The sequence below is a fragment of the Corynebacterium mendelii genome (genome assembly GCF_017307055.1).
GTDB lineage: Bacteria > Actinomycetota > Actinomycetes > Mycobacteriales > Mycobacteriaceae > Corynebacterium > Corynebacterium mendelii.
The window spans coordinates 332,693-390,363 of sequence record NZ_JAFLEQ010000003.1 but is presented as its reverse complement, the minus strand read 5'-3'; the positions used below and the strand labels follow the sequence as shown (position 1 = coordinate 390,363).

Genomic DNA, 57,671 nt, shown 5'->3' with positions numbered 1-57,671 from the left:
ACGGTGGCCGACAGTGTGAAACCGTCACCGTCCCGCCTGCCCAGCGGATTGTCGTCGGTTTGCGCCCACGCCCAACTGCCGGCCGCCACCATGGCGGCGATACCGGTGAGCGAGACAATGATTCGGGCGGTCTGTTTCACGCGCGGGCAATCCTTATCAATCCATGAGCCCTGCCGGGCAGGGCCATCCGGGGGCGGATGGTCGGTGACGGTCCGGCAGGGAAAAACACGCCACGGCGGCGGTGGCGCAAACGCTTGTGCCACTCACCCACCGCAGCCCATCCCACCGCCAGGTGGACAGAATGCGCGGACCGTTGAAAAAAGGGGCGTACCCATCCTAGGCCGCGTGAGATCACGGCGGGGCGATGAGCACCGACCCCGTGTCGCAGCCGGTGCCCTGCCAGCGCCGCCGAAAAAATCAGTCCCGCCGGGCCCGGGGATTGTCCCACGGATCAGGCTCATCGTCCGGGGTGTCGGAAAACTCCTCCAGGGCACAGGCCAGCTCCCGGGGAAGCCGCACATCCATGATCGTGCCCTCATCGGTGTACTGCTCGTTGAGGACGGTTGCCTGCGAGTGCAGGCGGGCGACCACATCACCGCGGGAAAACGGGATGGTGAAACGCTGGTGCACATCCAGGGTGTTCAAAAACACCTCCACCCGGGCTTCCAGCTCCCCGATGCCTTCGCCGGTTGCCGCGGAGACAAACACCGCATCGTCGAGCACATGCCTCAGCTGCGCCAGCACCAGCGGGTCAGCCGCATCGATCTTGTTGACCACGATGATTTCCGCGGGGGCCGGCGCCCCGGTCTCCCGGACAATGTCGGCGATCACGGCATTGACCGCCTCGATCTGCTTCAACGGAAACGCATCCGATCCATCAACCACATGCAGCACCAGATCAGCTTCCACGACCTCTTCCAGCGTGGACCGGAACGACTCCACCAGCTGGGTGGGAAGATGCCGGACAAAGCCCACGGTGTCGGTGAACACCACATCCCGGCCGTCGGCCAGCTGGGCTCGCCGGGTGGTCGGATCCAGGGTGGCGAACAGGGCGTCTTCAACCAGCACCCCGGCCCCGGTCATCGCGTTGATCAGCGAGGATTTTCCGGCGTTGGTGTAACCGGCGATCGCGATTTTGGGAATCAGCGACGATTTCCGGCGGGCCCGTTTGACTTCCCGGGCGGTGGTCATGCCTTTGAGCTGATGGCGCAGCCGGGCCATCTCCTGGCGCAGCCTGCGGCGGTCGGCTTCGATTTTGGTTTCACCCGGCCCGCGCAGCCCCACCCCGCCGTTGGATCCGGCCCGGCCGCCGGCCTGGCGGGACAGGGCATTGCCCCAACCGCGCACCCGGGTGATCAGATACTCCATCTGCGCCAGCGCCACCTGGGCTTTGCCCTCCCGGGATTTGGCGTGCTGGGCGAAAATATCCAGAATCAGCATCGTCCGGTCGATGACCTTGACGTCGAGGGCTTTTTCCAGGGCGATCATCTGGCCGGGTGAGAGTTCACCGTCGCAGATGACCGTGTCGGAGTTGGTGGCCTGCACCACCGATTTCAGTTCGGCGACTTTTCCCGAACCGATGTAGGTTCCGGCATCGGGTTTGTCGCGTTTTTGGTACGTCATTTCGGTGACCTGGGAACCGGCGGTTTCGGCCAGAGCCTTCAGCTCCGCCAGCGAGGCCTCGATTTCGGCGGTCGTGCCACCGGTCCACACCCCGACCAGCACCACCCGTTCCAGCCGCAGCTTGCGGTATTCGACGTCGTAGCCGTCGTCCTGTTCGGTGGTGTGGGTGTTGGACCGGCGGGTCAGGCTGCGCAGTGAGGAGCGCTGCTCCAAATCCAGCTCACCGGTGGTCGGCTCCGCCGGGGTGGGCGCCCCGGGGTGCGGCCGGGCGTGCTCGAGTTCCGCCTCATCGGTGTCGGCGGTGTTTTTCGGCGGAAGATGATCCCGGAATGCTTGCGCGAGAATATCGTCATTGTTGATCTGGCTCATTGCCCCCCATTGTGTCACGGGCCACCGGCCAACGGCTGCATTGTCCGCTGACGGCTGACAAACAATCCCGTACCTGCCCGGGTTTTACCGGCAGCACCCATGGCACATAGACTGACGTGCATGACACGCGATCTCGCAACTATCGGCCTTGATTTCGACCGCTGGGAAGATGCCGTTGAGGCGGCCATCTCCTCCGGACAGCTGGAGGTGACCGGGGAACTGCGCGGTGGGCAGCTGATCCAGTTCGAGGACCCCTCGGGGGCACGGATTGTGATTTTGGCCGCCCAGCCCTACGCCACCTGGGCGGGTTTCAATTCCACCACTTCCGCCACCGGGCATGTCTCCATGGTCAACGATGTGTTGGCCTACTGCGAAATGGTCGACGATGACGGCAACCAAATAGCCGCCGTCACCGCCAACCTGGCCCAGGGTCCGCTGATCGCCGAGGAACCGGTGATCCCCTGGCAGGACATTGCACTGACCGCCATGGGCATCGGGGTGACCGTCTACCCGGATGAGCAAAGCTACCGGGCGGCCGTCGGCGGCGAGATCGGGGTGATCGCCTCCCACGGGGCGGCCGTGATCGCCAATCATGACGGCTCCGCCGCCCCGGATGCCGGGGCAACCGTCACCGCCCGGATCACCGCCGCCGACTACCGCACCACCGCGCTGACCGGCCAGCGGTTCATCCACTGCGAGATCGAGTCGGCCTTCCCGGTCGATGTGGTGTTGCCCGATGCCGACACATTGCCCGAACCCGGCGCCGTGATCGCCGGCACAGTGTTGATGACCGCCTCGATCACCGCCCCGCAGGGCTGCGGCGGCGGGGGCGGCGGCTGCGGCTGCGGTGGAGGCGGCGGCTGCGGCGGAGGCGGCCACACCCCGGCCACGCCACCCGCCGACACCCCGCCTGCCGGCGGTGGTTGCGGCTGCGGCGGGGGCGGCTGCGGCAGCCACTAGACCGGCCCCGGCAGGCGGCGGGCGTGCTGACGGGAAAATTGGCACCCGCCGCAGGCCCCGGACCCGCCCCGGCGTCAGCTGCAGCGGGCGGACGCCGCGCGGGTGTTTTTCCACCCCCGCACCCGGCCTAGAATTGGTGTGCGGCGGCAGTCCCGCCGGTGTGACAGACCACCCGGGTGCACCGGACCGGCCACCGGTAGCCGAGTTTTTCCGATCACCAGCAGCAACAACCCAGCAGTTTCACAGCCAGATATGAACGATCCACTTTTCGACGACGAGCAGCCCGCGGGTGCCCCCCGCTGGCCGCTGGCGGTTGCCGCGCTGTGCTGTATCGCCCTGATCGGCTGGCTGAAAGTCACCGGGGTGATGCTCGCCGGGGTGATCCTGATGCTGATCTATTTCCTCCTGCACCAAAAGGGCAATCCGTCGGAGGCTGAGGCGCTGCGCACCTCCATCAAACTGTCGGCCGAAGACATCCGTGACGTGCTGGACGAATACCGGGATTTCCTCACCGGCAGCGAACCCGACCAGCAAGCCGACCGGATGCTGCACCGCCCGGCCCTGGCCGACAAGGACTGCGGCAACAGCGACATTGAGGCGTTTTTCTTCGCCTCCCAGACAGCCCACCGCTTCCTCGCCAGGCTTGATGCCCGGTTGGCCGCCGATTTGTCGGTGGCGCAACTGGATTCACTGCTGTCGGTGACCGACCGGCGGGCCCTGGAGATCAAAGAAGCCTGGATCACAGCCCGGCGCACCGCCCTGAGGTTGGGCACCGACTACGACCGCCGCGGTATCGCCGACGGCGGGTCCTGACCGGATGTCCGCGGCGTCTGTGACGCATTGACCGCAACAGCGGTGCTGTTTTTTCACACACCCCCACAACCGCCCCGGGTAACCGGCTTCGGCCGGTACGGGGCGGTCTTTTTTGCGCCGGGCGGTGTTTTTTTGAAAAGACCCAGGCCACACACCCTTATCAGTTGCCGCGCCAGTCGGTGACCATCTGTGTGTCAACCGTGCCCTCGGCGACAATCACCGACGGCCCGGTCAAGGTGGCTGCCCCGTCGTCGGTGATGGTGACCTCCAGGCTGCCGCCCGGTTCGGTGATGATCACATGCCCGCAGGTGCGGCCCGTATCCGCCAAAAGAGCAACCGCGGTGGCCACCGTCCCGGTGCCGCAGGCCCGGGTTTCCCCGGCCCCGCGCTCATGCACCCGCATGAACGCATGATCGTTGTCGTCGAGTGCGGTGGCGATCTCGATATTGACCCCGTCGGGGAAAAAATCCCGGTCGAATTCGAACCCGGCGTCAACAGCCAGGTCCTTCAGCCCGTCGAGGTTCAGTCCGGGCACGACACAGGCCAGATGCGGGTTCCCGCAGTCAACGGCCAGACCGGTCATGGTTGTCCGCCCCAGCATGCAGTCACTGACCCCCAGCAGCGTCGGGGTGCCCATCGAGACAGTGACTGTGGCTTGTCGTTTCGTGACATCACCGACGCTGACCGGACGGTTGCCGGCCCGGGTGCCGACATCGAATGTCCGGCCGGTGACATGTCCCCGGCTGGCCAGCCAGTGGGCGAACACCCGCACCCCGTTGCCGCACATCTCCGCGGTGGTGCCGTCGGCGTTGCGGTAGTCCATGAACCAGGATTCCGGCGACACCGACTCCGGGACGGCGCTGATGACCCCCGCCTCCACCAGCGCCCGGGTCCGGGCCACCCGCAGCACCCCGTCGGCGCCGATACCTGCCCGGCGGTCACACAGTCCGCGGATCAGCGACGGATCAACAGCTATCCGCGCATCCGGATCGTGCAGAATGACGAAATCGTTCTCGGTGCCGTGTCCCTTGGCGAAAGCAATGGTTGTCATGGATGCGATTCTAGTTCGGCCACCGCCTGCCCCAGGGTGTCGCCCGTCGCGTCAATCCACCGGATGCGGGGATCCCGCTTGAACCAGGAGCGTTGGCGGCGTACGTAGCGCCGGGTACCGGTGATGGTGCGCTCAACCATCTGTTCGGCGGTCAATTCCCCTTGAAAATGAGCCAGCACCTGGGCGTATCCGATGGCCCTGCCGGCGGTGGATCCGGCGGCGAGACCATGGTCATCGACCAGGTGGCGCACCTCGTCGACCAGACCGGCATCAAACATGGCCCTGGTGCGCTTGTCGATGCGGGGATTGAGCCACTCGGAGCGGGTGGACAAACCGATGATCCGGGTGCCCCAGTGCGCGGTGCGGCCGATAACCGGCTGACTCGCCGCATAGGGTTGGCCAGTCAGTTCGATTACCTCCAGGGCGCGCACGGTCCGCCGGCTGTCGAAATCCTCGATGGTGGCGGCGGCTTCCGGGTCAATCTCGGCCAGCCGCCGGTGCAGCCCCACGACACCGATCTCGTCGAGCAGCCGGAAGTATTTGCGCCGCACCTCCGGATCGGTCGGCGGGAAACGCCACTGGTCGATCAGGGACTGGATGTAGAGCATCGACCCGCCCACCAGCACCGGGACCGCGCCGCGGGCCATGATCGCGGCAATGTCTTTTCCCGCCTCTTTCTGGAAACGGGCCACACTGGCCGGTTCGGTGACATCCCACACATCAAGCTGGTGGTGCGGGATGCCGCGGCGCTGGGCCACCGGCAGCTTCGCCGTGCCGATGTCCATCCCCCGGTACAGCTGCATCGAATCGACGTTGACGACTTCCCCGCCGTATCTCTCACACAAGTTCAGCCCCAGCTCCGATTTCCCGGAGGCGGTGGGTCCCACCACGGCTATCGGTCTGATCGCCCGGTCACCGGGCCGGCCGACCGGCGTGGCGGAAGGCCCACTCGGGAGGTTTACATCTGCTGCGGTGTCCACGACGTCACAGCCTATCGTGGGCGCCAACAATGGGAAAACCACTGCCGACCACCGGGCAGGGCGGCGCAAACAGCCGGCGACAGGCCGGTTTTTTCCGTCCCGTCGGTGTTGACTGCCACACCCGCGCCACCTGCCAGGTAAACTGGTTGAAGACATGCGTTTACCCCAGGGCAGGTGGCGGGACCACATGGTTTCCCCGGAGGGTTTCGCCCGGTTGTTCCCGGCAGCCCCACCATCCCACCCAGGCGGCATGTCGCATTGTTCGACAAGCACCGCGGCCACGGTTTTGTTGTGGCCGCAGGATGTAACCGGCTGCCGTGTCGCGCGGCAACACAACCAATTGGAGACCCTCATGACGAACCGGCCCATCCCCACTCCGGGCCCCCGTCCCGGACCCCGCCCGGGACACACACCCGCCAGGCCCGTGGCACCCGCCGCCCCCGTCCACCGTTCCGACCCGTCGAAATGGGGCCGGGTGGAAGACAACGGCGAGGTCTTCGGCACCGGACCCGACGGGCAGGAAATGCATGTCGGCTCCTGGCAGGCCGGAACACCCGCCGAGGGGCTGGCCCACTACGGGGTCCGTTTCGACGATCTGGCCACCGAAGTGGAGTTGATGGTCACCCGGCTGTCGACCCACCCGGAGGAAGCCGGGTCGATCAAAAAAGCCGCCACGCAGCTCAAACAGTCCCTGCCGACCCAGACCGTCATCGGTGATCTGCCTTCCCTGGACAAGAAACTCGACACCATCATCACCGACTGTGACGCCGCCGGCGAACAGGTGAAAAAGCAGCGGGAACAGCGCCGGGCGGCAGCTATCGCCCGGAAAGAGGAACTCGCCGCCGAGGCCGAGCAGCTGGCGGAAAACTCCACCGAGTGGAAAGCCGCCGGCGACAGGATCAAAGAGATTCTCGCCGAGTGGAAGACCATTAAGGGCATCGACCGCAAAACCGACGACAAACTGTGGAAGCGCTACGCCGCCGCCCGCGACAATTTCGACCGCCGCCGCGGCTCCCACTTCGCTGAACTCGACCGCACCCGGCAGGCCGCCAAACGCGCCAAAGAGGCAATCATCGCCAAAGCCGAGGCGATCAAGGATTCCACCGATTGGAAAGAAACCGCCCGCGATTTCCGTGACCTGATGAAGGAATGGAAAGCCGCCGGCCGCGCCCCGCGTGATGTCGACGATAAACTCTGGGAGCAGTTCCGCAGTGCCCAAGACCACTTCTTCAACGCCCGCAATGCGGTCAGTGAGGAGCGCGACAAGGAATTCATCGACAACGCGGCCAAAAAAGACGCTCTCATCGAGCAGTATTCGCCGCTGATCGACCCGGACAAGGATCTGGACACCGCCCGCATCAAACTGCGTGAACTGCAGGACAAGTGGGAGGAAGTCGGATTCGTTCCACGGTCGCGCATCAAGGAGTTCGACAACAAGATCGGCGAACTCGAGCAGCGGGTGGCCAAAGCCGCCGATGAGCTGTGGCGCCGCACCGACCCGGAAGCCCAGGCCCGCGTAGCCCAATTCACCGCCAAAGTCGCCGAATTCACCCGCCAGGCCGAGGAAGCCGAAGCCAAGGGCAACGCACAAAAAGCGAAGAAAGCCCGGGAGCAGGCCGCCCAGTGGCAGGAATGGGCCGACACCGCCCAAAATGCCATCGACGGGCGGTAGAACAACACCGGGCCCCGCACGAGACATCACACACCAGCAGCTTTCCTCGACCCCACCGGGTATCCGGAGCAATCCGGTTCCACTCGGTGGGGTCGGTGTGGTGGTGGCACTTTCAGAAATGTACGAAACGATGTGTCTGGAGAAATAAAGCACCCGGTTGACGCACAGTTACCAGCCGTGATCACCCGGGTCAGCTGCCCCACGCCGTGGTGTGCCGACCGGGTGGAATGGCACAGAGACCAACCCACAGACAGCAGTGGCGGCCACCGGGCGCGAAATGACGGGCGACCCGCCCCCGCGAGAGCCCCCAGAATGGCTTCGCACGAACGGGTCGCGTTACTCCGGGCCGCGGAAGGAGGGCGGAGCCGGAGCATCCGGCAAAAGGGGGTGGATCCGTGGAAGGCGGTTGTCCCCCTTGTCAGGCCCGGCTACAGCTGTTCGCGTAAGCCGGACATTGGGAATTATAACCCTTCGCCCCTTCGGAGTTGAGTCCTGCGGGCAAATATGTGCCAGCTGATGCACACATCACCCCCGAAAAGGCAGTGCCGCGGGGTCATGCCGTCCCACCAGCAGTTCCTGGAGGGTCTTTACGGTGTGTTCCCCGGCTGCCCACCACCGGTGGTGTCCCCTTGTGTGCCGTCCTGGCCGAGCATCCGCTGGCGGCGCCGTTTCGCCCGGTCACGGCGGTCGTCGGTGAAAGGATCGGTGTTGCCGGCCCGCTTGGCCTCCAGCACTTCCAGCTGGGCGAGGGCCAGTTCACTTTTCGGGGTGACGGTGCGCCGTTGCGCATCCAGCTGCCACTGTTCCTCGGTGCGCTGGATGGTCAGAACTATCAGCACCAGCACCAGCACAAATGTCGCAGCGGAGGCGAGAAACAGCCCGATACCCGGGCCCGTGCCCAGATCCCCGGGGCCGCGGACCTGACGCTTCCACACCGCCAGCATGGAGAACATGGCGGCGGTGATGGTGACAACAACTCCCATCTGCGCCAACGCCCGGTTGGCGGTGACAGCCACCGCCAGTCCCAGCAGTTGGGCGATCAGCGCCAGCCAGACGTAGGACATTTCGATGGTCGAGGTCGATGCCGCCATGGCTTTGTCGGAACGGAACAGCACATCCAGTCCGCTTACTGACCCGGAATGCGGCAGCACCAGCGCCACGACAAACGTGACGAACAACGCAATGAGGATCCAGCGTGCTCCGCCCAGCGGCACGGTGGCTGATGCACGCCGTTCGCGCTGCGCCAATTCGGCGGCGAGTTCCTGACTGCTGTGGTCCATGGTTCTCCTCGGTAAGTCACATCGTATCCCGCCCCTGACGGGCGGGCCTAGCCCAATCGTAGCCGCCGAACCGAATGCGGTCGGTATCCGACAACTCCCGCACCACCGCAGGCCACCCGCACGTCGGCGGGCACAATCAGCGGCAGGGTGTCAGCCGCGGCTGCAGCCGCCGACAGAGACCGGTTCGTTTGCCGGACGCCCGATACGCGGCAGCCCCAGCCCCACCCCGGTGGGCCCGGTCTGCGGGCGTTGCCCGGCTTCATGGTGGTCGCCGGCTTTTGTCCGGCGGTGGGAATGCACCCCGGAATCGGCCAGCAGATGGTGCGGCCCGGCATCGGTGAGCGTGACGGTGACGAAATCACCGGGCCGCACCGACCGGTCGATGTGGCCGTCGGGGGCGGCAGTGGTCGAAAAGTGCACCAGACGGCCATCGGCGCTGCGCCCGGGCATACGGCCACGGGCTTTGTCCTTTTTGGAGTCCCCGGCCTGGACGAGCAGTTCCACGGTAGTGCCGACCAGTGCCCGGTTTTCCTGCAGGCAGATTTTCTCCTGCAGCTCCATCAGCCGCCCGTAGCGTTCGGTGACCACCTCCGGGGGAACCTGGTCCGGATAGGTGGCGGCCGGGGTTCCCGGACGCGGGGAATACTGGAAGGTGTACGCCGAGGAGAACCGGGCTTTTTCCATCACATCGAGAGTGGCCTGGAAATCCTCTTCGGTTTCACCGGGAAAGCCGACAATGATGTCGGTGGTAATGGCGGCACCGGGGATTTTCTCCCGCACCTCGTCGAGAATCCGGAGAAATTTTTTGGTCCGGTAGCTGCGCTTCATCTCTTTGAGAACCTTGTCCGAACCGGACTGCAGCGGCATGTGCAGCTGCGGGCAGACGTTCGGGGTGTCGGCCATCGCGTCAATGACGTCGCTGGTGAATTCCGCCGGGTGCGGGCTGGTGAAACGCACCCGCTCCAGTCCGTCGATGTCACCGCAGGCCCGCAGAAGTTTCGAAAAAGCCGACCGGTCGCGTTCCAGGCCCGGGTCGGCGAAGTGGACCCCGTAGGCGTTGACGTTTTGCCCGAGCAGGGTCACCTCGACCACACCCTGGTCAACCAGTGCCTGGACTTCCGCCAGAATGTCGCCGGGACGCCGGTCGGCCTCTTTGCCGCGCAGCGAGGGCACAATGCAGAAAGTGCAGGTGTTGTTGCAGCCGACCGAGACACTGACCCACCCGGCGTAGGCGGATTCCCTTTTCGCCGGCAGCACCGAGGGGAACTGTTCCAGCGAATCAACGATTTCCAGCTGTGCGGTCTGGTTGTGTTCGGCACGTTTGAGCAGCGCCGGGAGTGACCCGATGTTGTGGGTGCCGAAAACGACATCCACCCAGGGTGCTTTGTCGATGACCACCGAGCGGTCTTTCTGCGCCAGGCAGCCGCCGACGGCGATCTGCATTCCGGGATGGGAATCCTTGACCGATTTCAAATGTCCCAGGGTTCCGTACAAACGCATATCCGCGTTTTCCCGCACCGCGCAGGTGTTGAGAACCACCAGATCGGGTTCGACGCCTTCCCCGGCCTGCCGGTAGCCCGCCTGTTCCAGCAGCCCGGCCAACCGTTCTGAGTCGTGGACGTTCATCTGGCAGCCGAATGTGCGCACCTGGTAGGTGCGGGCGGCGGCAGTCGATCCGGGGCTGGTGGAATGTTGCTGGGAAGTCACGGGGTGCAAGTCTATAAGCCCCAGGCACAGGGGAAAAATCGCCTCACGGGTGACCGGATGCTTCCTGACCGGCTATCCTGTGCCGCCCAATTCGGCGATGCGGTCATCGAGCGCTTTTTTCGCCAGGGACATCGACATGGACTGGGGGAAACCGCGCCTGGCCAACACCCCGAGGATGCGGCGCAGGTATTTGTCGTACATCGCGCGGTCGGCGGGCACGGCGGTGATGCGGGAAGCTTTTTTCACCGCCAGGGCTGTTGCGGTGCGCTCTTCGGCACTGTCATCGAGCTGGTCGAGTGCTTCCCGCCGGATCCCGGCGGGCACTTTTTTCTCCCGCAGTTCTTTGTCGAGCATCTGCCGTGATTTACCGCGGCGGGCGTGGCGCTGCCGCACCCATTCGGTGGCGAAAGCCAGATCATCGACCAATCCGGCCCGCTGCAGATCATCGAGCACCATCTCGGTGAGTTCGGGATCGAAATCGAGTTGTTCCAGCCGGTCGGCCAATTCCCCCCGGGAGCGGGAACGCTGATTCAACAGCAGCAGCGCGCGGTGGCGCACCTCAGCCTTGTTTTTTTCCAGCAACGGATCCACCAGACCGCCGCGGGGATTGTGCGCGGCATGCTCCACGGCCTTTTTCAACGCCTCAATAACCCGCGGATCCGGTCCGGCACCGCTGTCCGGACTCTGCGTTCCGTCCATGTCTTTGTCGCCTCCTGACATCTCTTCCCCGCCTGTGACAACGCTTGGTGCCGGCTCGTCCTTCCCATACGGCAGCACCCCAGGGGCTGTGTCCTCCCCCGGGGTGCGGCAGCGCCACCAGGCGCTTTTCCACGTGTCTGTTTACTCGTCCTGCTCGTCATCCAAATCGACGTTGGGCACCACATCGATGGGTTCATCCGACAGCTCATCATCGTCGACGGCATCGCCCATACCGACTTTGGCGAAAATTTTCTGCTCGATCTCGTCGGCCAGCTCCGGGGTCTCTTTCAGGTAGAGGCGTACTTTTTCCTTGCCCTGTCCGAGCTGGTCACCGTTGTAGGTGAACCAGGAACCGGATTTTTTGATGATGCCGTTTTCCACCCCCAGGTCGATGATCGACGATTCCCGGGAAATGCCTTCGCCGTAGATGATGTCGAACTCGGCGATCTTGAACGGCGGGGACACTTTGTTTTTGACCACTTTCAAACGGGTCCGGTTGCCGATGGCGTCCTGCCCGTCCTTCAAGGTCTGGATCCGGCGCACATCACACCGCACCGAAGAGTAGAACTTCAGCGCTTTACCGCCGGTGGTGGTCTCCGGGGAGCCGAACATCACACCGATCTTCTCACGCAGCTGGTTGATGAAAATGGCGGTGGTGCCCGAATTTGACAGGGCGCCGGTCATTTTCCGCAGTGCCTGGCTCATCAGACGTGCCTGCAGACCGACGTGGGAATCACCCATCTCACCTTCGATTTCGGCCTTCGGGGTCAACGCCGCAACAGAGTCGATGACAATAATGTCGATCGCACCGGAACGCACCAGCATGTCGGCGATTTCCAGGGCCTGTTCACCGGTGTCGGGCTGGGCCACAATCAGGTTGTCGGTGTCGACGCCCAGTTTGCGGGCGTATTCCGGATCCAGGGCATGCTCGGCGTCAATGAATGCGGCGATACCGTCGGCTTTCTGGGCCTGGGCGACAGCATGCAGGGCCACGGTTGTTTTACCGGAGGATTCCGGACCGTAGACCTCGACGATCCTGCCCCGCGGGAAGCCCCCGATGCCCAGGGCGATGTCGATGGCGGTGTTGCCGGAGCTGATAGAGGAAATCGGGGGGCGGGAATCATCGCCCAGCATCATGACAGCACCTTTACCGAAGTCCTTCTCAATCAACGCCATGGCGTCTTTGAGGGCTTTCTGGCGGTTCTCCCTGGTGGAGGGAATCGGCTGCTTTTTCTTCTTCGGGGGCATGGGCTGGTGTCCTTTGCTGTCTTTTAAAAAACTGTGTCGTGGCGGTGGAAGCGGGATTGTCACCGCATTATCCGGAGTGCGGTGAAACCCTCCACATAATTTGGACCGGACTTCCGGCCGATCGGCTCCATGAAAGGGATATTTCTCCCGGACAACCCCTTTTAAGGGGTGGGGCCCGGGTCCGGTGGGCCATCTGCCCACCTGCCGGATTCGACCCGCACGTGCCAAGGATAACGACCGGTCTGTGACCGGCTGCAACTATACACGCACATCTGTTCGACACGTTCGATCTTCCGCCCAGCGTGTCGCGGGCCGACGCCTTCCCCAACCCATCAGGCACCCGCAGCCACCCGGTTGGATGCAGAGTCACGCATTCACACCGGATGGTGTTCACGGGGCCGCAAGAAACCCGCGGGGGCTGCCGGCACTCCCGCGGCCACCGGCTGCGGGCGGTGTGACCGGCCCGCTTTTGGTGGAAAACGGCTAGTCATCGGGTCCGAGCCTGCGCAGTTCCGGAATCTCGAAGTCGTCGCAGATGGCCCACCAGATATCACGCAGGGGCTCCCCCTGCTCGATCAGTTCGTTGGGGGTTTTGCCGTATTCGCGCAGCACATGGGAGTTGAGCATGAACGGCCCCCTCATGTCGCCGAATTCAGCCTCGATGTTGCGGCGGAAGTCCGTGTACTGCATGGCAGGCGATCCTACCCGCCCCGGGGGTGGCACCGCATCATTGAACACTGTTTAACCATTGGCGGTGGACGTGTACCATGCAGCACGTGAAAGACAACAACAAAAACATCGTCTCCGACATCGCTTTTGCGGCAGTGTTCGCTGCCCTGATCGTCGTGCTGGCTTTCGTATCCATCCCGACCGCATCCGGTGTGCCGATCGTGCTGCAAAACGCCGCCATCATTCTCACCGCCCTCATTCTCGGCCCGAAGAGGGGCTTCTATGCCGTTGCCCTGTTCTTTGTTCTGGCCGCCGTCAACCTTCCGGTTCTCGCCGGCGGCCGCACCCTGTGGGCGGCTGCGGCAGGCCCCACGGTCGGCTACCTGATCGGCTACCTGCTCAGCCCCCTGGCTGCAGGATGGGTATCCGCCGGTGCCACCAGGTCGAAGGTCCGCATGACGGTATTTCTGGCACTGGGTTCCCTGGCCGGGTTCGCCGTCCAGTACGCCTTCGGTATTGGCGGGCTGATCCTGCGGGCCGGCATGGATCTGAAAGCAGCACTGCTTGCCCAGGTTCCCTTCCTGCCCGGCATGGGCATCAAACTGGTGATCATCTGCGTCATTGCCGTCGGTGTCCACATGGCTTTGCCGCATCTGCGAAACTTCAGGCAACTGACCGTCAACGCCTGATCCCACCGATTCGCCGCGTGTCGCCCGGCGCCGTTCCCGGCTGCTGTCTGCCCCAGGACTGCAGCCGGTTTCGTCTGCCGCATCCCCCGCGGCACCGGCTGATTTTTTCCCGTCCGTTTTTACCGACCGCCAGCAACTGGAGCCACCGTGCCCGTTATTCATTTTGATCACGTGAGCCTGACTTACGGTAGCCGCGAGGTCCTGACGCACATCGATGCCACCCTCGCCGAGGACCGTATCGGCATTATCGGCGCCAATGGCGGCGGCAAATCGTCGATGATCCGGCTGATCAACGGTCTGACTTCGCCCACCACCGGCACGGTCACCGTGGACGGTGTCGATGTGAAAGACAAACCGAAAGACATCCGCAAACGGGTGGGGTTCGTCTTCGCTGACGCCGACAACCAGATTGTCATGCCCACGGTCAAAGAGGACATCGCCTTTTCCCTGCGGCGTTTCAATCTGGGCAAAGCAGAGCGCGACTGCCGGGTCGCCGCCGCCATGGACAGGTTCGGTCTGGCCGGCCACGCCGACCACTCCCCCCACCTGTTGTCCGGCGGCCAAAAACAGATGCTGGCGTTGGCGGCCGTGACGGTCATTGAACCGGATGTGCTCATCGCCGACGAGCCGACAACACTGCTCGACCTGCGTAACCGACTCAATATCCGGCAGGTGTTCGACACTCTCGACCAGCAGCTGATCGTGGTGACCCACGATCTTGATTTTCTGCGGGGCTTCGACAGGGTGCTGTGCCTTGACCGGGGGATGATCGCCTGTGATGGCAGCCCCGATGAGGTCATCGACTTCTATGTCCGTCTCATGGGCGGGATGTGACAGCGGACATGGTCAGGGAGATACCGCTGGGCGTCTATGTCGACAAGGATTCGGTCATCCACCGGCTTCCCGCCGGCTGGAAATGTGTGGCCGTGTTCGTGTTCATCATCGCCTCGAACGTCATCTGCCACACGTTCTGGCACGGCCTGATCTGTGTGGCGCTGGCCGCATCCGGTTATGTGCTGGCGAAAATCCCGCCGCTCACGGCGTGGCGGCAGGTGTGGCCGGTCCTGCCGTTTATCGCCTTGATCAGCGTGATGATGGTGTTTGCCAAAGGCATTGACGCGACCGCCACCACCGCCCTGGTGCTGCTGTCGAATATTATCGCCGCCACCGTGATGACGCTGACCGTGCGGGTATCGGAGATGATGGATCTTCTCGACACATCTCTTGCGCCCCTGGAACGGTTCGGTTTTCCCGCCGCCCACATCTCCCTGGCAGTGAGTTTGACCATCAGGTTGATTCCGCTGCAGCTGGCAACCGTCAACGATGTGCTTGATGCCCGTAAAGCACGGGGTCTGGGGGCCTCGCCTGCAGCCTTCGGCACCCCGGTGATCATCCGGTCGATCCGGCGGGCCGAACATATCGCTGATGCTCTCACCGCCCGGGGCGCCGTTGACTGATCACGCCACCGGCAGCCGGGACGGCACAGAAATGATCACCCCGGCCTGCTCTCGGTGAACAGGCCGGGGTGATCTTTGTTGTCAGTTTTCAGACCGGACGCGGCCGGGCAGTAACCGCCGCGGCGCTGTCGGGTGCGGGAGATGCCGACGTGGGTGTCCTGTCCCCCGCCGACGGCTATTCGCCGCGCAGTTCCTTCAACTTTGCCTCCACTGCGGCATCAGCCGGATTGGCGGCATCAGACTGTTTGGGGGCTTCGATCTGGTGGTCGGAGTCGGCTGCACCGGAGGAGATGGCCTTGCCGCCGGACATTTCGGCACGGATGGCTTCCAGCCGGGAGTGTCCGGCCATTTGCACGCTGGCCTGGCGGACTTCCTCCATGCGGCCCTGGACGGAATTTTCAGCCAGTTCCGCCTGGCCGAGTGCCTTGGCGTAGCGGGCCTCGATCTTGTCGCGGACCTGATCAAGGTTGGGGGCCGAGGAACTCGAACCGATGGCGTTCATCGACTGCAGCGACTCGGAGACCTTCTCCTGCATCTTGGCCTGCTCCAACTGGCTGAGCAGCTTGGTGCGCTCGTTGACCTGCTCCTGCAGCTTCATCGAGTTGCGTTCCACGGCGCGCTTGGCTTCTTCGGCCTGACGCAGAGCCTGGTCGTGCAGCTTTTTGGTGTCTTCGACGTTCTGCTCGGCCTGCACCAGCTGGGCGGCGAAAGCCTCGGCGGCGTTTTCGTAATCGACGGCCTTGGCGGCATCGCCTTTGTCACGGGCCTGCTGCGCGAGATTCAGCGCCTGCTTGGTGTTGGCGTTGAGCTTTTCGACATCAGCCAGCTGCCGGTTGAGCTGCATTTCCAACTGACGCTGGTTGCCGATAACAGCAGCGGCCTGCTGCGACAGCTCCTGGTGCTGGCGCTGTGCTTCTTCAATGGCCTGCTGAATCTGGATCTTCGGATCAGCGTTCTCCTCGATCTTGCTGTCAAACAGAGCCAACAGGTATTTCCAGGCTTTCGAAAACGGGTTAGCCATAACTTTTTTGTAGCTTTCTTTGTGGGAGGTTCAGTGCGGCGCCACGCCCAGCGGACAAACATCATCCCCCGTCACGATCGGGGGAAACGTCCACCGGGAATGTCACCGGCAAAAGGTGCGCAGAAAAAACAGCTCCGGGGCTCCCGGCGGCAGCCCGCGGCAGGAGGCAGTGTGCATAGTACCCACCACCCTACTACCAGCGCGGGAGACAGGTGATGGGCGGTCGATCAACCAGCTGCAACCGGGTTGTTTTTGCCCGGTCGCGTCACTCAGACGCCCTGCACGGCAGCCAGGTCGCTGTCGGCGGAGGACACGGCCATGGAACCGGCGGCTTCAATGAGCACATCCGCCACGGAGGTCCCCAGGGCGTGGCAGACCGCGGCCAGAAGCTCGGAAGAGACTTCTTTCCGGCCGCGTTCCAGTTCCGACAGGTATCCCGGTGACACACAGGACAGCTCAGCCAGTTCACGCAGGGTGATCTTCTGCTCGGCACGGAAGGACCGCAAAGCGGCTCCGAGTGCTTCGCGCAAAAGCGGCTCCGCCGGCCGTTCAGCGGGCCGAACGTGTCGGACGTCGAGAATTCGTGGGGCAGTCTTGGTAACCATCACTTCGTTCAACGGACAACCTCGACGGTTTGTTCCCGGCAGTCATCGGCGCCGACTGCCAGATTGTGCAGACCACCACCTGTACGGGGGGATACCGCCGTGCCGCCCCGAGGGCGGACAAACACCCTCCCACCTGGCCCTGGCCGCTGCAACGGTGGCTTTCGGGTCAGCCGTGGAGTGTCTGCGCGACCTGCTCCGCCAGCAGGGACAGGGCGTAGCAGGTGACAACCCGGCGGATATGGTTTCTGTCTCCGTCAACCAGAGGCACCGGTTTATCGGCGCCGAGCACCATTCCCCACCGGTGACGGCCTTCCGGCCGGGCGCGGGCGGCGAAACGCCTGCCGGTGGGAAAAGCCATCCCGATCCACACCTCACCGACCGGGTGGATGCCCACCGGCTCCGGTCCGGCGACACCGGTCAGCGACACCGCCCAGTCCGCACCGGTTGTCTGTCTGGCCCCGATAGCCATCGCTTTCGCGCAGCAGCTGCTCACCGGACCGGGATCGTCAAGAATCGCCTCGTTGACCCCGGCGAGAATATGTTTGGTGTCTGTCTGGTAGGTCACCAGCCCGCCCCGCAGCACCTGACTGGCACCCGGCACCTGTGCGATCGAGGCGGCCACCAGGCCGGCGGTCAATGACTCACAGGTGGCCACCGTCTGGCCGGCGGCGGCGAGGTTTTTCACCAGCTTCTCGGCGGCACAGGCGATCTCCCGGTCGGTGACAGGAGGGAAAACACCGTCTTTTACCGGCGGTACACCGTTAACTGCAGCATCGGTCATGGCAAAGATTTTCCTTCCACGTATTTTCCACTGGTGACGGTGGCGCCGGACCACCGGCCGGACGGGTCAGCGCCTGTTGCTCCGGCGGGAGTCGATGATGTACTGCACGCCGGTGACCACGGTGACGACCACAGCCGCAGCCATGACCACCGCTTGCACGGGAGCAAACCATCCGGGGAAAGGCACCAGATACAGTGCCACGGCCACCGACTGCAGGACGGTTTTCAACTTCCCGCCCTTGGATGCGGGAACGACATGGCCCTTGTTCAACTGCACCATCCGCCAGGCGGTGATACCCAGTTCCCGGGCCACGATCAAAACCGTGGCAATCGGCCACAGCCGCCCGGTGATGTTCAGGCACACCAGGGCGGTGATCATCAGTGCCTTGTCGGCAATCGGGTCGGCGATTTTGCCGAAGTCGGTGACCAGATTGTTGCGGCGGGCGATATCCCCGTCGAGTTTGTCGGTGGCCATCAAGGCGGCAAACACCACCAGCGACCACCACATGATGCCGGTATCGGTGCCTTTGCCCGACAGCACCAGCCATGCGAAAAACGGCACGGCCACAATCCGGATGCTGGTCAGCACATTGGGCAGGTTGAGGTTCGACGGTTGACCCCGTCGTGCTGCCTTCCCTTTCGGTGAACTCACGCACCCAAGCTTACCTGCCGTTTAGCAACCGGTGCGCACCCCCTTAAACGGCACCCGAAAAGACTGTGCGCGGACCCGGTCTGTGTGTCGGCGGCGGCGCCGTTTTTTACCCGTCCGGTCAAACCGGCGAAGAGAACCTGGCCGCCCGCAGTGAGCCGGCGCAATCATTGTGCGCCGTGGCCCCCAGCCTCCGACGAAACGAAACGGCAATGACACCGGGTTTTCTTTAAGGGGCAAAAGCCGCCACCCGGTGGTCGGTGGAAGACGAGGTTTCTACACTCGGGACCCATGAGCGTATTCGCTGTTTTCTACACCTATGACCCTGCAAGTGACCTGATTGCGCAGCACCGTCCCGAGCACCGGGAATTCCTGGCGATGCTCAAAGCGGATGGAATGCTTGTCGGCAGCGGGCCTTTCACCGATGAGGAAGGCGGGGCACTGATTGTGCTCCGGGTCGACGATGACTCCACTGTCGCGGATGTCGAAAAACTGATGGATGACGATCCTTTCAAAAAACGTGGCGCCATCACCGGGCGGACCATCAGGCCCTGGAACCCCGTGTTGAACATCTGGAACAGCTAACCGGCTGAATCAACTTACCCACCCGGTGCCCGCACGCAGTGTGACGGTGCAGCCGGGCAGCCGCGGTGTGTGCAGCGGCCAAAAATTCCGCAGCCCTTTTCCGGGAAGTCGGACACAAACCGCACCTTCCCCGGCTGCGGGTCATGCCACGGGCCACGCCCGCGCCGCCGGACCACGATTGACGCAGGCGGGCGTGACCGGCGGCGCAACGGTCGTGTGCAGCCTTGATGCGCCGTTTTTTCCGTGTCGGGACTACTTTCCTTCATACCCACCCCCGTAATACAATCGGTGGGAAGTGCATTATTGCCGACAGGGAAAGGCCCACCATGGCTTTGTCTACCGTGTACCGATTGGTTGCCGCGGGTGTGGCCGTGCCCGCTGTGCTTGCCGCCCTTTCCGGATGTGCCGGTGCTCCCGGCGATAGTGCACCCGCCACAGTCACCGTCACCGAGCACAGCGCACATTCTGCCGGCAGCGTGCCCGGGCCGCCGCCGTCGCAACCGGCCGACGCGCCAGGTGATCCAGGATCCGGGGGTCCCTGCGCCGACATATCGACCGGTGATCTCATCCGGCGGCAGGCACTGGATATCCCCGACCGTACCGCCTCCGACAGGGACTGGTTCGTCGCAGAAGACACCATCCAACCCTGCGGTGGCGCGGGCTACGCCCGCATCAACCGGTTCTCGACGATTCCCGGCTCGGAACTTGATCCGTGGAAGCCCCCGGAAGAGAGAATCCTGTTTTTCAACGGCGCGGAATTCGCCGGAATCACCCCGCCAGCCGACAGCTACTCCATTACCAACCAGCCGGGAAGCGAGACTGCTTTCACCGTCTATACCTCGGCGGCATGCACCGACGTTGCGGCCGGGGCACAGTACCGGGCGACCGTCACGGCGGACGGGTTCAGTTTCGATCCGGTCAATCTGGCTCTTGATTGCGACAACATGCTGCTTGTCGCCCCCAGCGGCGACCCGGCCGATATCGCTGCGGTTGCCTCACCACGGTTCAATCCGTTGGCAACCTACCGACGCGACGGGTTCCCCTTCCCCGTCGAGGACGAGGATTTCAGCGGCAACGACATTGGGCCGACAGTGTTTTTCCCCGACGCGCCCACCGAACAGTATTTCCGCGACCCGCAGCAAAAAGTGGCCTGCCACACCCGGGGTGAAGACGGCGGGGCACTGCCGACCAGCAGCCTGGAATGCAGGCTGGTGGATCCGCTGTCGGCGGCACCGGCCCCGGAACGCGCCTATTCACCGGCAGACAGTTTCTGCGCCGACGATGCCCCGATCTACGGCTTCGCCACCGACCTGGGCAACCCGGATGCCGTCGAAATCATCGGCCTCGGTATCGCCTGTCCCTACAACTGGCCGGATCGGAGCGGCAGCAGTCCCGACGGCTACCCCCACGACTACACGGTTCTCGGCCCCGGCCAGCGGATCCGAACCGGCGCGGGATATCTGTGCACCGGCGGCAGCGATGCGATCAGTTGCGTGCGGGGCGGCTACGGATTCACCATCGGCCCCGACACGGTGGATGTGTGGTCGCCGAAAGACACCTACTGACATCCACGGCCCTCTAGCGCGGCACCGCCGCGGCCCGGCGGGCATCCGATTTCGTTTTGAGCATGCTGGCCACCGTGGTCACAGCAAGGGTCGCCACGATCACCACCAGCGAGGTCACGGTACCGATCTCGAAAATGTGGATGGGCCGGCCATCGTTGATGAACGGCACATTGTTTTCCGCCAGGGCGTGCAGCAGGAGTTTCACGCCGATGAACGCCAGAATGAACCCCAGCCCGTAGGGCAGGAACACCAGTCTGTCGAGCAGACCGTCCAGCAGGAAGTACATCTGGCGCAGGCCCATCAGCGCGAAGCAGTTGGCGGTGAAGACAATGTAGGGTTCCTGGGTCAGGCCGAAAATGGCGGGCACCGAGTCGAAGGCGAACATCAGGTCGATAAAGCCGATGGACACCAGGGCGATGACCATCGGGGTGACCAACTTTTTGCCGTCGACCGTCGTCAGCAACCGGTCGCCGTCGAAGGTGGAGGACACCGGAATCATTTTGCGGGTCATTTTCACCACCAGCATGTCGTCGATGTCGGTGTCGCTGTCACCCCGGATTTCATCGATGACCAGTTTCACCGCCGTGTAGACGAGGAAGACACCGAAAATGTAGAACACCCACGCCCAGGCGTTGATGGCCGCCGCCCCCAGACCGATGAAAATACCGCGCAGCACCAGGGCGATCGCAATACCGATCAGCAGCACTTTCTGCTGGTATTCCCGCGGAATCTTGAATGACGAAATAATCAGCGCGAAGATGAACAGGTTGTCCACCGACAACGACAGCTCGGTGATGTAGCCGGCGAAGAATTCGACACCGTGCTGGTGGGCGCCTTCCGGGCCACCCCACTTCCACCACAGGAACATGCCGAACAGGCAGGCCAGACCGATGTAGAAAAGCATCCATCCGGTTGCTTCCTTCATGCTGGGCGCATGGGGTTTGCGGACGTGGGAGATGAAGTCGAAACAGATGAACCCGACCAGCACAACAACGGTGATGATCCAGGTGGTGGTTGTCACATGCATAACGGTATGTTTTCCGGTCCTCCGGTGTCAGGCACACTCCACACATGGTCACAAGGCCACACTGCACCCACACGGCCTGATCCACCGGAGCTTTGCGAAAAAGATCGGGCGGTGGCGCGCGGTGGTGCCGGAAGACACTGTGACGGGGCGTGCACGGGTTGATTCGGTGCACCGTTGTTGCTTTCAGGGTGCACCCACCGGAGGTCTCCCTCGCCGGGGCGTGAAAAACAGCAGCCGCAAAAGACAATCCGGGCTGATGCGTACCACCAGCCGGTTTTATAAAAACACTGTCTGCCGGTGCTGTTTTTTCCGCCGCGACCGGCGGGCCCGGGTACCGGTGGCGGACAGATCATGGAATCGTCCACCCCGGTCGCCGTGTTGACGGGTCCCGCCGAGAAAAACTTGTAAGAGGTACTCCCCTCCATCGGCGCCTGATTACTCTACACAGTCACCGCACTTCAGGTGAAACACCACCACCTGTCGGGCAGTCCGCCGGAGGTCAGCAGGCCGCCACGGGCGGCCGTGGCAGCGCCCGGGTGCCCACGCCAGAAACAGTCAGGTCGTCTGCGCCGTCGCGGAAGCATCCGACAGCCGCGAAATCCAGGTACCTGAAGCTTTCCGGAGACAGCCGGATCCGTGCCAGTCGGCTCGAACCGCAGCCCCTCCCGATAAAGCTGCAGTACCCCGATAAGGGCTGTACGCCCCCGCAGGCCGCCGTCACACACCGGTACCACAACAATCGTGGATGAATCACACACCGCGGCATACGGGGCCGTTTTTTTTCCGCGGGGGACGATGTGCTCCCCTTTGTCGAAGGGCCACCGTGTGTCACACGGTTTAGGCAGGACCCCAGACTCGGCAAGCCGCGTTTCGCCGCGAATCTTTCCCATTCCCGTCGGGTGTGAAGCCCGGGCAGTGCCCGGGGCGTTCACCTTAACCGCTGGGCCGGGCGGCGGCTGGGATGCGGTGGGGCGGCGGCTGGCTTATCCGCGTCGTCGGGGGAAGATGACGGTGACCGCACCGGCAGGCCGCTACCCGGCCCCTTCCACCACCGGGGCCGGTCAAGTGTGCCCGCGGTGGACTAACACCCCCACAGCATTGTTCCGGCGGACACAAGGGCCAGCCCGGCTGTCCACCGGCGGTGGCGGGGGAACCGGCTCATTCTTCCTGTTTCCCCACAAAGCCCCGCACCGGCAGTGGTGCGGGGCTATGCTGCCGGAACCGGTTGTCCCGGCCGGTTCCGGCATTTCTTCTCAGGCGATATTGCCGTTGGGGTTGGTGTCAACGACGGTGGTGGCCCCATCAGCTGCATCGCCGGTATCTGCACCGGGTGCCTGGCCGGGGTCGCCGCCCTTGATCATCCAGATGGTCGCTTCCAGCTCTTCCGGCTTGACCAGCACCTCGCGGGCTTTCGATCCTTCGGAGGGTCCGACAACCCCGCGGGTTTCCATCAGATCCATCAACCGGCCGGCCTTGGCAAAGCCCATGCGCAGCTTGCGCTGCAGCATCGAGGTGGAACCGAACTGGGAGTTGACCACCAGTTCCACGGCCTGCAGCAGATCGTCGAGATCATCGCCGATGTCTTCGTCGATGTCTTTTGTGCCGCCCTCGGTTTTATCCTCGGTCACCCCTTCGGTGTAGTCGGGTTCGGCCTGCGCTTTGGCGGCATCCACCACGGCCTGGACTTCTTCATCGGTGACGAACGCACCCTGGATACGGGTGGGCCGGTTGGCGCCCTGCGGAATGAACAGACCGTCACCCATGCCGATGAGTTTCTCGGCGCCACCCTGGTCGAGGATGACCCGCGAGTCGGTCAGCGAGGAGGTGGCGAACGCCAGCCGGGACGGCACGTTGGTTTTGATCAAACCGGTGACCACATCAACGCTGGGGCGCTGGGTGGCCAGCACCAGGTGAATGCCGGCGGCGCGGGCTTTCTGCGTGATGCGCACGATCGAGTCCTCGATTTCCTTTGGCGCGGTCATCATCAAATCCGCCAGCTCGTCGACGACACAGACAATGTAGGGGTAGGGCTTGTAGACCCGCTGCGAACCGGCGGGGGCGGTGATCTCCCCGGAAGCGACCTTGCGGTTGAAGTCCTTGATGTGCCTGGTGCGGGAGGCCTTCATGTCCAGGTAGCGCTGCTCCATTTCCTCGACCAGCCACTGCAGGGCGGCAGCCGCTTTTTTCGGCTGCGTGATAATCGGGGTGATCAGGTGCGGAATCCCCTCGTAGGGGGTCAGTTCCACCATCTTCGGATCCACCAGGATAAGGCGCACTTCTTCCGGGTGGGCGCGGGTCAGAAGGCTGACCAGCAGCGAATTGACGAAAGCGGATTTACCGGAGCCGGTGGCGCCGGCGACCAGCAGATGCGGCATTTTCTGGATCGAGTGGGTGACAAAGCGCCCCTCGATGTCCTTGCCGAAACCGACCAGCATCGGGTCCTGGTTGGACCTGGCGCTTTCAGCGTGCAGCACATCCGACAGCCGCACCATTTCGCGGTCGGTGTTGGGGACCTCGATACCGACCAGTGATTTGCCGGGGATCGGGGTGAGCAGCCGGACGTTGTCATTGGCCACCGCGTACGCCAGGTTGGACTGCAGGTTGGTGATCTTCGAGACCTTCACACCGGGTCCAAGCTCCACTTCGTAGCGGGTGACTGTGGGACCCCGGGAAAATCCGGTTACCCGGGCATCAACGTTGAATTCCTCGAACACCTCGGTGATCGCGTCAATCATCTGGTCGTTGGCCGCCGAGCGCTTCTTCGGTGCGGCACCGGCGATCAACAGATCGGCACTGGGCAGACGGTAGCCGCCATCGCCGGTGGCGGCGCCACCCGGCTGCGCCGGGGTCGGCGTGGCCGGCTTTGTCGCCGGGGCGGCAGCGGTCTTTTTCTCCGGGCGGCGGGACGCGGCAGCACTTCCCGCAGCCGCGGTGCCGGCACCGGCGGCAGCGGCACCCGCAGCAGCTGCTGCGGCAGCACCAGCGGCAGCGGCACCTGTGACCCCCGCGGCGGCTGTGTGCCGGGCGGCGTTGCCCGCGGCCGCCGCCGCACCGGCGGAACCGGCCGACGGGCGGCGGGCGGGTGCTGCCTCAGAGGCAGGCGGGGTATCGACGTAGGGCAGTGAGGTATTGCCGCGGAAGGGCTTTTTCTTCGCTGCAGGGGCCTGGGGCTGTCGGGTATCGGGGTCGGTGTCGTCGCGGCGCGCCCGCTCAGGGGATTGGGCGGCAGCACGCTGCCGGGTATTGTCTGCCGGCGCAGCAGCCTGCCGGTCGGATGTGTCCGCGGCGTCGTCGCGATGGCCGGGGGCCACACGGGATCGGTCATAGGCTTCCGGGGTCGGGCTGATGGGTGCCCGACCGGTAAACAGGGCGGGTTCCTCATCCGGGTCCGGCGGGTAGGCTTCCATCGGGGAGATCGGTCGGCGGCGCGGCGGCCGGGTGATCGCCGTGGTCGGCGTGTCATCGCCTGCCGCATAGTCCGGTTCACGGTGGTCCAAGTCGCGGTAGTCGCCGTCATCGTCGTAGTCGTCGAGCGGGTAGTCCAGGTCATCGTAGTCCGGCTGCGGACGCCTGACGGTCCGGTCTTCAACCCGGTAGCGGGTCTGGTCGGCTACCTCCGAGTCATCCCAGTCGGCAGCGGAATCATCCGTGTAGCCCTCGTCGAAGCCGTCGGCGCCCCTGCGGCCAAGGCCTGCGGGAAGAAGATCACCGATGATCCCGGCGAACTCTTTGACGGTGATGCCGGTGATTTTCAGGGCACCGTACAAGATGACCAGAAACAGCAGCGGGATCGCCAGATAGCGGGTAAATCCGAGGGCCAGCACACCGCCGAACAGCGCGCCGATCAGCCCGCCAGCCACCGCCCGCCCGTCTGGTTCGGTGGGAAGCCCGGCGAAAATATGCACCAGTCCCAGAATCGACAGGGCGATAAGGCCCACGCCGACAGCCACCCGTCCGGTGGCCTGGGAGGAGGGCTTCCACCCGGTCATCAACGCCACTGCCCAACCGACCAGGCAGATCGGCAGAATAAGAGCGCCGGCGCCGATAATGTAGCGCACCGTAGTGTCGAACCACTGCCCCACCGGTCCGGCCACGCCGAACCAGCTGGCGCCGCCACAGACAAGCGCCACCCCGATCAGCAGCAGGGCCAGCGAGTCGTTGTAGCCGGAGGTGCGCGGGCGGGGATGATCCCCGGAGCCGACCCGGGCACGCTGCTCCCGCGGCGGGCGGGAGCCGGTCTCCGCCGGATCTGTGTCCGCGGCCGAGGCAGCTTTTTTGCGTGATGTCCCTTTGGCGCGTGATGTGCGGGTCACCGCGGTGGTGGGCGCATCATCGCCGGTGTCGTCCAGACTGCCGTCGGGGCGCACCGGCATGCCCGCCGCTTTGCCGACCCCACGGACAGTACCGCCGACACCTTTGGCCACGAGGCCGACCAGACCGGAGACCCCACGGCCGACCGCGCCGACGGCACTGGGGGTGCGTTCCGGCGCGGAGGCGGCGCCGCGGCGGGCGCAGTTGCCCAGCGTGGCGGGGGCGGAGCCGCGGCCACGCCTGGCGGCCGGGCTTTTCTTCTTTGATCCGGACGGTGTTGTCCGATTGGAGGCAGGCATACCTGAAACTTTAGCCAAAGAAGACACTTGAGTCACATAAGAAACACCAGTCACTGCCAATCGTGACCGAACCGGCATCATCAGCAGCGGGAAAAGACTTATGTCAAGCCTTTACCCTTTACTTTCGGCGTGTCGTCGCCACCGGTGCGGCTGCCCTACGGATGGGTGACAGTTCCGGCAAACTACCCCGGTGTCATTAGCCGGTCACCGGTGCGGGTTGTCGGCTGCCGGTTAGTCCCGCCCCGGAGATGGCCATCACCGCCCGCTGCGACCTCGGTGTGGGGCGGGCGGTGGTCATTGCCCGCTCCCCTCCCCCACCACCGGTGGCAGACACCGACAGGCACGGCGGCCGGGGCGGACCGCCGCCCGGAAGGGGGAGAAAAACAACAGCACGCTAGATCTTGCGGATGTCGATGGCGGAGGTATCGCCGTCGAAGATCAGATCGGTGGTGGGGCGTCCGTAGCAGTAGAGCAGGATCTCCGGCACCGGTCCGGCGATGCGCACCACATCATTGCCTTTGGCCGCCACCGTGGATCGGTCGGCGCAGACAATCCGGTCGAAACCGTCAGGCTGCACAATGACCGGTTTGGATGATTTTTTCAGCATCACGGGGGCAATGAATTTCAGTGCCTGGTAGAGCTCGGACAGATCCTGGGTGCGCAACGAGCGCGGCTGCCAGCCTTCCTCCGCACGGCGCACATCCTCGTGGTGGACGAAGTATTCGGCGGTGTTGGCCTGCTTGTCGATGTAGCGCAGCGGATTCCACACCGGCGCCCCGGTCATCCACTCCTTGACCACATCCTGGTAGTTTCGGCGCAGCAGCTGATCGGTTTTGTCGCCGTGGTATTTCTCCAGGGGGGCGACAAACAGCCCCGCCAGGGCGACCGGATTGTTTTCCCGCAGCAGAAGGTGCACCGCCAATGAACGGGTATTCCACCCCTCACAGCAGGTCGGTGCTTCCGGCCCCTTGTCAAGCAGAAGGTTGCCGAGTTCCTTGCGTTCCTTGCGTGCCAGTGTCATAAAACCCAAGCCTAGCGCACCGTGACCCGGCCACCAGGGTGGACCATGGAAAATATCGGTCACACAGTGTTGTGTGCGGGATCCCCACACCCCACGGCCGCACGGATCGGCCCCGGACGGTCACAGACCACACCCCGCCCCTGCCGCTGGCGGGCAGGTGACGGGGTGTGGTGTGCCAGCCGGTGAATGTCACCGGCGAAAGCTGGTGGTGTTAGAGCGATTCGCGGTTGCGGCGTACTTCATCTTCGTCGGCGCTGACGTTTTTGGAACTCATGGCCACCAGTGTGGGGATGACCATGGGCTTGCGGCGCCACTTGTTTTCCACGAAGCGGGCGACTTTGCGGCGCAGCCGCTGCACCATGCGGTAGGTGTCATTTTCACCTTCGCTGGCCAGCATCTGCAGGGTGTCACGGACCACGTCGCGCACCGCCGGCATCATTTCGGCGGAATCTTCCGAGAAGCCCTTGGTGACAACGGTGGGGATTTCGATCGGCAGGCCGGTGCGGTTGTCGATAACCACGGTAATCGAGATCAGGCCACCCTCACCCATGGAGGTACGGTCCGCCAGGACCTCCTCGTCGACATCACCCATGGTGACACCGTCGACGTAGAGATGACCGACCGGAATCTGGCCGACCACACTGGCCCGGCCGTCGACCAAGTCAACCACCACACCGTTTTGCGCCAGCACCACGTTGTCCCGCGGCACACCGGTGGACACAGCCAGTTCCTTGTTGGCCCGCAGGTGGCGCCATTCGCCGTGCACCGGCATGGCGTTGACCGGACGCACCGCGTTGTAGAGGAACAGCAGTTCCCCGGCGTAGCCGTGGCCGGACGTGTGGACTTTGGCGTCTTTGCCGGTGACAACCGTGGCACCGATCTGGGCCAGCATGTTGATCACCCCGAAGACAGCCTCCTCGTTGCCGGGAACCAGCGACGAACTCAAGATGATCAGATCCCCGTCACGCACGGTGATCTGGCGGTGCTCCCGGCGGGCCATCCGTGACAGGGCGGCCATCGGCTCCCCCTGGGTACCGGTGGTGATCAGCATGACCTTGCGGGGATCCATTTTCGCCGCCTGGTCCATGGAGACAAACGTGTCCTTGGGGGCCGTGAGGTAGCCCAGCTGCTGGGCGATCTCCATATTGCGGACCATGGACCGGCCGGAGAAAGCGACTTTACGGCCCGCTGCGACAGCCGCGTCAACAGCGGTCTGCACACGGTAGACGTTCGAGGCGAAGCTGGCGAGAATCACCCGCTGCTTGGCATCGGCCACCAGCCGGTTGAGGGTGGGCCGGATATCGGATTCCGATCCCGAGATACCCGGCACCGTGGCGTTGGTCGAATCACACAGGAACAAATCCACGCCCTCGTCGCCGTAGCGGGAGATCGCCGGCAAATCAGTCGGTTTACCGTCGGTGGGAGTCTGGTCCAGTTTGATGTCACCGGTGTGCAGGATGGTGCCGGCCTCGGTAGACAGCACAATACCCAGGCAGTCGGGAATCGAGTGGTTGACAGTGTAGAACCGCACCCGGAATTCGCCGTAGGTGACATCGGAGGTGTTGTCGACCTCGATGAGCTTCGGCCGCTGGCGGTGTTCCTTGCACTTGGCGGCAATGAGGGCACAGGTGAATTTCGAGGCCACGATCGGAATGTCGTGGCGCAGCTTGAGCAGCCACGGGATCGCCCCGATGTGGTCCTCATGCCCGTGGGTGATCACCAGGGCGTCGATCTTGTCCAGGCGGTCTTCAATGTAGGAGAAGTCCGGCAGGATCAAATCCACCCCCGGCTCGCCGGAGGAGGGGAACAAGACACCGCAGTCGATCAGCAGCATCCGGCCCTTGTACTCGAACACCGTCATATTGCGGCCGATTTCCGAGATGCCGCCGAGCGCGACGATGCGCATGCCGTTTTTCGGCTGCTTCGGCGGTTCGGGAAGACGTTCAGTCAGGTCCGCGCCCTGCATGGATTTAACCACGGTACGCCGCGAGCGGCCGAAATTGGCGACATCACTGTCGCCGGCGCCTTGTCCCCCACCGGTGTTGCCGCCCGCGGGGTTGTTCCCGGTGGCGTCCTGATAGGGATTGTTGCCCCGGCGGTTGCGTCCATTTCCGGAACGGCCACGGCCGTTGCCGTTGCCGCCCTTGCCACCCTGCCGGCCGTTGCCGGACTGGGCTTTGTTGTTCCCGTCACCGTTTCCGGAGCCGGGGGCCTTGAACTCGGGGGCCTCTGGCGGACCTGCCTTGCGGGTCGTTTTCCGGGATCGATTGCGGGTATCACTCATATTCACATAACTCCAGTTTTTTTGAGTAGGCGGACCAGCTCTTGCTCCTGCGCGGCTGACGGTGCAACCTGCGGCAGCCGGGGCTGGCCCACGTCGCGGCCCACAAGTTTCAGGGCCGCTTTGGCGAAGCTGACTCCCCCAAGCAAAGCCTGGGCGTGTGTCAGCGGGATCAAAGTCGAATTGATGCGGCGGGCCTCAATGAGGTCCCCGCTGTTGAATGCATCGTGGATGGCGCGGAGCCTGTCCGCGGCCAGGTGGCCGATAACACTGATAAAACCTGTGGCTCCCAGCGACAGCCAGGGCAGATTCAACGGGTCATCACCCGAGTACCAGGCAAGTCCGGTCTCGGCTATCAGGTCTGTGGCGGCCGCCAGATCGCCTTTGGCGTCTTTGACGGCGGTAATGTTTCGATGCTCCGCCAGACGGCGGATGGTGTCCGGTGCAATCTGCACACCGGACCGACCTGGAATATCGTACAGGCACACAGGCGTATCTGTTGCATCGGCGACAGTCGTGAAGTGCCGCAGCAGGCCTTCCTGCGGTGGCTTCGAATAGTAGGGGCTGACCACCAACAGGCCATCAACCCCCAGGTCAGCTGCCTTTTTCGACAGCTCAACGGTGTGTGTGGTGTCGTAGGAACCGGTGCCGGCGACAATTTTCGCCCGGTCGCCGACTTCCCGCTTGACTTCCCGCAGAACGAGGAGTTTCTCCTCGTCGGTGGTGGTGGGGCTCTCGCCCGTCGTCCCGCCCAGAACAAGACAGTCGCAGCCCTGGTCCACGAGGTGAGCCGCCAGCTTTCGCGTGGCGTCCACGTTCACTGCCCCGTCGGCATCAAACGGGGTCACCATGGCGACAGCGACGGTCCCGAAGGTTCCGGCGCCTGTGGTGGCAGTCATACCTGTGCTCATAACAATCCAGGCTACCTGTTGTGCGACCGTTAGCCCCAACTGACACGGTAGTTACCGGCAACAAAACCGAATTGATGCCGATTGCCCGACGCTAGGCCCGTTTCAGTGGACCACGCCCACACTTCGGGAAAGAATTGTTGTTATGGCCACCACCAGTCCGACCACCAACGATTTCAATGAAATCATCAGCAGCGTATTTGACACACCAACCGAAAGCACGGTCTTGTTTGCCACCGTCAACGACGCACCGGACCAATGGCAGATGGTGCCCGGTACCAACTGCCACTGGGGCAACGGGGCATATGTGGATTTTAGGGAAAACTGAAACAGGATCCATTGCAGTCCCCTGGCCGATACTTGTTGACGGCAACAAATCCCGACAATGACAACCGGGATGACAGCCACATCATCGTGCTGGCGATGAATCCTTCATCGGCAGCGTTTTTCGGAAGTTGTGCACAGGGTGGAGACCCCACGGCTGAAACTGTGTGAAAGCAGCTGATGAATCCTGACAATGTCCTTGCAGTCGACCTGCCCGCCCGTCCCGCCCGGATCAGCATGGTCAATCTGCTGCCGCTGCGGGAGCCAAAGGCCGCAGAACTCATCAGCACTTACAAGGATCTGCTGCTCACCGATGGCTTCGTCACTGTGGAGCTGATGACACAGCTGATGGTGACAAACAGGGACTTCGTGACAGCGTTCATCAACGAATCGACCAACAGGTACGCCTGCACATGGGTTATATACGCCTGGGGCGTGGAGTGGCGGACGGCAGCCAAAGGATGGATTGGCCCGGCAGCGCAGCTTTTTCCAGACGAACACGAGAGACAATTCACCGAAAACGACAAAGTCTCTTTCGGGTTTTTCCCTTTCAAGGATGAGCTGCCGCTGCATCCTTTCATGGGGTGGAAGCCCTCGACAGGCAACACACGAAAAAAGTTCACGGTGATCAATTGGCAGGACAGCCCACCGTCGTTCTACGACGGATTCGACTGGGCAGTCACGCTCGGGATGTTCGATGTTCTCGGACAGGTCTCTGCACTGGACGACGATCCGGAGTAAGCAACGTCAGAAATCGTTGACGTAAGGGCTCGACGCCATCTGGGAACCGTCCGCCAGGGTGGTGATTTCAAAATCACCGAAGACGACCGGTGCCTCTTGCTGCAGCAGTTTCAGGCATTCCACCGCCAGGGACCGGATCTCGGTGTCGGCGTGCTCGGTGGCCCGCATACCGACAAAATGCCGCCAGGCCCGGTAGTTGCCGGTGACCACAATCCGTGACTCGGTGCAGTTGGGCAGCACCGAGCGGGCGGCCTGGCGGGCCTGCTTGCGGCGCAGCAGGGCGTTGGGTTCGTCGGCCAGTTTTTCCTCCAGCGCATCAAGCAGCTCATCGAAGGCGAAGCGGGTCTCATCGACTGCCCGGTCAAAAAGCCGCATCAGTGTTTCGTCACCTTTGATCAGGTCGGGTACCACCACATGAGCGTCACCGTCGTGGACGAATCGCTGGGAGAGCTGGCTGAAGGAGAAATGCCGGTGGCGCACCAGTTCGTGGCTCGCCGACCGAGAGATTCCCCTGATGTAGAAGGTGGCGCTGGCATGCTCGAGCAGCGCGGTGTGCCCGACCTCCATAATGTGCCGCAGGTAGGAGGCATTGGTTGCGGTCCGCGGATTCGGTTTGTCGAATGACTCGTAGCAGGCCCGGCCCGCGAATTCGGCCAAAGCCTCACCACCGTCGGCATCGGTGTTGAAATCAACATCCTCCGGCGGGGTGAATGAGGTGTGCGCGATCAGTTGAACATCCAGTCCCGTGTGTGTGGCCACGTGCCTTGTCGTCCCTTCATCCGGTTGTGAAAACCGTCTGTACCGGCTGCATCAAAAACAAACCGGGGCGGAAGGCCCCCGGCTTGCCACCGGGTGCCGTTTGCATCGGTTTACCCCAGCCTAGCGGCACCCGGTCGGCGGGCTGCCCCGGGACACGCCACAGGTGGCCATCTCCCGGCCCGGGGAGCGGTGTTCACCGTGTCTAGATGCCGAGGAAGTGCTCCAAGCCCACTGTCAGTCCCTTGTGGTCTTTGATGTTGCGCACACCGACCAGCACACCGGGGATGAAACTGGTGCGGTCGTAGGAGTCCTGTTTGATGGTCAGCGACTGGCCCTGGGCGCCGAAAATAACGGTCTCGTGGGCCACTGCCCCGGTCATGCGGACCGCATGCACGGCAATACCGTCGACATCCGCACCCCGGGCACCATCCAGCGACTGGTCGGTGGCATCCGGCTGCGCCCCCAGGCCCGCTTCTTTGCGGGCGGCGGCAATACCTTCGGCGGTGTGGATGGCGGTGCCGGAGGGGGCATCCAGTTTGTTCGGGTGGTGCATCTCAATGACTTCGGCCGAATCGAAAAACCGGGCGGCCTGCTTGGCGAATTCCATGGTCAGCACCGCAGAGATGGCAAAGTTGGGGGCGATGAGAACATTGCCGGCTTTCTCCCCGGCGACCATGTCACGGACTTTGTCGAGGCGCTGTTTATCGAAACCGGTGGTGCCCACCACCGCATGGATGCCGTGTGCCGTGCAGAACTCCAGGTTGTCCATGACTGTGCCCGGGGTGGTGAAGTCAACGACCACTTCCGCCCCGGCATCAACCAGATCCTGCAGGTTATCGCCTTTGTCGATTTCGGCGACCAGTTCAAGATCATCGGCTTGTTTCACCCCGGCGACCACCGCCTGCCCGACGCGGCCTTTGGCTCCCAGAACCCCTACTTTGATCATGTGTTGTTCCCATCCTTTTGAAAGAAGCTGAATACGGATAACGTGTCTTGTCCACCGGCTGGTCCGGTTCAAGCCACCAGTGTAGGCATCGGCGCGCACACACCCCGGAGGCGGGATGGCAGAGATTTTTCGAAAAAATACGGCGGCACCATTGCCCTGCACCATCCCGGTGTCCGCGACTTTCCCCGCCACTGGTTAGGCTGGGGTAAATTAAACCTCCGCCCGGTGTTTTTCTCCCCTGTACACCGTGCGCACCCTGTTTTGTCTCCTGCCGTCAGCTGAAATAAGGATTCCACCGTGACCACCGCTGCACCCCCATCCACCGGGCCGGGCCACGCCGGCACAGGTCGACCATCTGGTTCCCCGCACGGCGGGCGGCCGCCGAAAGTTCCCCTGGCAGATGAGGTCAAGCAGGCTCTTCCGCCATGGTCCACTGCCGCCAGTGTGGCACTGGCCTGGCTGACAGCCGGATCGAAATTCTTCCTTTTTCTCGGCACCGGCACCGTGCTCAACCGGATGGTGGCCGGTCAGCCCGTTGGTACGGGAATTTTTGTTTTCCTTTTTCTTGCCGCGGGCGGTGCAGTGGTGTGCAACACCGCGGCGACAATCCTGGCCCAGTGGCTGGCGACCCGGGCGGAAAACACGCTGCGGCAGGTACTGATGGAAAAACTGTTTTCCCTCGGGGTACCGACCGGCGGCCGGTCGACGGGACAGATTCTGTCGATGCTGACGTCGTCGGTGGAGAAAACCGCCCACTACCGGGCGGGTTTCCTGGGGCCGATTATCGGCAACCTCACCACCCCGCTGTTTTCACTGGCCCTTGTGGCCGTGTTCATTGATCCGGTAACCGCCGGGATCCTCGTCCTGTTTCTTCTCCTGGTGCCGCTGCTCATCGGCGGTTTCCAGAAAATATCCCGGCCGGTGGGCGCCCGGTACCGCCGTTCCCAGGCGAAGCTGACAGCCGCTTTCCTGGAATCAATCCAGGCACTGCCGATGCTGGTCTACGCCAATGCCGCCGCAAGAGCAGCCGATGAGCTTGAGGAGCGCGGGGAGAAACACCGCTCCACAATCATGCGGCTTTTGGCCTCCAACCAGCTGCTGATCTTTGTCGTCGACGCGTCCTTCTACCTGTCGGTGGTGTGTGCGGCCACCGGAATCAGTGTCTGGCGCCTGCGGGACGGGGCCGTTGACATGGGGGATGCGCTGGCGATTATTCTCGCCACCATTTTGATTGTCGGCCCCATCGATGTCGTCGGCATGTTCTTCTATGTCGGTATCGCCGGCCGGGCGGCCCAGGCGGGAATCTCGCAATTCCTGGCAGCCAAACCCGGCAACGGTACCGTCCGTCCCACCGGAACGGAACGCACCGGGGTGGCAGGATCGGTTGTTTTCTCCGGGGTGACCGTCGGCTGGCCGGGGGCGAAACCGGTGGTGGAGAACTTCAATCTGACAGTCGCCCCGGGCGAGAAAGTCTGCCTGGTCGGCCCTTCGGGTATCGGCAAATCAACACTGTCGTCGGTCATCCAGGCTCATCTCACCCCGGCTGCGGGAAACGTCATTGTCGACGGCTACGACCTGGGAACAACTGATCCGCATGTGATCCGCCGCTCGCTGGCCGTGATCGAACAGCGCACTTTCCTGTTCATGGGGACAATTGCCGACAATCTGCTGGCAGCCAAACCGGGGGCCACCCCGGAAGAACTCTGGCAGGCACTTGAACTTGCGGGCTTGTCCGATGAGGTGGCAGCCATGCCCCACGGCATTGACACCGAGGTCGGTGAGCAGGGGGCACTGCTGTCCGGTGGACAGGCACAACGCCTGTCCATCGCCCGGGCGGCCCTGCGTGACGCCCCGATTGTGATCATGGATGAACCGACCAGTCAGGTGGACATAGCCGGCGAGAAAGCGATTCTGAAAGCCCTCGACCGCCTGTCGGCGGGCCGCACCATCATTATGATCGCCCACCGGCCGGGGGCCATCGGCGCCGCCGACCGAACCATTCCCATCGGACCCGCCGATCCACCGGCGGATACCGCCGACAGTTCCGTTCCACCGGAGGCCAAATAAATGACCAGCGCAGCTTCAACACAGGTCACAGCCGCCGCCAACACCCGGGCAGCCCACAGCACACTCCCCGATGACACCCCGTCGCGCCGGGAATTGACCAGGTGGTTGTTCACTCAGGTCGGCTCTCTGGTCTGGCCGCTGGGTATCTCGGTCGTCGCCCGCGTGCTGGGCCAGATTCTCACCATCACCCTGCTGGTGGTGGCGGTCACCACCGTGGTCAATGCGGCAATCGGCTACAAAACGAGCCTGCACATCATCCTTCCGGTCATGGCGGCCATCGCCATCATCAAAGCGCTTCTCCGCTACGTCGAGCACTACACCGGTCACCTGGTGGCTTTCTCCGCCCTGCACAAACTCCGGGTCAATTTCTTCGGCCATCTGGTTCCCCAGGCCCCGGCCGCAACCCAGGGCAAGGCAGGGGCGGAATTCGCGCAGCGCGCCACCGGCGACATCGACCGGATAGAAGTGTTTTTCGCCCACACCTTCCCGCCGGCGGTCTCGGCGATTCTGGTTCCCCTGATTACTCTGCTGTGGCTGGGAACCACCGCCGGGTGGGCTGTGGCTGCAGCGCTGGTTCCCGCCACCGTGATACTGGTGGTGGTGCTGCCGTTGCTGAGCATGAAAACCAGTTGGAAAGGTGCCCGGGCCATCGCCGCCGACCGCGGGAAACTGGCCACCCACCTCACCGATGATGTGCAGGGCATCAAAGAAATCCTCGCTTTCGACCTGAACAAACAACGCCTGGCGGGGGTGGCCGAGCTGGGTGGAAGTCTCACCGCATCCCGGATGACGGCCGCGAAAACCCAGGGAATGAAAAACGGCCTGCAGATGCTGCTGCAAACAGCCAACGTCATCGCGGTGGTTGCAGTGGCTTCTGCCACCGGTGCCCCACCGCAATCGATGGCCATTGCGGTGGCGGTGTCAGTGGCCCTGTGGGGGCCCATCAACGGAATCGACGATTTCGCCTCCGGGTTGGATGCCGCTTTCGCCGCCACGGCACGAATCCACCAGATCATCACCGCCACCCCGAAAGTTCTTCCACCCGCCCATCCAGAACCTGTCCCGGCAGAAAACAGCATCCGCCTGGAATCGGTTGATTTCAGCTACAACGGCACGCGGAAAGTTCTCGACGCTGTGTCGCTGACCGCCCCGGACGGCCAATGGACCTATCTGGTCGGGGTGTCCGGATCCGGTAAATCAACCGTCGCGGCCATGGTGCTGCGCGGCTGGGACCCCGACCACGGGACAGTGACCATCGGCACAACCCCGGTCAACAAGCTGGCGCTGACGGATCTGCGGCGGAAAGTGGCCGTGGCGAGCCAACGTGACACCATGCTCAGCGGAACCATCCGGGAGAACCTGTCGCTGCGCAAACCCGATGCCACCGACGGGGAGCTGCTGCAGGCGCTGACAGCCGCGGATCTCAGGACCTGGGTGGAATCCACCGACCAGGGTCTTGACACAGAAATTTCGGAACGCGGTTCCAGCCTGTCGGGTGGCCAGCTGCAGCGGCTCGCGCTGGCAAGGGCGCTGGCAGGCCAACCGGACATCCTCATCATCGATGAAGCACTGAGCCAGCTGGATGAAATCACGGCAAACACTGTCCGCAGCAGAATCAAACAGCTGGGCATCACAGTCCTGGAGATCACCCACCGCGTCGACGCCATTGACGACAACAGCAACGTGGTGGTCATCGACGCCGGAAAAATCGTCGAAACCGGATCAGCCGGCGATTTGCGGGCAACCGCGGACTCGATGCTCAACCGGATAGAACAGCGGGTGTCCTAAAAAAACCTGCGGCCGGGATCTGAAAAACCCACCGGGCGGTACAGCAGCGTACCTGCCCGGCCGGTCCAGTCCCCCGGTATCTGTGTGCCAGCAGTCTTTTTCACCCGTGCACACAGGGTTGTCCCGCACCAGCGGGTGGGTTTTGGTGTCGGGTCATAACCGAATGCGCCCCACGGCGTGCGGCTGAACGACATGCGGGCCATAAAAAGCAGCCCAATATTGCGCCCACGGTTGACCTGTTCCCGCTTGGCGCGGTGGCAAGCCTACTTGCCTGCGGCCGAAAACCCGGCGGGCCAGCACACAGCGGATTAAACCCCGTCACTTATTCATCTTTTCATCCAGGGGTCTATCAGCCTTTCCGGGACAAAGGTCGAATCCGGCAGCAGAACAAGCAACAGCACCCGCGCAAAAGCTGCCCGACAGATTTTCCCCACCAGCACCCCACGCCGGTTTCCCCACCGCCCCACACCCCCGCCGCACAAGTTCCCCGCGGACACAGACACCGACCGGCACCCACCCGCCACCAGTCCACCAGGTGCACGCCAAGCCACGGCCGGGTAAGTGGTTGCAGATAAAACCAGCTGCCCTCCCACAGGCTGGAAAAACCCGACACCCAAGATTCAACGGGAGGTCAAACACCTCGGGGGTGCGGACATACGCGGCACCCGCGTCCGGATCCGGTTTACTGCCGGGACTCCGGACGCGGGTGACGGTCGTCTGGTTGGTGCCGACGGCCTTCCGGTGGCTGTGCCGGAAGGGAAGGCGGCGCGGGTTATTCCTACTGAAGTCTGCGGGCCCCATCGGAGGGAACAGCCACCAAAAATTCCGGTGTGGCGAGGTTGTTGTCAGCTGCAGCAGCGGCGACTGCTTCAGCGACCTTATCGACGGTATCCGCCGGAATCAGGGCGATAGCCGACCCGCCGAAACCACCACCGGTCATCCGCGCGCCCAGAGCACCTGCCTCCATGGCCGCGTCAACAGCCGAATCAAGTTCGGGGCAGGTGACTTCGTAGTCATCGCGCAGTGACGCGTGTGAGGCACACATGGATACACCGAATGCTTTGAAGTCCGCCCGTTTGAGTTCCTCGACAGCTCCTGCGGTGCGTTCGATTTCGGAGACGACGTGGCGTACCCGGCGACCGACCATGTTGAGGAAGTCGTCCTTGTCGTCGGTATCCGGGGTATGGGTGACCGCCCACTCGCGGGCTTTTTCCACCGGTTGGGCAACATCGCGCAGCGACTTGCCTCCCAGAGCAGCCGTGACCTGATCAATGATCCCGCGGCGGGAGGCATACTGGCCGTCTGCCAGAGAGTGCGGGGCGTTGGTGTTAATCACCAGAATCGCCAGATCATTTCCGGCGAAGTCGGCCGGAACCTGGGTGGTGGAGTTGTCCGCGTAGTCGATCTCCAGGGCATGGCCCCGCGTGCCCAGCAGCGAGATCGTCTGGTCCAGTCCCCCGGTGGAGGCACCGACCACCTCGTTTTCGGCGCGGATGCAGCAGGCGATCAGTTTTTCGCGGATGTCCGCATCAGGTGCTTTTCCGGTGGCCAGTTCCACCGCGCCAAGAGCCACCGAGCATTCCAGGGCAGCCGATGACGAGAGTCCCGCACCCAGCGGAACATCACTGACCAGGGCGATATTGAAACCTGTGGCGGGCATCAACCCGGCCTCCACGGCAGCCCACACGGATCCGGCGGCATACCCTGCCCAGTTGGCCGGGGATTGCGGGCCGACCTCCGAGAGATCGATCTCGAAGGTGTTGGCCTCGGTTCCACCGGGCATCACCGAAGCAATGGAGATCACCCGGTCCTCCCGCCTGGACATGGCGGCAACAGTGACCTGGGTGAGAGCGAACGGCAGACAGATACCGCCGGCGTAGTCGACATGTTCGCCGATCAGATTCACCCTTCCCGGGGCAGCCCACACTCCTTCCGGTTCTGTATCGAAAGTGGCCGCAAACAGCTTGCGCGCATCAGCCGCGGACTGTTGGTCGGAGCGGGTGGAAACGAAATCAACTGACATGGATTCTCGCCTTTTTCAAACCGTGGGTTCTGGAATGTGTGGTGGTGTGTTTTCTTGTTCCGCTTGTCCCGGTGGCCAATGGACCACCGGGATATGGGCGGCCGGAGTCCGGTGGACAGTGTTATTTGCTGCGGCCGGGGGCGTTGCGCAGCGTTTCGGCGATCCGCTCCGGGGTGGTGTCGGAGATCCAGGCGCCCATCGCGGATTCGGATCCCGCCAGGAACTTCATCCTGTTCGGGGAGCGCATCAGCGAAAACAGCTGCAGGTGGAAGCGGCCGTACTGGCGGTCCTCACCCACCGGTGCCTGATTCCAGCCGGCGATGTAGGGCGTTTTTTCAACCCCTTCGAAGAAGTTGTCGACCTTGGCGAGCATGTCCAGGTAGAGCACCGCCAGGTCATCTTTTTCCTTACCGGTCAGATCCGCGAAATCCTTGGCATCCCGGTTCGGCATGATCATCAACTCCACCGGCCATTTCGCGGCCGCCGGAACGAAAGCTGTGAAGTATTCCGTTTCGGCGACAATCCTCTTGCCGGAGCGTTTCTCGGCGGCCAGCACATCCTCGAACAGATCACGGCCGGTGTCCTCCCGGTGTGCTTTGGCCCGGCGGACAATCGCTGCTGTCCGGGCAGGCAGGTAGGGGTAGGTGTAGATCTGGCCGTGCGGGTGCTGCAGGGTCACCCCGATCTCGGCGCCCCGGTTTTCAAACGGGAAGACCTGGCGGATGCCGTCGATGGCGGAGAGTTCTTTGGTCCGGTTGGCCCACACCTCGATCACGGTGCGGGCACGTTTGACCGACAGATCACGGAACGAGTGGTTGACATCCGGATCGAAGCAGACAACCTCGCAGCGGGCTTTCGCCGGCTGGCGCACGAAAATTTCTTCCCCGTCAACGGTGGTGTCGTAGTCGTCGGGAACATCCATGTGCAGTGAAAACGAGGGGAAACGGTTTTCGAAGACCACCACGTTGTAGTCGTCGGCCGGAACCTCTGTCGGCAGCTGCCCTTCCTTTGACGGGGCCAGCGGGTTTTCATTGGCCGGCGGCATGAAGGTTCGGTTCATCCGGTGGGCGGCCATGACAGTCCAGTCACCGGTCAACGGGTCCCGGCGCATCTCCGACAGCGTCGACGCTTCGGGAAGATCCCGCGGGTCGGACAGCTCACGTGTGCTCTCCCCCGACAGATACGGGTCGGTGTCATCGAAGTAGATCAAATCCCTGCCGTCGGCGAGCGTGGTGCGGGTGATGCGCACCAGCTTGTCTTCACCGGTGTATTCGACGGTGCCGTTGTCACTCATGGTCGTTACAAAGACCTTTCCTGAAATCTGTAAAAGTCGGATGTCTTCCGGGCGGACACACATGCGTCGCGCTTTACCCCCAACGTTAATCACTTCACCCCCGCACAGCCACCACAACGCGTGCGAAAACCCGTTCACACAGGCTCTTGAAGCCCTTTCATGACAAACCTCACTTTTTTCGCCCCGCCAGCCAGGCTTCCGAAACGTCTTCGTCGGTCGTTTTCCTACCCGCACACCACCAGCACCACCACTGCCCAAAGCTGAATCCGGACATTTTTAACCTCCCCACCCCACCACAGCAAAAGATCACAAAGTCCCGCCGAAAAGACTGTTCACTCCCCCTGGCCGATCCCGTGCCCCGGAGTTCCCGCGGGAGTCTTGTGACGGATCCAGCCGAACAACCGGACAAAAATACCCGCGGCCGGACGACGGGCATGCGCCCGCTATTTTTAACCGCGGAAAAAGCCAAAAATGACCGTGCGAGGTCCCCACGGTCAACAGGACCGCCCCATCCACACCCACCGGGCCGCCGGCCCCTGCCCGGGTGAGCATAAAGCAGCCAACAGCAAAACCTCGGCAGACCCGGCAAGCCCCCACGCTGCGCAGTGACAACCCCTTGCACAAACCACCCGGAGCACATCAACCGGCTGACACCCGGCCAGAAACCGGGGTGGGCCGTTGCCCCTCAAACCGACACCTCTGAGGTATTTCACCGCGCTGCAACAGGCGGTCAACCGCCGGGCACCCCACAGATGCGGCAAGACGGCGCAACGCCGCCGAAAAAACCCATTAATAGAACAATTGTTTTACCCGCGTACCCCTGCCGGAAACGGGGGTACGCGGGGTGGGGATCACGGGTGCAGCCGTCAGCCGTGACAGCTGATCGATTGCCTGGATGTCACCGGACGGCCAGTACAGGCAGAGCCGGTGACAACCTGGTGAGAATCATTTCTCCGGTTCGGCAGCCACCACAATGGGCTTGAGTTTGGTCCAGACGAAAAACACCGCTGCGACGATGATCATCACCACGCCGACCCACAGGTTGTCGGCGGAGGACTTGGCGATGTTGGTGTCGGGGTTCACGCCCGGATCGAGCAGGGCGGCACTGATGACAAGGAGAATGCCGTACAGCCCCAGCAACAGGCCGATGATATTGCGGATGTCGAATGCACCCGCGGTTTTTTTGCGTGCCATGGTGTGGTCACAACTCCTAACTGGAAAAGTTTGTGGGATGGAAACTGCGGGTCAATCAGGCGAAGATGGCGTTGAGACAGATCACCATCGCCAGGCACAGCATGCCGAGCGGAACAGTGCGCTTGTACCAGGGTGCGGAGGCCTCCAACACATCGGTTCGCACTTCCTTGGGGGTTTCCGAGTAAACGAAGCCGACCAGTTCATTCCGGGGTTTGGGGGTGGTGAACAGGGAGACAACAATGGCCACCACAATCGCTGTGGCAAACGCCAGGGAAGCGGCCACAAAGGCGGTGCCTTGGCCGGTCAGGTTGAACACACCACTATCACCGGTGATGATGAATTTTGAGATCACCCAGTAAATGACGGCAGCCAGGGTGCCGCACACCAGCGACATCCAACCGGCGGAAGGTGTCATCTTGCGCCAGAACATACCGAGAATGAAGGTGGCGAACAGCGGGGCATTGAAGAAACCGAACAACGTCTGCAGGTAATCCATGACGTTGCCGAAGTTCTGGGCGATCAATGCGGTAAACACCGCAATGACGGTGGCGACAACCGTGGCCAGACGACCAAACCGCAGGTAGTAGCCGTCTTCTTTGTCTTTGACAACGTAGGTCTGCCAGATGTCGTAGGAGATCACGGTGTTGAATGCGGAGATGTTGGCGGCCATACCTGCCATGAACGCGGCCAAAAGACCGGCGATGGCCACGCCCAGCAACCCGTTGGGCAGAAGGTCACGCATCAACAGCAGCATCGCATCATTGGGTTTGACACCGGGTTTGCCCTCGACGTACTCGGAGACGATCACGCTGGCAACCATGCCGGGGATGACGACAATGAAGGGAACGAACATTTTCGGGAATGCGCCGATGATCGGGGTGCGGCGGGCAGCCGACAGGGAATCCGAGGCCATGGCACGCTGCACTTCAACGAAGTTGGTGGTCCAGTAGCCGAAGCTCAGCACGAAGCCGAGGCCGAAGGTGATGCCGATAATCGACACGATCGGGTTATCGAACCCGGAAATGTCGGAGCCGGGCCAGTTGTGGAAGTGCGATTCGGGAATAGCGGCTTTCAGCCCCTGCCATCCGCCGGCCCGGTTCAAACCGATGATGGTCAGCGGCGCCAGGGCGGCAACGATGACGAAAAACTGCAGGACCTCGTTGTAGATGGCTGCTGACAGCCCGCCGAGGGTGATGTAGCTGAGAACGATGATGGCGGCAACAACGAGGGTGGCCTCCAGCGACCACCCGAGAATAGCGTTGACGATTTTGGCCAGCAGCAGCAGGTTCACACCGGCAATCAGTAGCTGCGCGACGGCGAAGGAGATGGCGTTGACCAAATGGGCGGCCGGTCCGAAACGCTTGAGCATGAACTCGGGCACACTGCGCACCTTCGAGCCGTAGTAAAACGGCATCATCACGATGCCCAAAAAGACCATGGCCGGAATAGCGCCAATCCAGAAGTAGTGCATGGTCTGGAAGCCGTACTGCATGCCGGTGGCGGACATGCCGATAATCTCCACCGCACCGAGGTTGGCGGAGATGAACGCCAGACCGGTCACCCATGCGGGCAGGGAACGCCCGGACAGGAAAAAGTCGATGGAACTCGACACCTTGGACCGGGCTGCCCAACCGATGCCCAGGACGAAGGCGAAATAGATGAAGATGATCAGATAGTCCATGGCATGGACATCAAGTCTGAGCAGGTTGTCTTGCGCGAGAATCATGCGCCGCATCTCCTCTGGTGGAAACAATAGCTTTATGTCCGGAGGGCATCCTCGGGACCCGCTGTCGAAAGTTACTCCTGTCAGACAGGCGCTTCAATAATCCGCACCGACAACACCCGCCACACAGCAGGGGAACAAACATTTTCGAACATGTCTCATAATGGGAAATATGCTGTTTGCAGGCTTGGCAAGCTTGTGAAGTAAGTGTGAATTAATATCCACTGAGCGATTCATCACACTTTAGATCATGCATGGAAAACGCCCCCACCACTATTTTTTGTCATCCCTCACGGATAAATTTCACCCCTACCACTGGCCATACCCAGTGACAGCACGACTGCCGGACTGCCCAGAACGCAGTAATGGCACCACCCACATGTGTGAATAAACCACCGGAACCACTGCAGTGCCAAAATCATAGTTGTCAGACAGGTTTAAGTTTTATGAATTTCACAGATGGCCAACCCGCCATGTTTTTTATTGTGCACCTTTTTCGGGGGTGGGCCGGACAATAATCCTGCCCCTCACTTGGCCCGGGACCGCGACAACTCTTTCCCCGGCACAGGTCACCGCGCGGGTCACTTTCGCGGTCATTGGTTCTTTCGATTTTTCCCCGGCATGCGGGGCCGCCCGGGCACCAGTGGTGCGGGGCGAATAAGGCCCTTGCAGCAAGAGCCTCCCGCAGGATGGTGAACACGGCACACCCGTGGCGCATGTTAGGTTTGGCTTTGTTTATTATTGATGCATGACTGGTTCATGGCTTTCAGGAGAGATCATCGACACCCCCGAGGCGAGGCTCCGGGTGTATCACCGCCCGGCACGGGTCCGTCCCGACGGTGGCCGCCGGTGGGTCATTTTCTACCACGGGGCGTGCGGTAACAAGGACATGTGGCGCAATCAGTATGATCAATTCCCCGACTGTGATCTTGTTTTCGTCGATGTCCGCGGTCAGGGTGCCTCGACGATGAAGGATGGGAAACTCCCCGACTTCGAGGGCGCCATCAGTGACGTGGACCGCATCATGGACCACTTCCACATGGAGCAGGCCGCGCTGGTCGGCCACTCCTGGGGCGGCAATCCGTTGCAGGAATACACCTTCCGTACCCCGCAGCGGGTGAAAGCACTGGTGATTATCGGCACCTGGGGCCAGCACAGGAAACGCCCCACCAGCGAGAAAATCATGCAGAAATCATCCGGATTCATCTACCGGTTCATCCCCTGGCGGATGATGTCGAAGCTGAGTGCGAAAGCCTGCTCGAAAGACAAGGCAGTGCAACAAGAGATCGGCGATGCCATCTACGCCAGCGGCAGAAAAGTTTTTTTGAGTCTGGGTTTTTCCGCTTTCGCAAAGGTCCACGACATCGACGGCTACCCGGCCAATCCCCCCATGCTGCTGGTGCGCGGCTCGGATGACTTTCCCAAAGCCCTGTCGAACATCTACGGCTATCTGGAAGAGAAAAACCCCCGGGCCCGGCAGGTGGTCATCGATGGGGCTGTGCACATGCCGATGCTCACCAAACCGGCGGTGTTCAACAAAGAGCTGGGTTCATTTTTCGACCAGGTCTGGAACGGCTCGTAGACCGGCTGCGTGACACCCGCACCGGCCCATCGAAGGCTGTGGAAAAAACCCGCGACCTGTTCAAGCCGGCTCTACCGTGTTTTCCGGTAGCCCACCGCACTGGATGACAAAGGAAGCCCCTGCCGTGCACGGTGATCGTGCACGACAGGGGTCTTTTTTAGCTCAAGCTGCCGACCACCGGTTGAGCCGGTGGCCGGCGGTTTGCAGGAGGGTTAGTTCTTGTCCTCGTCAACCGGGATCAGCGAGATCTTGCCGCGGTTGTCGATATCGGCGATCTCGACCTGAATCTGGTCACCGACGTTGAGTTCATCCTCCACCTTCTCGATACGGCGCTTGCCGCCGATCTTGGAGATGTGAAGCAGGCCGTCACGGCCCGGCAGCAGGGAGATGAAGGCACCGAAGTTGGTGGTTTTCACCACGGTGCCGAGGAAACGCTCCCCAACTTTCGGCAGCTGCGGATTGGCGATCGAGTTGATCTGGTCGATGGCTTTCTGCGCCGACTCACCATCGGTGGCGGACACGTAGACGGTTCCGTCATCCTCGATGGAGATATTCGCGCCGGTGTCCTCGGAGATCTGGTTGATGATCTTGCCCTTCGGGCCGATGACCTCACCAATCTTGGAGACCGGGACGTGAATGGTCTCGATGCGGGGAGCAAAGGGACTCAGCTCATCCGGCTGGGAGATCACATCGGCCATGGTGGCCAGGATTTCCAGGCGGGCGTCACGGGCCTGGCTGAGGGCACCGGCCAGAACCTTCGACGGGATGCCGTCAAGTTTGGTGTCCAGCTGCAGGGCGGTGACGTACTCTTCGGTACCGGCAACCTTGAAGTCCATGTCACCGAAAGCGTCCTCGGCGCCGAGGATGTCGGTGAGTGCCACATAGCGGGTCTCCCCGTCAACCTCGTCGGAGACCAGCCCCATGGCGATGCCTGCAACCGGGGCTTTCAGCGGGACACCGGCGTTGAGCATCGACAGGGTCGAGGCGCACACCGACCCCATGGAGGTTGAGCCGTTGGAGCCCAAAGCCTCGGAGACCTGCCGGATGCAGTAGGGGAACTGTTCCCGGCTGGGCAGAACCGGAACCAGGGCGCGCTCAGCGAGAGCGCCGTGGCCGATTTCGCGGCGTTTCGGCGAGCCGACGCGTCCGGTTTCCCCGGTGGAGTACGGCGGGAAGTTGTAGTGGTGGATGTAGCGCTTGGAGGTCACCGGCGACAGCGAGTCGATCTGCTGCTCCATTTTGAGCATATCGAGGGTTGTCACGCCCAGGATCTGGGTTTCACCGCGCTCGAACAGGGCGGAGCCGTGGGCCCGCGGGATCAAATCGACTTCCACTTCCAGCTGGCGGATGTCCTTGACACCGCGGCCGTCAATACGGAAGTGGTCGGTGAGGATGCGGCGGCGCACAATCTTCTTGGTCACCGCGTTGAAGGCGTTGCGGACTTCCTTCTCGCGCTCGTCACCGAACTTGTCGGCAAGCTTGTCGACAACCTCATCCATGTACTCGGCGGTCGCGTCGTCGCGCTCCTGCTTGCCGGGGATGGACATGAGCTTTTCGATCTTCTTGGACGCCATTTTCTCCACGGCAGCCAGAACATCGTCTTCATAGGGCGGGAACAGCGGGAAGTCCTGCGTGTCCTTGGCGGTGTGCTTGGCCAGTTCGGCCTGCGCCTGACAGAGAACCTTGATGAAGGGCTTGGCGGCCTCCAGGCCTTCGGCGACGACCGCTTCGGTCGGGGCCGGGTAGCCTTCGGCAATCTTGTCGGCGACATGCTCGGTGGCACCGGCTTCGACCATCATGACGGCGACGTCTTTGTCGCCCTTCTTCTTGCCGTCCACCAGACGACCGGCAACGACCATTTCGAACAGGGCGTCTTTGTGCTGCGAGTAGGTCGGGAATGCGACCCACTGGCCCTTCTTGTGCTTCTCATCGGCGATCAGGGCGATACGGACACCGCCGACGGCACCGGAAACCGGAAGTCCCGACAGCTGGGTGGCGGCGGAGGCGGCGTTGATGGCCACCACGTCGTACATGTCTTCCGGGTTGATCGACAAAACAGTGATCACACACTGCACTTCGTTGCGCAGACCCTTGGTGAAGGTCGGACGCAGCGGGCGGTCAATGAGACGGCAGGCCAAAACGGCGTCGGTGGTGGGCCGTCCCTCGCGGCGGAAGAAGGAACCGGGGATGCGGCCGGCAGCGTACATGCGCTCTTCCACATCGACGGTCAGGGGGAAGAAATCGAAGCCTTCCCGGGGATTGGAGCTGGCGGTGGTGGTGGCCAGCATCATGGTGTCGTCGTCGAGGTAGGCGGTCACGGAACCGCCGGCCTGGCGGGCCAGCAGCCCGGTCTCCAGGCGGATGACCCGCTGGCCAAAATCCCCGTTGTCGATGGGCGCCTCGACAAAGCCCACCCCGTATTCGTCTTCAATGTACTGAACGTCAGTCATGGACGTTGTTTTCTCCTTATGGATTCCTGCCTTCATCCCCGGCGATCATCGGTGCCGCCGTGCGCAGGTTCATTCTGTGCTGCTCTTACTTCTTAAGTACTGAAGGCTCGAGAGACACACTACCAGTGAAAATCACAGGTGCGTACCCGCTGGACACCCATCAGGCCCGCCGGCTGTCGGCGCAAGCTTCGGTGGGACGAACAAATCAACCCCGACCTGCACCGTCCGCAACTGGGTATGGTTTGTCCCCTCCCCCGCCATCTACCCGCACGACAGACACAACCGACCCCCTCCTGCGACTGTCCGTGCCCGCCGCACACCCCTCACCGGCCCTCCCCACAACCAGACCGCAGAGCCGGTTGGTGGCTAGCCCCTAAACACCCGGCAGGTCTCCTGCGGGTCCACCCGGTGCCGGCATATTTACTACCGGATACGGATGCCGGCCCAGCGGCGGTGGCCGCGGATGCTTTGTACCACCCGCCGCCAACGATGATGGGCACACAAAAACCGACCGTGGTTTTTCCAATGAAAAACCACGGTCGGCGGGAAAGGTCTGTATGTGCTGAAAAAACCTTTAGCGGCGAAGACCCAGACGTGAGATGAGGTCACGGTAGCGCTCGACGTTGTTGGACTGCAGGTACTTCAGCAGGCCCTTGCGGCGACCGACCAGCAGCAGCAGGCCACGACGGGAGTGGTGGTCGTGCTTGTGGGTCTTCAGGTGCTCGGTGAGTTCGCGGATGCGCTGGGTCAGCAGGGCAACCTGTGCTTCCGGGGAGCCGGTATCGGTCTCGTGCAGGCCGAACTCTTTGAGGATGTCTTTTTTCTGTGCGGCGGACAGCGCCATGGTTGGTTACTCCTTGAAAGTGTTTCAGTCCACATGAACACAACCGGCCGGGTGGCCCCGGGAATTCCCAGGCCCTTTATGTCTGGCCGGTGCCGGTAAACTGCTGTGGACCGCAGTCGACCGGACTGGGGAAGACTACCACAACCGGAACCGACCAGACCAATCGGTTGGTTGTGCCGGTGTCCGGCGGCAGCTCCCCGGCATCCGGCGCCGACGGTGCGGCTTTTGCCCGGCGGCGCCAATGGATTTTGTTCCGGGGCACCCCCGATCGCACTGTCACCCGGCGCTGTGCGCCTCATTGTCCAGGATGGCGCGGGTTTTTTTCACATCCCGGTCCATGGCGGCCAGCAGATCATCGACACCGTTGAATTTTTCCATGCCGCGGATACGGTCGATGAATTCAACGGTGACTTCCCTGCCGTACAGATCGGCGTCCCGGTCGAGCACGAAGGCCTCCACCGAGCGCCGCACATCATTGAAGGTCGGGTTGGTCCCGACACTGACCGCCGTGGGGTAACGGATACCCGGCTGCATGTCCCCATCGACAGCCTCGTTGCCGGTGATGGTGAAATAGCCGCAGTAAACCCCATCGGCGGGGATCGCGCAGCTGTCGGGAAAATACAGGTTCGCCGTCGGGTAGCCCAGCTCCCGGCCGCCGCGTCCCGCCCCCCGGGCCACGGTTCCGGTCACCGCGAACGGCCGTCCCAAAAGCCGGCGGGCGTCGGCGACATCGCCCCGGCTGAGGCTTGTCCTGATGGTGGAGGAACTGACGGTACGGCCGCTGGTGTCGGTGAGCAGATCATGGACAACCACATCCACCCCGTAGGCCCGGCCCAAATCCTTCAGTGTCTCAGTGGTGCCCGACGCCCGGTGGCCGAACGTGAAGTTGGCGCCAACAAACACCGCGCGGGCATCGAGGGTGTCAACCAGGATGTGGGAGAAAAACTCCGCCGGGGACATCGCCGCCAAATCACGGGTGAATTCCAGGGCCAGCATGTGGTCGACCCCGAGTTGTTCGACCAGGTGTTTACGCTCCGCGACCGGGGCCAGAAGCGGTGGCATCCGGTCAGGGGCGATCACCGACAGCGGATGCGGGTCGAAAGAAAGACACACCGCAGCCGAACCCGTCTCACGGGCACGGGTGACCGCATCGGTGATCAGGGCCCTGTGCCCGCGGTGCACACCGTCAAAAACGCCGATGGTGACGACGCTTCCGGTTGAACCGGGGGAAACCTCGTCGAGTCCGTACCAAATATCCACGTCACAACACACTACGTGATGGGCGCCACCGGCAGAGCAGGTAGGGTTTTTAAATCATGGACACCACAGATTCCCCGCGCCCTGCCAGACCGACCGACCCTTTGGCCGACTCAGGACTGGTCATTATCGACAAGCCGCAGGGGTTGACCTCCCATGACGTGGTGGCGACAACCCGGCGGGCGATGAAAACGAAAAAGGTCGGTCACGCCGGAACCCTCGACCCCATGGCCACCGGGGTGCTGGTCACCGGCATCAACCGGGGCACCAAAACCCTGGCCCATCTGGTGGGGCTGGACAAGACCTACCGGGCCACCATCCGTTTCGGGATGACCACCACCACCGAGGATGCCGCGGGCGAGGAAACCTCCCGGGCCGATGCCTCCGGACTCACGCGCGCCACCATCGACGAGCTGGCCGGTCGCTTCACCGGCGATATCATGCAGAAACCCAGCAGTGTCAGTGCCATCAAAATCGCCGGCAAACGCGCCCACCAGCGGGTCCGTGAGGGCGAAGAAGTCGATATTCCGGCCCGCCCGGTGACCATCAGCCGTCTGGATGTCGTCTCCGATGTCCGGGTCCACGATGGGTATGCCGATGTGGATGTGGTGGTTGACTGTTCCTCCGGCACCTACATCAGGGCGCTGGCCCGCGACCTGGGGCAGGCTGCCGGGACCGGGGCGCATCTGGGGAGTTTGCGCAGAACCGCCGTCGGCCCGTTCACCATCGGGGAAGCAATCACGATCGACCAGCTGGAAGCCGATCCGGCGGTGACAATCACCATCGATGAGGCCCTGGCCCGCTGCTACCCGCGCTTTGATGTCAGCGCCGACCAGGCCCGTGCCCTCGCCCAGGGCAAGTGGCTTGACCCTGTGGGGCTGACGGGTGTGCACGCAGCTGTCGGCCCGGACGGGAAAACAGTGGCGCTGGTCAAAGAATCCGGCAAACGGCTGGCCACGGTGTTCGTGGCGCGCCCGTCCACCCTTTAGGATTTTTCACGGTTACGCCCCATCCCCCTCCGGGGGCCGGGGGTGAGCGCAAACGCCCGCCGGAATAACACCTCACCGATCGGGATGGCCGGTATTTCTAGGATTTCAGCATATCGGCGGCCGGGACACTGGTGGCGGCAATGACGAACCCGTTGCTGACCGTCCACCGGCCGGCGATAAACGGCACCGGGGTGGGGCGGACCAGAAGATAAGAGATGAAGGTGCCGTCCGTGCGGATGTCTATTTCCGCCTGATCGAAATCAAGCCACCGGAAGGTCAACGGGAACCACGCTTTGTAGGTGGCTTCCTTGGCGCAAAACAGCAGCCGGTCGGCATATCCCAGGCCTTGGCAACGCAGCCGGGCGATCTGCCGCTGCTCATTGTCCCGGGCGATGGAATAGACCAGCGGGTAGGGAAGTTCCTCGGCGGGTTCGGCATCAATGCCGATCGAGGCGACAAACCTCCGGGGGGCGACAACCGCGGCCCTGAAACCACCGGAATGGGTGATCGAACCTGTCACCGCCGGGGGAAAAACCGGCATGCCCCGTTTACCGCGGGTGATGGGTTTCCCGGCGCCGATCCCCAGCTCCTCCAGGGCACGGTGGGCGCACCAGCGGGCGTCGGCAAACTGTGATTTGCGCACGATGACACTGGATTCCACCAGTGTTTTCTCTTCGTCGAACAACCCCGGCAGATGCTCGAGGGACTCGTTGTCACCGTGTCTGAGAATCCATCTCAGCTTCGCTGACTGCGGGAACAGGTCATGGGCGGCCATCATCGACCTCCATGACCGGGTAGGGCCAGCGCCAGTCGGGGCGCTCGCGGCGCCATTCCCGCGGATAGCCCAGAGAAACCTCGATATGCGGCACATTGTCGACGGTGGTGATGCCGGGGGTGTGCAGATGCCCGTAGACCACCGCCTGCGCCCCGTAGCGCGCGCCCCAGCTTCTGGTGTGCCGGGTACCGCACCACAGCGACAATTCGGGGAAGGCGAGTTTTTCCACCGGTTCGATCACCAGCGGCCAATGGTTGACCAAAATAGTCGGCCCGGAGATTTTGCCGAGTCTTTTCACCGAATACGCCAGCCGGTCCCAGCACCAGGCACGGATATCGACGAAGGGGGCAATGGCGAACTGGTCGGTCATCACCACCTGCCGGTCGTGGGCGGCCTGGACAGCCTGCTCCACGCTCATCCCGGCCATGCGGAAGGAATAGTCGTAGAGGGTGAAAAGCGGCACCACCGTCACCCCGTGGAACATGGGGAACGGGTCTTCCGGGGTGAGTACATCAATCGAGCGGCAGGCCGCCACCAATTCGTCGTATTTGGCCCGGCCCTGGTGGCGGTCGGTGGAACGGCAGAAAAGCTCGTGGTTGCCCGGCGCCCAGACCACGGTGGCGAAACGCCTGCGCAGCGAGGAGAGGATCTCGGTGACAAGTTCGGTGCGTTCGGCGACATCACCGGCCACAATCAACCAGTCGGCGGGGTTGTCCGGGGCAATCGAATCAATCATCGGACGGTTGTCTTTGACTGCCCCGTGCAGGTCCGCGACCGCCCACAGAGTGTGTTTCACCGGCGGTCACCTCCTTGTTGCCCGCGCCGATATCTGTTGTCTGCCGCGCCCCGCGGCGGATGGCCGACGGAAACCATTATGCCGCAGGACACCGGCCCCGGTGGGTTGATGCGCCACACCAAGTGGGATGTGTCCTTTTTCAATGCGGCGCCTTCTCAGGGTGTGTCGATTTCCCCGGCCCGCCCGTTACCTGTCCACACCCTGCCGGGCCCATTTCATCGACGAGAAACGCCACACCACAAAGCCCAGGCGCAGCACCATAAACACCACCAGCCCCATCCACACACCGGTCAGCCCGGCATCGAAGACAAGGGCCAGCCATACCCCGGGCACGAAACCGATCAGGACACCGGCAATGGTGGCGTTGCGCAAAAAGGCCACATCGCCCGCGCCCAGCAGCACCCCGTCCAGGGCGAAGACCACACCGCCGATGACAATCATGGCCACCATCAGCCACCACGGGGTGGCCATGGCCGCCAGCACCCCCGGCGACTGGGTGAATATCCGCGGAATGACCGTGTACCCGGCACCGAAGATCACGGCCATTACCGCGGCGAGCATGGTGGACCAGACGGTGATGCGGTAGCCGACATCGCGGGCCAGTTTCGCACTCGCCCCGCCCAGCGCAGCCCCGATGAGAGCCTGGGCGGCAATGGCCAGTGAATCCAGCACCATCGTCAAGAAACTCCACAGCTGCAGCAGCACCTGGTGGGCGGCCAGGGAAGCGGAGCCGAAACGCCCTGCGACAGCCGCCGCGGACAGGAAGGCAATCTGGAAGCTCAGCGAACGGGCGATCAAATCCCGCCCCATGACCAGCTGTTTTTTCATCACCGCCGGCTGTGGTGTCCACGAGCCGTGGTGCCAGCGGTACAAACAACCCACGAAAGCAAGCGAGGTGATTGTCTCCCCGATGAGGTTGGCCCACGCCGAGCCGACAATGCCGTGGTGGCCCACCAGCACCGGCACCAGCACTGCTGAGGGAATAACACCGGCCAGTGTGAAATACAGCGGCAGGCGGGTGTTTTGCACCCCGCGGAGCCACCCGTTTCCGGCCATGGTCATCAGGATCAGCGGGATACCGCAGCCGGCCACCCGCAGCCAGGTGGTGGCTTCCGCGGCAACAAACTCATCGGCGGCAAGCCACAGGGTGAACTGCGGGGCACCCACCACGATGATCGCCGCCAGCAGCACACCGACGCTGACGGCCACCCAGGTTGCCTGCACGCCCTCGGCGATGGCGTCGGTTTGCCGTCCCGCCCCAAACAGCCGGGCCGCCCGGGCGGTGGTGCCGTAGGACAGGAAGGTCAGCTGGGTGGTGACCACCGCCTGAATGGTGGTGGCCGCGCCCAAAGCCGCCAGGTCCCCCTCCCCCAACCGGCCGACCACGGCCGTATCGAGCAGCAGGTACAGCGGTGTTGCCGCCAGCACACCCAAGGCGGGAAGGGCCAGGCGCAGCACATCCCACACCCCGACCTTGTTCAGATCGGTTCCCTCGAGGCCGGTGGCTGTCCGGTCGGTTGGCTGAGGAGACTTCTCCTCCGGGCTTTGTTGTGACACGGCGGTGCTTGGATCTCCTTTTTTGAAAAACCTGACATTTCGGACGGATATGCCGACCGGAGCCCCCGGTCACGGTGGGGCGCCCCGATTCACCGGCTACACCCTACTCCACGGGACAAACCGCCGCGGCGCCGTCACACGGTGCCGCGGCCCTGCCTTTAGCCGGACAATTCCTGCCCGGCTGCCTCGGCAATAGTGGCGGTAACCGCGTCAGCACTGTCGGCAACAATGGTGCAGCCTGCCGCGAGATCATGTCCGCCGCCCCCCAGACGAACGGCAATCGGGCTGATCACAAGCCCGGAGGAGCGAAACGACACCTGCCAGGTTCCCGGCACATATTCTTTGACCAGGACGCCGAAGTCGGTGCCGTCCACCGCCCGGATTGTCCCGCACAGCGATTCCACCGCCGCCATAGTGTGCCCGGCGATGGTGTCATGGTCGGCGACAAGAGCACAAAACCGGTAGCCGGTACCGGCTACCTCAACGACCCGCATCCCGGCCAGAATCCGCCCTTTCAGCGCCAGATCACCGACGCTGGTGCGGTCAAACAGATCGGTGGCGATAGCCCGGGAATCAACCCCGGCTTCCACCATTGCCCGGGCCATGACGTGCATGCGCGCGCTTCCCCATCTGAACGACCCGGTGTCCGAGACCAGTCCCGCATACAGGTTGTGGGCAATCGTCGGGGTGATGGAGTCACCGGAGTGGACAAACCACCGCCACAACAGCAGGGTGGTTGATTCCCAGCCGCCGGCCACGCAATTGAGGCTGCCGAACCCGGGGTTGGTGGCGTGGTGGTCAATCACCACCAGGCGCCCGGCCTGTCCCCTCTGTCCCACCGCATCGGCCATAAGGCCGGTCCGGCCCAGATCCCCGCAGTCAACGGTGATGACCGTGTCGAATTTCCCCGGCAGACTACCGGTGAAACTGATGCGCCCGGTTCCCGGCAGGCTCCGCAAAGTGGCATCGATCTGCCCGCGGTAGCCGATGAAACCTTTGGCATCGATACCGCGGTTGCCGAGAACCTCCACCAGCGCGTTGACCGAACCGATGGCATCGGCGTCGGGGCGGATGTGGCCGATCACCGCCACGGCGCGTGCGCCTGCGACACACTCGTCGACAGCGCCGAAATCGAAGGCGCTCTCATCCGCCCACAGGTGGGGGTTACTGCCGCTCATTGTGGTGCCTCTCCTCCCCCGGGGGTGGGGTGCTCATGTGATGGGTGGGGTGAAAAATGCGCCGGCCGGGGTGGACACAGCTGCGTCTAGTCGGTCTTTTTGTACGGGTCCGCATCACCGGCCGGTTTTTTGCCCTGCCGCTGCCGGGCTGTTTCCTCGTCGCGGGCGCGCGCCCGGGCCAGTATTTCCTCCATCTCCGCCGAGGTTTCCGGAACAGTGTCCAGGGTGAAGGTCAGTGTCGGGGTGAAGCGGACACTCAGCTGGTCGCCGACGATTTTGCGGAGCTGGCCGCGGGCGCGTTTGAAGGCTTCGGCGGCAGCGTCTTCATCGGGGTCGGCGTCAATGGTCTCACCGCGGACCGTGTAGAACACCGTCGCGTCGTGCAGATCCCCGGTGACCCGGCAGTCGGTGATGGTGACGTATTCGAAACGGCGGTCTTTGACCTCGCGCTCGATGGCGTCGGCCACAATCGTCAATATTCTTTTGGCCATCCGGGCTGCCCGTGCGTGGTCGACCACGGCGATCATCTCCTTGGTAGGTGTTGTTTTGTTCTTCACGTCATCTTCGGTTGTCTGCCCACGACTTTAGTCAACGCTGCCGGCCCGCTCCCACTCCGCCGGGGTATGTCGATACGACAGCTGCACGAACACCCGGGCGGGGATGCCGCGGCTTGTGCCGTGTCAGCCCGGTGTGAATCCGGCACCGGGGCACCGGGGCACCGGGAGTATTTTTTGCGTGAAGGAAAAAAGAAAAAACACCCGCCGCCGGTGACACCGCCGGGTTGGCGGGGTGTCACCGGCGGCGGGCGCAGGTATCACAGGGGCCACATCATGTGGTGGATTTTTTCTTTGCGGTTGCCCGCCGCCTGGCACCGGGGTGCGAGGCGGCGGGAATCCGGGGCCGCGGGATCAGTCGCGCGGCTTTTCGACCATTTCGTAGACCTCGATGATGTCGTCGACCTGGATGTCCGGGTAGGACAGCACCATGCCGCATTCGTAGCCGGCGGCAACCTCGGTCGCGTCGTCTTTTTCGCGGCGCAGCGACTCGATGGTGGCCTTTTCCGCGATGACGTTGCCGTCACGGACCAGGCGGATGGTGGCGTTTCTGCGGACCTTGCCGGATTCGACCATGCAGCCTGCGATGAGACCGACAGAGGATGCCTTGAACAGGGCACGGATTTCGGCGCGGCCGATTTCCTTTTCCTCGTAGATCGGCTTGAGCATGCCCTTGAGAGCCTGCTCAATGTCCTCGATGACCCGGTAGATCACCGAGTAGTAGCGCATCTCGACGCCTTCGGCGTTGGCCTCTTCGGTGGCTTTGCCCTCGGAGCGGACATTGAAGCCGATGATCACCGCATCCGAGGCGGCGGCCAGGGAGACGTTGGTCTGGGTGATCGCACCCACACCGCGGTCGATGATGTTGAGCTGAACCTCGTCGTCGACCTCGATCTTGAGCAGTGCTTCTTCCAGGGCTTCCACCGAACCGGCATTGTCGCCCTTGAGGATCAGGTTCAGGGTGGAGGTTTCCTTCAGCACCGCATCCAGATCTTCCAGCGACACGCGCTTGCGGTTTTTCGCCTGCATGGCGTTGCGGCGGCGGGCGTTGCGCTTGTCGGCGATCTGCCGGGCAACCCGGTCGTCTTCAACCACCAGCAGATTATCGCCGGCACCGGGTACCGAGGACAGACCCTGCACCTGTACCGGGCGGGCAGGTCCTGCCTCATCAACGTCGTGGCCGAACTCGTCGACCATGCGGCGCACACGTCCGTGGGCGTCGCCTGCCACGATCGAGTCACCGACACGCAGGGTACCGCGCTGCACGATGACGGTGGCCACCGGGCCGCGGCCGCGGTCGAGGTGGGCCTCAATGGCCACACCCTGGGCGTCCATGTCCGGGTTGGCGCGCAGATCCAGCTCCGCGTCGGCGGTCAACAGCACCGCTTCCAGCAGCTCCGGAATGTTGAGGTTCTGCTTGGCGGAGATGTCGACGAACTGGGTGTCGCCACCGTATTCCTCGGGAACCAGACCGTATTCGGTCAGCTGGCCGCGGATCTTGTCCGGGGAGGCACCTTCCTTGTCGATCTTGTTGACCGCCACCACGATCGGCACATCGGCCGCTTTCGCATGGTTGATCGCTTCCACCGTCTGCGGCATGACACCGTCGTCGGCGGCGACCACCAGGATCGCGATGTCGGTGGACTGGGCACCACGGGCACGCATGGCGGTAAACGCCTCGTGGCCGGGGGTGTCCAGGAAGGTTACCCGCCGGTCGCTGCCGGTTTCCGGGTCCTTGACGGTGACCTGGTAGGCACCGATGCCCTGGGTGATACCGCCGGCTTCGCCACCGCCCACATTGGTTTTGCGGATGGTGTCCAAAAGACGGGTTTTACCGTGGTCGACGTGACCCATGACGGTGACCACCGGGGGACGGACCTCGAGTTCCTCTTCGCCGCCCTCGTCCTCGCCGAACTGCAGGTCGAAGGATTCGAGCAGCTCACGGTCCTCATCTTCCGGTGAGACGACCTCAACCTTGAAGTTCATCTCATCGCCCAGAAGCGTCAGTGTCTCATCGGAGACCGACTGGGTGGCGGTGACCATCTCGCCCAGGTTGAACAGCGCCTGCACCAGCTCTGATGCATCGGCGTTGATCTTGTCGGCGAAATCGCCCAGGGACGCACCGCGGCGCAGCCGCAGTGTCTGGCCCTTGCCGTCGGGCAGGTGCACACCGCCGACGACCTTGGGTGCCTGCAGTGACTCGTACTCGTTGCGTTTCTGCCGTTTCGACTTGCGTCCACGGCGCGGGGCTCCACCGGGGCGTCCGAACGCACCTGCAGTGCCGCCGCGGCGTCCGCCGCGTCCGCCACCGCGGAAACCGCCGGGGCCGCCACCGGGACGGCCCGGCCGACCCGATCCGCCACCGCGGCCACCGGCCGCCGATTTCGACGGCATGGCCGACGGGTTCGGGTGCGAGGGCATCATCGCCGGGCTGGGCCTGTGGCCGCCGCCGGGTCGCTCGCCGCCGCCGGGGCGGGGGCTGCGCGGTGCGCCGTCACGGTCACCGCGTCCGCGTCCGCCCTCCGGGCGGGCGGCGCCGCCCGGTTTGGGCGCCCCGCCGG

47 protein-coding genes (1 of these 47 cut by a window edge) are annotated in these 57,671 nt (G+C 63.1%); 14 read left to right on the top strand and 33 right to left on the bottom strand.

Annotated features, from left to right (window positions below; translation table 11 throughout):
- Window positions 1–140 carry the 5' end (the start) of an amidase family protein gene (locus tag JZY06_RS01520; protein ID WP_207117884.1) on the bottom strand. It extends 1,591 nt beyond the left edge of the window, so 140 of the gene's 1,731 nt are visible here — the first part of the coding sequence; it begins with the start codon at window positions 138–140; its stop codon lies off the left edge, out of view.
- 277 nt (window positions 141–417) lie between these two features.
- On the bottom strand, window positions 418–1,992 hold the full coding sequence (hflX, locus tag JZY06_RS01515; RefSeq protein ID WP_207117880.1) for a GTPase HflX: 1,575 nt from the start codon (window positions 1,990–1,992) through the stop codon (window positions 418–420).
- A gap of 120 nt (window positions 1,993–2,112) precedes the next feature.
- Here hflX and JZY06_RS01510 point away from each other — a divergent pair, with 120 nt between their 5' ends.
- Window positions 2,113–2,952 (top strand): hypothetical protein, encoded by an 840-nt coding sequence (locus JZY06_RS01510; RefSeq protein WP_207117877.1) that lies wholly within the window; start codon window positions 2,113–2,115, stop codon window positions 2,950–2,952.
- 252 nt (window positions 2,953–3,204) lie between these two features.
- Entirely contained in the window at window positions 3,205–3,765 is a 561-nt protein-coding gene (locus JZY06_RS01505) for a hypothetical protein (RefSeq protein WP_207117874.1), read from the top strand.
- A 160-nt stretch (window positions 3,766–3,925) separates the two neighbouring features.
- Here the strand turns inward: JZY06_RS01505 and dapF are convergent, their stop codons facing one another.
- Window positions 3,926–4,816 (bottom strand): diaminopimelate epimerase, encoded by an 891-nt coding sequence (gene dapF / locus JZY06_RS01500; protein ID WP_207117871.1) that lies wholly within the window; start codon window positions 4,814–4,816, stop codon window positions 3,926–3,928.
- On the bottom strand, window positions 4,813–5,706 hold the full coding sequence (miaA, locus tag JZY06_RS01495; RefSeq protein ID WP_377768911.1) for a tRNA (adenosine(37)-N6)-dimethylallyltransferase MiaA: 894 nt from the start codon (window positions 5,704–5,706) through the stop codon (window positions 4,813–4,815). Before miaA ends, dapF begins: the two co-directional genes overlap by 4 nt.
- Before the next feature lie 430 nt (window positions 5,707–6,136).
- On the opposite strand from miaA, the gene JZY06_RS01490 reads away from it, so the two are divergent.
- On the top strand, window positions 6,137–7,468 hold the full coding sequence (locus tag JZY06_RS01490) for a DUF349 domain-containing protein (RefSeq protein ID WP_207117865.1): 1,332 nt from the start codon (window positions 6,137–6,139) through the stop codon (window positions 7,466–7,468).
- A gap of 587 nt (window positions 7,469–8,055) precedes the next feature.
- Here JZY06_RS01490 and JZY06_RS01485 read toward each other — a convergent pair.
- From JZY06_RS01485 to JZY06_RS01465, 5 genes are all read right to left on the bottom strand, one after another.
- Entirely contained in the window at window positions 8,056–8,748 is a 693-nt protein-coding gene (locus JZY06_RS01485) for an Rv2732c family membrane protein (protein WP_207117864.1), read from the bottom strand.
- A gap of 150 nt (window positions 8,749–8,898) precedes the next feature.
- On the bottom strand, window positions 8,899–10,464 hold the full coding sequence (miaB, locus tag JZY06_RS01480; protein ID WP_255568353.1) for a tRNA (N6-isopentenyl adenosine(37)-C2)-methylthiotransferase MiaB: 1,566 nt from the start codon (window positions 10,462–10,464) through the stop codon (window positions 8,899–8,901).
- 63 nt (window positions 10,465–10,527) lie between these two features.
- Complete coding sequence (locus tag JZY06_RS01475) at window positions 10,528–11,154, bottom strand: regulatory protein RecX (RefSeq protein WP_207117862.1); 627 nt, start codon at window positions 11,152–11,154, stop codon at window positions 10,528–10,530.
- 141 nt (window positions 11,155–11,295) lie between these two features.
- Window positions 11,296–12,402: a recombinase RecA gene (gene recA / locus JZY06_RS01470; RefSeq protein ID WP_207117859.1), complete on the bottom strand. Its 1,107-nt coding sequence runs from the start codon at window positions 12,400–12,402 to the stop codon at window positions 11,296–11,298.
- Window positions 12,403–12,885: 483 nt separating this feature from the next.
- Window positions 12,886–13,092 carry a DUF3046 domain-containing protein gene (locus JZY06_RS01465; protein WP_207117857.1) on the bottom strand — a complete coding sequence of 69 codons (207 nt, stop codon included), beginning with the start codon at window positions 13,090–13,092 and terminating at the stop codon, window positions 12,886–12,888.
- A 77-nt stretch (window positions 13,093–13,169) separates the two neighbouring features.
- Between JZY06_RS01465 and JZY06_RS01460 the strand changes: the two genes are divergently transcribed.
- From JZY06_RS01460 to JZY06_RS01450, 3 genes are all read left to right on the top strand, one after another.
- On the top strand, window positions 13,170–13,760 hold the full coding sequence (locus tag JZY06_RS01460) for a biotin transporter BioY (protein WP_207117854.1): 591 nt from the start codon (window positions 13,170–13,172) through the stop codon (window positions 13,758–13,760).
- A gap of 147 nt (window positions 13,761–13,907) precedes the next feature.
- On the top strand, window positions 13,908–14,594 hold the full coding sequence (locus JZY06_RS01455; RefSeq protein ID WP_207117851.1) for an energy-coupling factor ABC transporter ATP-binding protein: 687 nt from the start codon (window positions 13,908–13,910) through the stop codon (window positions 14,592–14,594).
- Window positions 14,595–14,602: 8 nt separating this feature from the next.
- Complete coding sequence (locus tag JZY06_RS01450) at window positions 14,603–15,217, top strand: energy-coupling factor transporter transmembrane component T family protein (RefSeq protein WP_207117849.1); 615 nt, start codon at window positions 14,603–14,605, stop codon at window positions 15,215–15,217.
- 175 nt (window positions 15,218–15,392) lie between these two features.
- On the opposite strand, the gene JZY06_RS01445 is transcribed toward JZY06_RS01450, so the two are convergent.
- From JZY06_RS01445 to pgsA, 4 genes are all read right to left on the bottom strand, one after another.
- On the bottom strand, window positions 15,393–16,238 hold the full coding sequence (locus JZY06_RS01445; RefSeq protein ID WP_207117847.1) for a PspA/IM30 family protein: 846 nt from the start codon (window positions 16,236–16,238) through the stop codon (window positions 15,393–15,395).
- A gap of 269 nt (window positions 16,239–16,507) precedes the next feature.
- Window positions 16,508–16,843, bottom strand: coding sequence for a helix-turn-helix domain-containing protein (locus tag JZY06_RS01440; protein WP_207117844.1), 336 nt, complete (start codon window positions 16,841–16,843; stop codon window positions 16,508–16,510).
- 166 nt (window positions 16,844–17,009) lie between these two features.
- The gene (locus JZY06_RS01435) at window positions 17,010–17,624 is read right to left on the bottom strand and encodes a CinA family protein (protein ID WP_207117841.1); all 615 of its coding nucleotides are present in this window, start codon (window positions 17,622–17,624) and stop codon (window positions 17,010–17,012) included.
- 66 nt (window positions 17,625–17,690) lie between these two features.
- Window positions 17,691–18,275 carry a CDP-diacylglycerol--glycerol-3-phosphate 3-phosphatidyltransferase gene (pgsA, locus tag JZY06_RS01430; protein WP_207117838.1) on the bottom strand — a complete coding sequence of 195 codons (585 nt, stop codon included), beginning with the start codon at window positions 18,273–18,275 and terminating at the stop codon, window positions 17,691–17,693.
- Between the two features lie 288 nt (window positions 18,276–18,563).
- On the opposite strand from pgsA, the gene JZY06_RS01425 reads away from it, so the two are divergent.
- Window positions 18,564–18,857, top strand: a complete 294-nt coding sequence (locus tag JZY06_RS01425; protein WP_207117835.1) for a YciI family protein — start codon at window positions 18,564–18,566, stop codon at window positions 18,855–18,857.
- 326 nt (window positions 18,858–19,183) lie between these two features.
- On the top strand, window positions 19,184–20,422 hold the full coding sequence (locus tag JZY06_RS01420; protein ID WP_207117833.1) for a hypothetical protein: 1,239 nt from the start codon (window positions 19,184–19,186) through the stop codon (window positions 20,420–20,422).
- 13 nt (window positions 20,423–20,435) lie between these two features.
- Here the strand turns inward: JZY06_RS01420 and JZY06_RS01415 are convergent, their stop codons facing one another.
- From JZY06_RS01415 to dapA, 5 genes are all read right to left on the bottom strand, one after another.
- Window positions 20,436–21,449: a TerC family protein gene (locus tag JZY06_RS01415; RefSeq protein WP_207117831.1), complete on the bottom strand. Its 1,014-nt coding sequence runs from the start codon at window positions 21,447–21,449 to the stop codon at window positions 20,436–20,438.
- Between the two features lie 1,253 nt (window positions 21,450–22,702).
- Complete coding sequence (locus tag JZY06_RS01410) at window positions 22,703–26,059, bottom strand: FtsK/SpoIIIE family DNA translocase (RefSeq protein WP_207117829.1); 3,357 nt, start codon at window positions 26,057–26,059, stop codon at window positions 22,703–22,705.
- A 394-nt stretch (window positions 26,060–26,453) separates the two neighbouring features.
- Window positions 26,454–27,080 (bottom strand): TIGR03085 family metal-binding protein, encoded by a 627-nt coding sequence (locus JZY06_RS01405; protein ID WP_207117826.1) that lies wholly within the window; start codon window positions 27,078–27,080, stop codon window positions 26,454–26,456.
- Window positions 27,081–27,291: 211 nt separating this feature from the next.
- A complete protein-coding gene (locus JZY06_RS01400) occupies window positions 27,292–29,364 on the bottom strand; it encodes a ribonuclease J (RefSeq protein WP_207117823.1) in 2,073 nt (690 codons plus the stop codon).
- A 2-nt stretch (window positions 29,365–29,366) separates the two neighbouring features.
- Complete coding sequence (dapA, locus tag JZY06_RS01395; RefSeq protein ID WP_207117820.1) at window positions 29,367–30,272, bottom strand: 4-hydroxy-tetrahydrodipicolinate synthase; 906 nt, start codon at window positions 30,270–30,272, stop codon at window positions 29,367–29,369.
- Window positions 30,273–30,414: 142 nt separating this feature from the next.
- Here dapA and JZY06_RS01390 point away from each other — a divergent pair, with 142 nt between their 5' ends.
- Together JZY06_RS01390 and JZY06_RS01385 are read left to right on the top strand one after the other, a co-directional pair.
- A complete protein-coding gene (locus JZY06_RS01390; protein ID WP_207117817.1) occupies window positions 30,415–30,597 on the top strand; it encodes a hypothetical protein in 183 nt (60 codons plus the stop codon).
- A 176-nt stretch (window positions 30,598–30,773) separates the two neighbouring features.
- Entirely contained in the window at window positions 30,774–31,334 is a 561-nt protein-coding gene (locus JZY06_RS01385; RefSeq protein ID WP_207117814.1) for a hypothetical protein, read from the top strand.
- A gap of 6 nt (window positions 31,335–31,340) precedes the next feature.
- Here JZY06_RS01385 and thyX read toward each other — a convergent pair whose 3' ends face one another.
- Together thyX and dapB are read right to left on the bottom strand one after the other, a co-directional pair.
- Entirely contained in the window at window positions 31,341–32,093 is a 753-nt protein-coding gene (thyX, locus tag JZY06_RS01380) for an FAD-dependent thymidylate synthase (RefSeq protein ID WP_207117812.1), read from the bottom strand.
- Between the two features lie 202 nt (window positions 32,094–32,295).
- Window positions 32,296–33,039: a 4-hydroxy-tetrahydrodipicolinate reductase gene (gene dapB / locus JZY06_RS01375; RefSeq protein ID WP_207117809.1), complete on the bottom strand. Its 744-nt coding sequence runs from the start codon at window positions 33,037–33,039 to the stop codon at window positions 32,296–32,298.
- A gap of 297 nt (window positions 33,040–33,336) precedes the next feature.
- Here dapB and JZY06_RS01370 point away from each other — a divergent pair, with 297 nt between their 5' ends.
- On the top strand, window positions 33,337–35,106 hold the full coding sequence (locus JZY06_RS01370) for an ABC transporter ATP-binding protein/permease (protein WP_207117806.1): 1,770 nt from the start codon (window positions 33,337–33,339) through the stop codon (window positions 35,104–35,106).
- Complete coding sequence (locus JZY06_RS01365) at window positions 35,107–36,894, top strand: amino acid ABC transporter ATP-binding/permease protein (RefSeq protein ID WP_207117803.1); 1,788 nt, start codon at window positions 35,107–35,109, stop codon at window positions 36,892–36,894.
- Window positions 36,895–37,672: 778 nt separating this feature from the next.
- Here JZY06_RS01365 and galK read toward each other — a convergent pair.
- The 4 genes from galK to JZY06_RS01345 all read right to left on the bottom strand — a co-directional run bounded on the left by galK (window position 37,673) and on the right by JZY06_RS01345 (window position 43,131).
- Entirely contained in the window at window positions 37,673–38,917 is a 1,245-nt protein-coding gene (galK, locus tag JZY06_RS01360) for a galactokinase (RefSeq protein ID WP_207117800.1), read from the bottom strand.
- A gap of 121 nt (window positions 38,918–39,038) precedes the next feature.
- Complete coding sequence (gene galT, locus JZY06_RS01355; RefSeq protein WP_207117798.1) at window positions 39,039–40,211, bottom strand: galactose-1-phosphate uridylyltransferase; 1,173 nt, start codon at window positions 40,209–40,211, stop codon at window positions 39,039–39,041.
- Window positions 40,212–41,156: 945 nt separating this feature from the next.
- Window positions 41,157–41,405, bottom strand: coding sequence for a cell wall anchor protein (locus JZY06_RS01350; RefSeq protein ID WP_207117795.1), 249 nt, complete (start codon window positions 41,403–41,405; stop codon window positions 41,157–41,159).
- Between the two features lie 55 nt (window positions 41,406–41,460).
- Window positions 41,461–43,131 (bottom strand): sodium:solute symporter family protein, encoded by a 1,671-nt coding sequence (locus JZY06_RS01345; protein ID WP_207117793.1) that lies wholly within the window; start codon window positions 43,129–43,131, stop codon window positions 41,461–41,463.
- 745 nt (window positions 43,132–43,876) lie between these two features.
- Here JZY06_RS01345 and JZY06_RS01340 point away from each other — a divergent pair.
- Complete coding sequence (locus JZY06_RS01340) at window positions 43,877–44,710, top strand: alpha/beta fold hydrolase (protein ID WP_207117790.1); 834 nt, start codon at window positions 43,877–43,879, stop codon at window positions 44,708–44,710.
- 212 nt (window positions 44,711–44,922) lie between these two features.
- On the opposite strand, the gene JZY06_RS01335 is transcribed toward JZY06_RS01340, so the two are convergent.
- The 3 genes from JZY06_RS01335 to JZY06_RS01325 all read right to left on the bottom strand — a co-directional run bounded on the left by JZY06_RS01335 (window position 44,923) and on the right by JZY06_RS01325 (window position 49,264).
- Window positions 44,923–47,160, bottom strand: a complete 2,238-nt coding sequence (locus JZY06_RS01335) for a polyribonucleotide nucleotidyltransferase (protein ID WP_207117787.1) — start codon at window positions 47,158–47,160, stop codon at window positions 44,923–44,925.
- A gap of 574 nt (window positions 47,161–47,734) precedes the next feature.
- Window positions 47,735–48,004 (bottom strand): 30S ribosomal protein S15, encoded by a 270-nt coding sequence (gene rpsO, locus JZY06_RS01330; protein WP_207117784.1) that lies wholly within the window; start codon window positions 48,002–48,004, stop codon window positions 47,735–47,737.
- A gap of 276 nt (window positions 48,005–48,280) precedes the next feature.
- On the bottom strand, window positions 48,281–49,264 hold the full coding sequence (locus JZY06_RS01325) for a bifunctional riboflavin kinase/FAD synthetase (RefSeq protein ID WP_207117781.1): 984 nt from the start codon (window positions 49,262–49,264) through the stop codon (window positions 48,281–48,283).
- A gap of 56 nt (window positions 49,265–49,320) precedes the next feature.
- Between JZY06_RS01325 and truB the strand changes: the two genes are divergently transcribed.
- Complete coding sequence (gene truB / locus JZY06_RS01320) at window positions 49,321–50,250, top strand: tRNA pseudouridine(55) synthase TruB (protein ID WP_207117778.1); 930 nt, start codon at window positions 49,321–49,323, stop codon at window positions 50,248–50,250.
- 97 nt (window positions 50,251–50,347) lie between these two features.
- Here the strand turns inward: truB and JZY06_RS01315 are convergent, their stop codons facing one another.
- From JZY06_RS01315 to infB, 6 genes are all read right to left on the bottom strand, one after another.
- On the bottom strand, window positions 50,348–51,025 hold the full coding sequence (locus JZY06_RS01315) for a 4'-phosphopantetheinyl transferase family protein (RefSeq protein ID WP_377768922.1): 678 nt from the start codon (window positions 51,023–51,025) through the stop codon (window positions 50,348–50,350).
- Window positions 51,012–51,821, bottom strand: coding sequence for a metallophosphoesterase family protein (locus tag JZY06_RS01310; protein ID WP_207117773.1), 810 nt, complete (start codon window positions 51,819–51,821; stop codon window positions 51,012–51,014). The genes JZY06_RS01315 and JZY06_RS01310 overlap by 14 nt, the downstream gene beginning before the upstream one ends.
- 186 nt (window positions 51,822–52,007) lie before the next feature.
- Window positions 52,008–53,303, bottom strand: coding sequence for an MATE family efflux transporter (locus JZY06_RS01305; protein ID WP_207118297.1), 1,296 nt, complete (start codon window positions 53,301–53,303; stop codon window positions 52,008–52,010).
- A gap of 233 nt (window positions 53,304–53,536) precedes the next feature.
- Window positions 53,537–54,556 (bottom strand): DHH family phosphoesterase, encoded by a 1,020-nt coding sequence (locus tag JZY06_RS01300; protein ID WP_207117770.1) that lies wholly within the window; start codon window positions 54,554–54,556, stop codon window positions 53,537–53,539.
- An 86-nt stretch (window positions 54,557–54,642) separates the two neighbouring features.
- Window positions 54,643–55,074 (bottom strand): 30S ribosome-binding factor RbfA, encoded by a 432-nt coding sequence (gene rbfA / locus JZY06_RS01295; RefSeq protein ID WP_207117767.1) that lies wholly within the window; start codon window positions 55,072–55,074, stop codon window positions 54,643–54,645.
- A gap of 390 nt (window positions 55,075–55,464) precedes the next feature.
- Window positions 55,465–57,671 (bottom strand): translation initiation factor IF-2 (gene infB, locus JZY06_RS01290; protein WP_242516426.1); only part of this gene is annotated, 2,207 nt, incomplete at its 5' end.

Coding starts and splice junctions, on each gene's coding strand:
- hflX (WP_207117880.1), bottom strand. CDS start 1,992: ATGAGCCAGATCAACAATGACGATATTCTCGCGCAAGCATTCCGGGAT.
- JZY06_RS01510 (WP_207117877.1), top strand. CDS start 2,113: ATGACACGCGATCTCGCAACTATCGGCCTTGATTTCGACCGCTGGGAA.
- JZY06_RS01505 (WP_207117874.1), top strand. CDS start 3,205: ATGAACGATCCACTTTTCGACGACGAGCAGCCCGCGGGTGCCCCCCGC.
- dapF (WP_207117871.1), bottom strand. CDS start 4,816: ATGACAACCATTGCTTTCGCCAAGGGACACGGCACCGAGAACGATTTC.
- JZY06_RS01485 (WP_207117864.1), bottom strand. CDS start 8,748: ATGGACCACAGCAGTCAGGAACTCGCCGCCGAATTGGCGCAGCGCGAA.
- JZY06_RS01475 (WP_207117862.1), bottom strand. CDS start 11,154: ATGGACGGAACGCAGAGTCCGGACAGCGGTGCCGGACCGGATCCGCGG.
- recA (WP_207117859.1), bottom strand. CDS start 12,402: ATGCCCCCGAAGAAGAAAAAGCAGCCGATTCCCTCCACCAGGGAGAAC.
- JZY06_RS01465 (WP_207117857.1), bottom strand. CDS start 13,092: ATGCAGTACACGGACTTCCGCCGCAACATCGAGGCTGAATTCGGCGAC.
- JZY06_RS01460 (WP_207117854.1), top strand. CDS start 13,170: ATGCAGCACGTGAAAGACAACAACAAAAACATCGTCTCCGACATCGCT.
- JZY06_RS01450 (WP_207117849.1), top strand. CDS start 14,603: ATGGTCAGGGAGATACCGCTGGGCGTCTATGTCGACAAGGATTCGGTC.
- JZY06_RS01445 (WP_207117847.1), bottom strand. CDS start 16,238: ATGGCTAACCCGTTTTCGAAAGCCTGGAAATACCTGTTGGCTCTGTTT.
- JZY06_RS01440 (WP_207117844.1), bottom strand. CDS start 16,843: ATGGTTACCAAGACTGCCCCACGAATTCTCGACGTCCGACACGTTCGG.
- JZY06_RS01435 (WP_207117841.1), bottom strand. CDS start 17,624: ATGACCGATGCTGCAGTTAACGGTGTACCGCCGGTAAAAGACGGTGTT.
- JZY06_RS01425 (WP_207117835.1), top strand. CDS start 18,564: ATGAGCGTATTCGCTGTTTTCTACACCTATGACCCTGCAAGTGACCTG.
- JZY06_RS01420 (WP_207117833.1), top strand. CDS start 19,184: ATGGCTTTGTCTACCGTGTACCGATTGGTTGCCGCGGGTGTGGCCGTG.
- JZY06_RS01415 (WP_207117831.1), bottom strand. CDS start 21,449: ATGCATGTGACAACCACCACCTGGATCATCACCGTTGTTGTGCTGGTC.
- JZY06_RS01410 (WP_207117829.1), bottom strand. CDS start 26,059: ATGCCTGCCTCCAATCGGACAACACCGTCCGGATCAAAGAAGAAAAGC.
- JZY06_RS01405 (WP_207117826.1), bottom strand. CDS start 27,080: ATGACACTGGCACGCAAGGAACGCAAGGAACTCGGCAACCTTCTGCTT.
- JZY06_RS01400 (WP_207117823.1), bottom strand. CDS start 29,364: ATGAGTGATACCCGCAATCGATCCCGGAAAACGACCCGCAAGGCAGGT.
- dapA (WP_207117820.1), bottom strand. CDS start 30,272: ATGAGCACAGGTATGACTGCCACCACAGGCGCCGGAACCTTCGGGACC.
- JZY06_RS01390 (WP_207117817.1), top strand. CDS start 30,415: ATGGCCACCACCAGTCCGACCACCAACGATTTCAATGAAATCATCAGC.
- JZY06_RS01385 (WP_207117814.1), top strand. CDS start 30,774: ATGAATCCTGACAATGTCCTTGCAGTCGACCTGCCCGCCCGTCCCGCC.
- dapB (WP_207117809.1), bottom strand. CDS start 33,039: ATGATCAAAGTAGGGGTTCTGGGAGCCAAAGGCCGCGTCGGGCAGGCG.
- JZY06_RS01365 (WP_207117803.1), top strand. CDS start 35,107: ATGACCAGCGCAGCTTCAACACAGGTCACAGCCGCCGCCAACACCCGG.
- galK (WP_207117800.1), bottom strand. CDS start 38,917: ATGTCAGTTGATTTCGTTTCCACCCGCTCCGACCAACAGTCCGCGGCT.
- galT (WP_207117798.1), bottom strand. CDS start 40,211: ATGAGTGACAACGGCACCGTCGAATACACCGGTGAAGACAAGCTGGTG.
- JZY06_RS01350 (WP_207117795.1), bottom strand. CDS start 41,405: ATGGCACGCAAAAAAACCGCGGGTGCATTCGACATCCGCAATATCATC.
- JZY06_RS01345 (WP_207117793.1), bottom strand. CDS start 43,131: ATGATTCTCGCGCAAGACAACCTGCTCAGACTTGATGTCCATGCCATG.
- JZY06_RS01340 (WP_207117790.1), top strand. CDS start 43,877: ATGACTGGTTCATGGCTTTCAGGAGAGATCATCGACACCCCCGAGGCG.
- JZY06_RS01335 (WP_207117787.1), bottom strand. CDS start 47,160: ATGACTGACGTTCAGTACATTGAAGACGAATACGGGGTGGGCTTTGTC.
- rpsO (WP_207117784.1), bottom strand. CDS start 48,004: ATGGCGCTGTCCGCCGCACAGAAAAAAGACATCCTCAAAGAGTTCGGC.
- truB (WP_207117778.1), top strand. CDS start 49,321: ATGGACACCACAGATTCCCCGCGCCCTGCCAGACCGACCGACCCTTTG.
- JZY06_RS01315 (WP_377768922.1), bottom strand. CDS start 51,025: ATGGCCGCCCATGACCTGTTCCCGCAGTCAGCGAAGCTGAGATGGATT.
- JZY06_RS01300 (WP_207117770.1), bottom strand. CDS start 54,556: ATGAGCGGCAGTAACCCCCACCTGTGGGCGGATGAGAGCGCCTTCGAT.